Source organism: Flavobacterium sp., from assembly GCF_028689845.1.
GTDB lineage: Bacteria > Bacteroidota > Bacteroidia > Flavobacteriales > Flavobacteriaceae > Flavobacterium.
The window spans coordinates 1-57,671 of sequence record NZ_JAQVCH010000008.1; the positions used below are offsets into that span (position 1 = coordinate 1).

Below are 57,671 nucleotides of genomic sequence, written 5' to 3' on the forward strand. Positions count from 1 at the left end.
TTAAAGCTACATTATACTCATAGTTTAACGCTGATGGAACTACTTCTGCACGAATGATGTTATTCATTTGTACTAATGTTGCCCCACATGAAGTTGACGCTAAAACCGTATTTGGAACTCCTGGTGTCACAATTGTACAAGGAGCACCATAAACTTCCATCCACTCTTGGTTTAATCGAAGAGCTACTTCTACTGAATAAGGCGTATCGTATTCTGCAAAATCAGTATAGGTTAATTGGAAAACATAGTTAGAACGATCTACAATACGAACCGCATTAGTCAGTAAATTCGTTACTCTAAATCGGTAACCTGTCACAGTAACTCCATTTGGAATTGATTGTGAAAAACGATCGCCACGAACCGTCTGATTCAATGAGCTTAAAGAGGAATCACAATTTTCTGCACGTAAACGTGAAGTAATTACAGAACATCCATCCGTTGTACTTCCATCACAATTTTGATCAATACCATCATAACAAATCTCGATTGCTCCTGGATTGATAGCTGGATTGTTATCATCACAATCACCATTTAATATCACCCCAGTTGGAGCAAATACAGAAGAGCCATAACCATCTCCATCCGCATCTATATAAGTTACTAAATTATCATTTGAGTCTGTATTATTTGTAACGCCTCCACAAGCAACAAAAATTAAAGAACCAAAACCGTCTGAGTCCAAATCTTCATATAGCAACAAATTATCATCACAATCTGTGTTATTTGTAACATAGCCAACTGGCAATCCGGTACAATTAGAAACAGTGTTAGCGGCATCTCCAAAACCATCTCCATCCAAATCTGCATAATAGGTTATGGCATTTAAAAGTGAAATGGTATCGCCATTTGCACTTCCTGCTTCATTTGTTACCGTTACTAAGCCCGAAACTCCCTGAGGAACCGTAACGACCAATTGTGTATTGCTTTGAGAATCTATACTTACTAACGTTCCTCCTACAGTTACACTCGTAACATGAATTAGATTATTTCCTGTAATCGTAACTTGACCAGAAGCGTTGTCGCAAATTGCTGTTGGGGCAGTATTTGCAACTGTGGGAGGAATCATAGTAACAGTGCCAAAAAAAGTGAAATTGTTAATGCCAAATTCGTCTAAAAAGATACCCGAATTATATCCATATAGCCTAAAGGTTATAGCGGACTGTACATTCTGATAGGTTCCACTTGATAAATCTATCGAACGATTATGAGCACTTGTATTTGTAGAAGTATAATTTGATCCTATAGCGGTTACATAGTTTGACAAACTAGATCTAAAAGAAAAATCCTCAGGAGCAAGGAAACCCCTCCGCTGTCCTTGATAATCAAAACTTTCAAAGTTTAATTGATATCCAACCGCTGGAGAAACAGAAAACTCGAAATAATCAGACGAATCTAAAGAGCCGCTAGTTGTCCATCCAGTTGCACTATAGGCACCATTTTCTGTGCTAATTGTCAACCCACTCCCTATTCCTATTCCAGTAGCAGTTGCATTTGCATCTACCGCTTGATTCGTTGTATAAGGATTAGCCGTGTTATTATTAGTAGTAATATCATTAGAAAAAATAACACTTGGAACCGTATAATTGACTGTCACATCGTCAATGGCTAAACCATGATCACTACCACTATGATTAACATCAAGCCATCTTAACATCAGATAATCACCATTAACTAAAGAAAGACCGCTAATAGAAACATTAGTTGCAGCAACACGGTTTGCAGGGCTGTTACCATTTAATGCGATATCGTCAGAACCTGAAGATATCGGCCCATTTAAATTTAACCCTGATACCGAACTCCAACCAGAACTCGTATTAGGTTGTAAATCAGTAATGACACTAGAACTTGTTTTGTAAGAAAAAGCCAGACCTTGGGTAACATCTCCTGCTTTTCGCCATTGTTCTAACGTATAACTAATCGTAATGTTCGTAATTGTAACTCCTGAAGTATTTCTCAACAACAACCCAACGGCAATATCATCTGTAGATCCGCTGTTCACTTGCCCTAAAGCACGATCAACTGTAGTCCCAAAACTATAAAAACCACCTGAATTGCTTGAGCCCGATCCAGCAGCATACTTGTTAGGATTTACATTACCGTCTTCTCGTTGGATATACCAAGAAGAAATAGTACTGTTATTGGTAAAATTATTGGAGCTTCCTGATGAAGAAAGCGTATTAAAATCCTGAGAATAAGCCCCAGTTGCCGTAATAGTCACTTGTGCGTAAGAAGCAAAATGAACAAAGAAGAGTAAGACTGTCATGAACAGCCCTAAAAAGCGTAATTGTTTAGTTTCCATATATAAAAGTATTTAATTGTATACATACTTTGGAAACGCTCTATGTTTAAGGATTAAACTATGGTATTATAAAAATTTTAGAGAAACAAACGTAAATCAATTAAATGTAATTTTGTTAAAAAATCGACCATTGACCGTTTTAAACGTCAAATGACTTTAATTTAGTAATTTAACGTTGCTATTTGTTTTTTATCGATTATTTAGTTAAACCATTGTATTGTTTTAAGTTTTTTATATTATTATAAGCAATTTAACCAACTGCCTTCTACTTTTACCTGTTGCACTTATTACTTGAACATGCAAATTAATAATTTTACAAAAATCTTCTATTTTAATTTTTCTTTCTCTTAACACTCCTTTATCACTAGTTCGTTGAGGAGATTTGTAACTTTGTAACAATATATTTAAAAAACCATTATGACAAACTTTGAATTATATAATCCAACCAATTATATTTTTGGGAAAGGACAAATTGCAAAATTAAAAGAATTAATTCCATCAAACAGTAAAATTTTATTGGCTTATGGTGGCGGAAGTATTTTTAAAAACGGAATTCATGAACAGGTTGAATCTGCATTAGTAGATTTTGAGGTGGTTGCGTTTGGCGGCATTGAACCTAACCCAAGGTTTGAGACTTTGATGAAAGCAGTTGAACTCATTCGTGAACAAAATATCAACTTTATTCTTGCCGTTGGTGGCGGAAGTGTGATTGATGGTGTTAAGTTTATTTCTGGAGCGGTAAAATATGAAGGTGATGCCATTGATATCTTGAAAAAGAAAGTGCTTTTTAAAGATACTTCGAAAACTATTCCATTTGGAACGGTACTGACTTTACCGGCCACAGGCAGCGAAATGAATTCGGGTGCGGTGGTGACCATTGGAGCAACACAAGAAAAATTAACTTTGGGAGGAAGTGCGTTATTTCCAAAATTTTCAATTTGCGACCCAATTGTGGTAGCCTCGTTGCCAAAAAGACAACTAGAAAATGGCGTTGTAGATGCTTTCACCCATGTGATGGAACAATACCTCACTTATCCGCATGATGCTTTGTTACAAGACCGTTTTGCCGAAAGTATTTTACAAACTTTAATCGAAATCGGGCCAGCAGTTGTTCAAAACCCGTCCGATTATAAATTGGCCTCTAATCTTATGTGGTGTGCCACCATGGCTTTAAACGGATTAATTCAAAAAGGCGTGCCGAGTGATTGGGCAACGCACATGATTGGCCATGAATTAACGGCCTTATATGAAATTGATCATGCTCGAACTTTAGCTATCATTGGTCCGAATTTATATCGCGTCATGTTTGATACCAAAAAAGAAAAACTAGCCCAATATGGCGAACGCGTTTGGAATGTAACTGGAACTTCGGTTGAAGAAAAAGCAAACCAAGCACTTGAAAAAACAGTTGATTTTTTAGTAAAAATGGGAATGCCAACGACACTTTCAAGTCAAACAAAAGAATATGCAAAAACAGCCGATGTGATTGTAAATCGCTTTGAAGAAAGAGGTTGGAAAGCGATGGGCGAAAAGCAAAATATTACATTAGAAAAAGTGAGAGAAATTGTGGAGATGAGTTACTGAGTAGCTGAGTAGCTGAGTAGGGAAAAGTAAAAAAAATAATTCTCAAAAAAATATTGAATCTCCCTAAAATTTGAGAATTCACTAAAAATTCAAAAGGCGTTCCAGAACTAAATTCAGGAATGCCTTTCTCAAAACACCAAAACAAAATTTAACTAACTCTAACTCTCTTTAAACAATGATTGTCAAAGCATAACGAGTAAAAATTATTTTTATTGTTTTGATTATCAATTTTTTAAATAATTTACCAAATTTTAACTCTTTTATCTTCTGGTAGATACATTCCGTCTCCCGGCTGAATGTCGAAGGCTTTATAAAAAGCATCTACATTTTGTAACGGCACATAAGCACGGTATTGACCTGGTGAATGCGGGTCTGTTTTTACTAAGTTTTTAATTGCCTCATCACGGGCTTTGGTTCTCCAAATAGTTGCCCATGAAATAAAGAAACGTTGCTCTGGCGTAAAACCATCTATTAATCCTGGATTTTCACTTTCTTTTAAGTGTATTTGAAGTCCGTCAAAAGCAGCATTCACACCTCCTAAATCGCCAATATTTTCACCTAGTGTAAATTTTCCATCCACAAAAATACCAGGCAAAGGCTCCAACTGACTGTATTGGTCTGCTAAAGCTCCTCCTAAATCGGTAAATAATTTTAAATCTTCATCACTCCACCAATTTACTAAATTTCCGTCGGCATTGTATCGTGAACCACTATCATCAAAACCATGAGAGATTTCATGACCGATTACGGCTCCAATTCCACCATAATTAACAGCTTCGTCTGCTTTATAATCATAAAATGGGGGTTGTAAAATGGCCGCTGGGAAAACTATTTCATTAAACGAAGGGTTAAAATATGCATTCACGGTTTGCGGTGACATTCCCCATTCGGTTTTATCTACTGGTTTATCCAATTTTGCATAATTTTCTGCTGTTCGCCATTGGCTGATTCGCTTGGAATTATCAAAATAAGTTCCGTTTTCTTTTGGACCAAGAATCGTTACTTTAGAATAGTCTTTCCATTTATCAGGATAACCAATTTTAACATTGAATTTTTTCAACTTTGCCAAGGCATTTGCTTTTGTTGAAGTTGCCATCCAAGGCAAATTATTAATCCGATTTTCATACGCTAAAAACAAATTATCAATCATTTTTTTAGCTTTCACTTTCGCTTCTGGCGGAAACATTTTTTCTACATAAATTTTACCTAAAGCTTCACCAAATGTGCCATTCACACTCTGTAAGGCTCTTTCATCAAACGGACGTTGTTTAATTGCTCCTGTTAATGTTTTTCCATAAAACTCCCAGTTAGCATTTCCAATATCGGTTGATAATGCACCGGCCGATTGGTTTAATAAAGTCCAACGCATATAAGCTTTCCAATCTTCTATTTTGTTTGCTTTAAAAATTGTTTCTAGAGCAGTCATATAACGCGGTTGCGATACGATTATCGAATCGACAACTGGCAATCCAATTCCCTCTAAATAACTCGTCCAATTCACCGTTGGTGTCAAGGTTTGTAATTCGGCTAGAGTCATTGGATTATATGTTTTTCTTCTATCTCTACGTTCAACACGGTCTAATCTTGGCGTTGCCATTTCAATTTCTAGAGCTAGTATTTTTTCTGCATCTGCTTTTGCTTTTGCAGGTTTTTCGCCTAATAAAGTAAGCATTCGAGCCACGTGAATCACATATTTTTCTCTCTTTTCTTTACTATCATTATCGTTTGAAACATAATAATCACGGTCGGGCAAACCAAGACTTCCTAAACCAACACTTACTACATTGCGATTGCTATTTTTTGAATCGGTTCCCACATAAACACCAAAAAAGCCAAGTCCGCCTTTGTTGTCCATCTCAATCAATAATTTATTTAAATCGGCCGTGTTTTTAACGGCATTGATTTTATCTAAATACGGTTTAAGTGGTTTAATTCCTTGTTTATTGCGAGTAATCGTATCCATAATAGAACGATATAAATTCAAGGCTTTTCCTTGGTCGGTTTCACTAGTATAAGCGGGATTACTCAACGCTTCTTTTAGAATGGCCATCATGTCTTTGTCGGTGTTTTCACGAAGCTCGTCAAAACTTCCCCAACGGGTTCTATCGGCAGGAATTTCGGTTTTATCTAACCATGTTCCGTTTACAAATCGGAAAAAGTTATCTTTTGGTTTTACCGAAGTATCCATATATTCTAAATTAATTCCATGTGAATTTTCTTGGGCATTTCCACTCAGACTGAACGCTGAAAATAAAAGTCCGATAAAAAATTTATTCTTATAATTCATTGTTGAAAAAATTTATTTTTTAATGATTCTTTTTACGATTTGATTGCTATCACTAGTAATTTTGACAAAATAAATACCAGTAGCTGCTTTTTCTAAATTAATTTGTGTGGCAGAATCTGATAAGGCATTGGCTTCAATCGTTAAAATATTTTTCCCGGTCACATCAAACACTTCTACTTTTTGTGGATTTAAACTACCATATGCAATTGTAAAAATACCATTTGTTGGATTGGGATAAATGGAAACGGCTTCCATGCTAAATGATTCGGAAGACAACGTTCCATCGACAATAAAATCATCAATAATAACACCTTCTTTAGCAACGGCTTCATCAGAATGAAAAACAAATCTAAAAATAACATTACTTTGGTTAACCAATTGCGTTAAAGGATATTGATATTGTATGACGGAAGTATTTGTTCCCGTCCATTGAGCTCCAGGGCAATTATAGCAATTACTTGCATTTTGAGAAGTTTGACTACTATTATACCAATTCGGGTCGTTTGCAGTGCCTAAAACAGTCCATGTTTGACCAATATCAGTGGTGTATTCTACATAAAGAATATCCCAGTTTTCTTCTAAATCAAACGCCATTTTAAAACGTAAAACAGGATTGGAAATTTGGTTTAAATTATAACATTGCGAATATAAATATGCTTTCGTGGCATCGGTATAATTACCCGATAAATTTGTGCCATAAACGCGTGTTCCAGAACCAGTAGTGTTTAACAACGTGCCAGTTGGAATTCCTCTTTGCCACAAGCTTCCATCTCCATCTTGTGCCGTAACTAAATTTGAAAAAGGAGTTTCAAAAGTATTCAACGCACCTACCGTTCCATTATCATTATTTAAAACGGTTGCTGTAATGCTATTATTATTTGGAAAAGCATCGCCTGCTAAAACGACAGTTCCGACAATTATTGATTTTCCTCGAATTAAATTCAAGTTATTAATTTGAACAGAAGTAGTTGTTAGCGATTCGAGGTTGCCGTTCCAATTATAACTAAAAGGTGTCCCATTTATAGTGTAATTTAGAGTAAAGGTAGTTACGGTTGAAACACCTGTGTTCTTTACTAGAAAAGAAATCGTATTGACATTACAATTAATATTATCCGTTTCTGGATCTTCTAAACTAACTAACGTAAGGTCGTTTTGAGCTAATTGTGAAGGTATCGGCGATTGCCAAATTCCTCTTCCATAAGTTGCAGCAATGATTTTCTCGTCAATTAAATGAATTTCTAAATCCGTCACATCAACATTAGGTAAATTAATATCAAACGGAATCCAGGAGTCCATTGTATCATCACGATAATAAACCCCTAAACTAGTTCCCACATACAACGGATTATCTACATGGTTTCCTTGGTGTTTGATTACGTTTTTACCAATATTTGGAAGTCCTTGTCCGATAGATACAAAACCTAATCCTCCATTATTTGATTGAAAAGCACTCCCTGCATTTCCAGCCGTAGTTACATAAACAATCTCATTATTTAACGAATTGACTTCGATTCCGGTTATACCACTTGTAAATGTAAAAGCAGTAAAGAAAGTGATGCCTGCATCGGTGCTTTTATATAAAACACTACCATCCCCTACATATATTATATTGTCATTGGTTGGATCAATTGTAATTCTTTCGAGATTTCCTCCAGAAAAAGAAGAAGTAGAAATTAACGTCCAAGTATTGTTGACTAATTTATATAAGCCATTAAAACCTGAATATAATTCTCCTGCAGAATTAATTACCAACGGAGTAACCCAATTTCCGGTTTGACCACTCGGTGCGTTAATGCTTCCTGCTAAATTTGCTCCTGAATTGTTAGAGAAATACAATCCGCTTCCGTTTTGAATAAATCCGTAAACTTTATTACTATTATTTGGGTCGATTGCAGTTTCCATTCCATCGGCACCATAAAAATTTTGCCATACGTTTCCGTTTAAGGCATATCCTCCGTTATCTTGAAGCCCACCAGCAATTTTAGTTGCGGTTTGTTTGGAAACTGCAACCTTATAAAATTGTCCAATTTGAGCAGTAGCCGTTAAATCTGTAAAATTAGTTCCTCCATTAGAAGAAACATATACGCCACCATCGCTACCACAATATAATAAACCATCATAAAATCGTAAAAAATGAATATCTGCATGCGTATAACTAGCCTGAAAAGGTTGATTCCAACTGTTTACTTTGGTAAATGAATTTCCTCCAGTTGTAGATTTCCAAATATTTAAAACGCCGGTATAAACTTCCTCTGCATTGGTGTCTGAAACAGCCAAAGCCATATCGTACCAGGCTTGATCGGCTTCAAATATATCAACACTACTAAACGTTTTGGCAAAAGTTTGTCCGGAATCTGTCGATTTATAAAGTCCTTGAAAACTCGAGTTTGTTCTCGCACTTAAAACATACACATACTCTGCATTGGCTGGCGTTACATCAATTAGTAAACGTCCTGAATTTGCAGGCATTCCAGTACTTATTTGCGAAAAATTTTCTCCTCCATTTGTAGACCGATAAAATCGATTTTGGGTTACTGCATAAATATAGTTAGGATCTCCTGGTTTTAATTTGATGTCTTTCACGTTTCCAGTCAATTTTTTAACCCAAGTTGTTCCTGCGTTTATTGTTTTATAAAGTCCGTCACTTGTTGCGACCCATAAAATTTGCGGGTCAGCAGGGTGCATAAAAATTTCACTCGCCAAAGTCGACGTGTTATTAAATGTAAGCCCTGTCGTATTCCAAGTTAATCCTCCATCAATAGATTTTAAAACTCCAACAGAGTAAGAATCACTTGCATCTTTATCACCAGTAGCAATATAAATAATATCTGGATTAGTATGGTCTACAGCAATTCCTGAAACACCAATTTGTGGAAGATAATCCGATAAAGGAACCCAATTGACTCCCGCATCTATCGATTTCCAAATTCCGCCAGCTGGGGCACCGATATAAAGAGTGTTGGCGTTAGACGGATCAACCACCACTACATTCACACGTCCTTGTCCAGAAGACCACGAACCGGTATTGGTATGACTATATGGGCCTAAAGGCTCCCAATTGCTAACCGCATTTTGAATTGAATTTCGAGACACATGATTGTTCTTTTTCTCCCATTCTTTCCACATTTGTTGTGGCGTAATTAAATAACCCGTTGAGTCAACTTTGTTTCTCCAGTGGTTTTCCCATCGCATAAAAGGCTTATACCCACTGCCTCTTTTTTTATGATCTCTATTTTCCCAATAGGTTTCAAAGGCATTTTTAATTTCGTCAATTGTTGCATCGTCATTCTGTTTCTTTTCTACCGCATCCATCCAAGGTGCCGTTTCATTAAACTGAGCAAATGAAATTGAACAGTTTACCACAAAAATAATTAGTAGAATTTTTCTCATTTTCTTAAAATTTTATCAAAAATATAAAAATCAAATGAATACTAAACTATTAATTAACACTTGTAGAGCTAGATAATCGGGTTTTAACTTTTTATCTTTGCAAAAAAAAATGTTATTATTTTTAAAACGATATAAATATTACCTAGTTGGAGTGGTTGTTTTTTCTGCCATTTTTCTCTCTATTTCATTTCGTTTGTTGACTCCAAAGAAAACCTTGCCTATTTTTAATCCTTCCGATGTAAATCCAGAATTGGTTGACAGTACCGTTCAACATATTAGTAAATACCATACGATAGCTGATTTTTCTTTCACTAATCAAAATGGCAAAACAATTACCCAGAAAGACTATGAAGGTAAAATTTATGTTGCCGATTTTTTCTTCACTACTTGCCCGACCATTTGCCCAATAATGCAAGACAATATGGTCGATATTCAAAATGAATTTATAAACAACCCGCAAGTGATGTTGCTTTCCCATACCGTGATGCCACATATTGACAGCGTTCCGGTTTTGAAAAACTATGCAATAGAAAAAGGAGTTGTTGATTCTAAATGGAATCTCGTAACGGGAGACAAAAAAGACATTTTTTATATTGCTCGAAAATCCTATCTTGCCGTAAAAACAGAAACAGCTGGTGAATTATACGACATGGTACATACTGAAAACTTTATTTTAGTGGATGAACAAAAACGTGTACGAGGTTTTTATGATGGCACTAAAAAAGAAGAAGTGGCTCGTTTAATTGAAGACATTCATTTTTTATTAGGCAAAGAAAAATAATTTTTTAACTGATTTTTATCATTTTTGTTTGTCTAAAAAACTGTACTTTTGTATTTATATTTATTCTAAATAAAAATTGCAAAAAACAATAGATCAACTCAAAAAAGGCGAAAAAGGCGTAATTCTAAGCTTTGATATCGATAAAATTCCATTAAAATTAATTGAAATGGGATGTATGGAAGGTCATTTGGTGGAATTAATCCAGGTTGCACCCTTTGGCGACCCTATTTATTTAGATATGAATGGCACTCATTTGGCAATTAGAAAAGAAATGGCTCGTGAAATTATTGTTGAAATTTTTTAATTTATTTTCATGAAGCACCCTTTTTTAAAAGTCGCCTTAATAGGAAATCCCAATACAGGAAAAACTTCTTTGTTCAATCAATTAACCGGGCTCAATCAACAAGTTGGAAATTACCCCGGCATTACCGTTGAACGAAAAGTAGGCGTTTGCTCACTTGGTGAAAATCAAAAAGCAACAATTCTCGATTTACCTGGCACTTATAGTTTGAATGCCAATTCAATTGATGAGAACCTTGTCATCGAATTGTTATTAAACAAAAACGATATTGATTATCCAGACGTGGTGGTCGTAGTTACCGATGTAGAAAATTTAAAACGAAATTTACTTCTTTTTACCCAAATTAAAGACCTTGAAATTCCAGCTATCTTAGTAATAAACATGGCTGATCAAATGAAAATCAAAGGAATTTCGTTGGATATTCAAGCCTTAGAAACGGCGTTAAAAACAAAGATTGCTTTAATCAGTTCTCGAAAAGCCACGGGAATAACTGAATTAAAAAAATTAATAGTAGAATATCAAAACCTTTCTACAGAACCCTGTTTAAAGAGTTCAGAAATTGACACACCTTATTTTGAAGAATTACGACGCATTTATCCGAATGAATCGTTATATAAATTATGGCTTGTTATTTGTCAAAATGTCAATTTTGGTTCGGTTTCAAAAGCCGTTGTCATTGATAATTCATTCGCAAAGTCAGAAAGCGATTTAAAGCGTTTGCAACATAAAGAAACGGTTAAACGGTATCAATTTATAAATAACTTACTTAAAGAAACCAAAAAAATTGATGTTTCAAAAGCCTCTGGAATCCAAGCTACATTAGATAAATTACTGACACATAAAATTTGGGGTTATGTTATTTTCTTTGGTATTTTATTTTTAATTTTTCAATCGGTTTTTGCTTGGTCAAGTATTCCAATGGATTTTATTGATGAACTGTTTGCTTCCATGAGCACTTGGGCTTCTGAACATCTCCCTGCAGGAAAACTAACCGACTTAATAGCCCAAGGAATCATTCCGGGCATTGGCGGAGTAGTAATTTTTATCCCGCAAATTGCCTTTTTATTTCTGTTTATTTCTTTATTAGAAGAAAGTGGCTATATGAGTCGCGTGGTGTTTTTAATGGATAAAGGAATGCGGCGTTATGGTTTAAGCGGTAAGAGTGTGGTGCCTTTAATTTCTGGAACTGCTTGTGCCATTCCAGCTATCATGGCCACTCGAAATATTGAAAATTGGAAAGAACGACTCATCACGATTTTAGTAACGCCATTTACAACATGCTCGGCAAGAATTCCGGTGTATACCATTTTGATTTCATTGGTTATTCCAAACAAACGCTTTTTAGGCTTTTTTAACCTACAAGGGTTAACCCTTATGATTCTTTATGCTCTTGGGTTTTTGATGGCAATTGTTTCTGCTATCATTCTAAACCATTTTTTAAAGCTCAAATCAAAGAACTTTTTTGTGGTCGAAATGCCAAAATACAAGTTTCCTTATTATAAAAATGTAGGTTTAAATGTGATTGAAAAAACGAAAGCCTTTGTTTTTGGTGCCGGAAAAATTATTGTATCGCTTTCTATCGTTTTATGGTTTTTAGCGTCTTATGGACCCACAGATAATTTTTCTAATGCCGAGAAAATAGTTCGAACAAACCCTAAGAACAGTTCGCTTTCTACAGATGAACTTGAGGACAAAGTTGCTTCTTTCCAGTTAGAAAATTCATATATCGGAATTATCGGAAAAGCTATTGAGCCCGCTATTGCTCCTTTAGGATATGATTGGAAAATTGGCATCGGAATTGTTGCCTCTTTTGCCGCTAGAGAAGTATTTGTAGGAACCATGGCCACGATTTATAGTGTTGGCAGTCACGGAGATGAAGAAAACACCATTAAACAACGGATGCGTTCAGAAGTTCATCCTGAAACTGGCGAACCAATATATACGTTTGCTTCTGGTATTTCCTTATTGCTTTTTTATGCTTTTGCGATGCAATGCATGAGTACGCTTGCCATTGTTAAAAAAGAAACAAATTCATGGAAATGGCCAATGATTCAACTTTTTGTGATGAGCGGATTTGCTTATGTTGTTGCCTTACTCTCCTTTCAATTATTAAAATAAATCTAGTATGGCCTTATTTCAAGAAATAGTAGCATTTATTGTTTTAGGGATTGCCCTCTTTTATCTCTATAAAAAATTCTTTTGGAAAAAGAAAAATAAAAAAAGTTGTGGCGAAGATGATTGTGGCTGTCATTAACCCAAAGCCACGTCTAAAACCATCATCACAATAAAACCACCAATAAAGCCTAAGGTTGCAATATCTGTATTATTAGCTTGTTGCGTTTCTGGAATAACTTCTTCCACAACCACATAAATCATCGCACCCGCAGCAAAAGCAAGAGCATAAGGTAAAATTGGTGTAAAAAATATTACTGCTGCAGCACCTAAAACACCAAAAATGGGTTCAACAATAGCGGAAGCTTGTCCGTACATAAAGCTTTTTCTTCTACTCATTCCCATTCTTCGCAAAGGCATCGAAACGGCAATTCCTTCAGGAAAGTTTTGAATTCCAATTCCAATTGCTAAGGTCACAGCACCAGCAATTGACGCTTCTGGAATTCCTGCAGCCACACCTCCAAATAATACCCCAACCGCTAATCCTTCTGGAATATTGTGCAAGGTTATGGCTAATGTTAGTAAAGTGGTTCTTTGCCAAGGTGATTTTATACCTTCTGTTTCCTTAAAATTAATATGTAAATGTGGTAATGTTTTGTCTAGTGTAAAAATAAAAAGTGCTCCCAAAGCAAAACCAATTGCGGCTGGAATTACCTTTATAAATCCTTCACCATCACTCATTTCAATAGAAGGTGCTAATAAACTCCAAAAACTCGCAGCAACCATAACACCACCAGTAAAACCGAGCATTCCGTCAAAAAAAGTTCGATTCATATTTTTAAAAAAGAACACAAATGATGCTCCTAAAGCGGTTACAAGCCACGTGAAGAGTGTCGCATAAAAAGCAGCTAAAATTGGATCAATACTTTCTAAATAGGTTAATAAATCTTGAAACATAATTATTTAACGTATAAGTTAGAAGCTATTTTATTGGAAATCGTTAACTTTTTATTGTTAATTTCAATATGAAGTATATCATCAAAAGCGTCTTTTTCAATAATTTTAAATATCGACCCTAAAGCGATTTTTTGTTTGTCTAAATATTGTAAAAATTCAGGTGAAGAATCCTTTACGCCCACACAGGTATAAGAAACATTACTATTTGCATCGGATAACAACTGTTTTTGGAGTTTTTTAATTTCTCCATCTTTATTGGGTATAGGGTCTCCATGTGGATCAAATTCAGGATAATTTAAAAAAGAATCTAATTTATTAATTAATTTCTCCGATTTGATGTGTTCCAATTCTTCAGCAATTTCATGCACCTCATCCCACGTAAAATTTAATTTTTCTACCAAAAAAACTTCCCACAAACGATGTTTTCTAACAATCATTTTTGCGTTTATTGTTCCTTTTTCAGTCAATAAAGCACCTTGGTATTTTTTATAAATGACTAATTCTTTATCTGCTAATTTCTTCAACATATCGGTTACCGAAGAGGCTTTAGTTTCTAGCATTCCAGCAATAGCATTGGTATTAACTCCTTTTGGAGAGACCATGGATAAATGATAAATTACCTTTAAATAATTCTCTTCTGAAGTAGTCATTGACTAATATTTTTACAAATATATTAAAAATATTTTGTGATTATAAATATAATTTTTAGGTTTGTCTAAATATTTATTTATTGTTATGAAAAAAATTATAGTGTTACTTTTAATTTCTTGTTACGTAAATGGACAAACCAACCTGAAAGGCAAGGTAAGTTCTGAAGACGAGCCAATTCCGTTTGTGAATGTATATATATTATCTCTCGGTATTGGTACCACAACCGACGAAAACGGAATGTATTTATTGGTTGTGCAAAAACCAGGCGATTATACCGTACGATTTTCAAGTATTGGTTATAAAAATCAGTCTAAAAAAGTTACAATAATTGGAAAATACCAACTCCCAGTTCAAGAAAACATGTTTGCCTCTTTTTCTTATACGAATCACAATCAAAACTCGGCTTATGGCGACCTATTGTTTTTAGCGAAACAAGAAATTGCTTTTGGCCAACTCTTGTGGGATAAAAAGTTTGAAAATCACGATGTTTTGATGGGAACAGCTTTTCGATACCAATATTACAACGACAATACCGTAGCAACAGCCATCGCTGAACGAAGCAAAATCAGCAGTTTATTTATACAAGATGAGCTTACTTTAACTGAAAAGCAAAGTGCGTTATTAGGCCTAAGATATGATTATAATTCAAGTCATGGAAGTATTTTAACACCGCGAATCGCCTACAAGTTTAAACCTACTAAAAACGATATATTCCGAATTAATGCTGGAACAGGTTTTAGAATTGTTAATTTATTTACCGAAGAACATGCTGCACTAACAGGAGCCAGAGAGGTGATTATAACAGAAGACCTTGATCCAGAAAAGTCCTATAATATCAATGTCAATTATTTAAAAAAGTTTGAAATAGGCGAAGGCACACATGCAATTATAGAGTTTTCAAGTTGGTTTACTCATTTTAAAAATCAAATTATTCCAGATTATGATACCAATCCGAATCAAATTATTTACAGCAATTTAAATGGCTATGCAAACACTTATGGAATCACTGGAAATGCAGAATTTATTTTTCCTTTTGGACTAAAGTCGAATTTAGGTTTTACGGCTTTAGAAGCAAAAAACAAAAGAGATGGATTAATCACCTCTCCTATTTTAACTGAAAAATTTAGTGCTATTTGGGGTGTTTCCTATGAATTAATGAATGGCTATTTAACGTTTGATTATACCGGAAATCTTTACGGCCCAATGCGATTGCCTTTGTTAAGCGATTTAGATCCACGTCCTGAATATTCTCCATTTTGGAGCATCCAAAACATTCAAGTTACGTTTAAAAAAATACAGAATTTTGAATTTTATGGCGGAATTAAGAATCTCTTGAATTGGACTCCTAGCAAAAACAATCCCAACTTAATTGCAAGAGCGAACGATCCTTTTGACAAAGAAGTCACTTTTGACGCGGATGGAAATGCTGTGGCCACCCCAAATAACCCGTATGCTTTGACCTTTGACCCAAGTTATGTCTACGCACCAAATCAAGGAATTAGAGGTTTCTTTGGTATACGTTATAGTGTTTTTTAGCAAGACAATTTAGATTGAACACTTAATCAAAATTTATAGTTTCTTTAAAATATTTCACGAAAATTCATAGTATCTTTGCTAATGAACTACTGCTTAATAGTATTCATTTATATAAATATCCTTTAAAATAAAAATTATGTATCCACAAGAAATGATCAAACCGATGATAGCCGAACTTTCAGAAGTTGGTTTTCAAGAACTACATACTGCAGAAGCTGTTGAAAATGTTTTAAAACAAGAAGGAACTACTTTAGTTGTTGTAAATTCTGTTTGTGGTTGTGCTGCTAGAAATGCTAGACCAGGAGCAAAAATGAGTTTAGATGGAGCAAAAAAGCCAACAAATTTAGTAACTGTTTTTGCAGGCGTAGACAAAGAGGCTGTTGAAACAGCGAGACAACACATGTTTCCTTTTCCTCCTTCTTCACCAAGTATTGCTTTGTTTAAAGATGGTGAATTAGTTCACATGTTAGAGCGTCATCACATTGAAGGTCGTCCAGCAGAAATGATTGCAGACAACTTAAAAGATGCTTACGCAGAGTTTTGTTAACCAAACTATTTTATACAAAAACACCTCTAATTTATTAAAAATTAGAGGTGTTTTTTATATAACTTTTCTTTTACTGCCATCCGCCACCTAAGGCTTTATATAATCGCATTACGGCAGAAAGCTTTTCTTGTGACAAGTCGGATAAATTAATTTCTGAATCAAATAAAGAACGCTCAGCATCCAACACTTCTAGATAAGAAACATAGCCATTATCATAACGGGCTTGAGATAATTTTAAATAAATCCTAGCGGCCTCTGTTTGTCGACTTGAAGCATTCCATTCTTCATTATAGGTATCCAGAGCAACTAAAGCATTTTCTACCTCAGCCACAGCATTTATAACTATTTTTTCAAAATTTAATTTTGATTCTTCTGCCAGTTGTCTATTTAAAGTAACGCGTTGCTTGTTCTTTCCAAAATTAAAAAGAGGACCAAACAAGCCTCCTCCTACATTTTGAATATAAGAACCACTGTCGAATAAATTTGAAATTTCAGGACTAGCAAACCCAGCAAAAGCAGCAATATTAAAGGAAGGGAAACGCATCGCTTGTGCCACACCAATTCGTTCTACAGCCGCTTTGTATTGAAGTTCGGAGCCTTTGACGTCTGGACGGTTTTCCAATAAGGCAGAAGGTAATTCTACTGGAATTTGGGTTGAAACGGTTTGTTCATGGTTCCACTTTCCACGTGCAACCGGTCCTGGCACTTGACCCGTTAATACATTTAATGCGTTTTCTAAAGCAACAATTGTTCTCTTAATTTGTTGTAAAGCTTGTTCAGCAATGGCGACTTGTTGTTCCACTTGAACTTTATCAAGCTGGGAAACATAGCCTTTTTCAAATCGTTGATTAATAATTTCATCCGAACGCTTTCTGGATTCAATTGTTTTTTCTGTAAAAATCAAACGATTATCATAATCTCTTAATTGAAAATAAGTTGAAGCAATTTCGGATACTAAATTAGACACCACAACTTTTCTGGCTTCGTCCGAGGCTAATAACTCGTTTCTTAAAGCACCCGTTTCATGTCTAACTTTTCCCCAAAAGTCCAATTCCCATGACATAGTCGCGGTTAAGTTTGTGTTTTGCAAAAGTGATTGTTGACTATTTACTTGACCGCTATAGCCGATGTTAGGATATAAGTCGGCTTTCGTGATTCCGAGAACAGCTTTTGATTGTTCAATTCGAGCTAACGCAATTCTTAAATCATAATTATTGTCGAGTCCTTTTTGAATTAAGTCTTTTAAAACAGCATCTTCAAAAATATCAAACCATTTTACGTTGGCAATGGAGTCATTCACCTTTGCTTCTGCTTGTTTATTTAGATATTCTTTAGGACTGTTCTTTATTTCGGGTCGTTCATATTTAGGTCCAACTTTACAGCTTACAGCGAGTAAAGCTACTAGAAATAACGTGGCAACGAAGTTATATTTTTTACTCATGATTCGTTGGTTTTTCATCTGCTTTTGTTTCTACTAAAGGTTGTGTTTCTTGCTTTTTACCCATTCTTTCAATCATAATATACAAGCCTGGCACCACTAATACGCCTAAGAAAGTAGCAATGACCATTCCGCTAAAAACGACCATCCCCATAACAATTCGGGCTTGTGAACCAGCTCCAGTTGCTGTTAATAAAGGTACAACGCCTAATATAAAAGCAAATGCGGTCATTAAAATGGGTCTGAATCGTAATTTAGCAGCATAAATCGCTGATTCATATAGAGGCTTACCTTTGTCATATTCTTCTTTAGCAAATTCAACTATTAAAATGGCATTTTTAGCGACTAGTCCAATTAAAAGAACCAGTCCAATTTGTGCGAATACGTTATTTACATAAGCATCGCTTCCCAAACCAGCTAAAAATAATCCTAAAAAGGCTCCAAAAACCGCAAAAGGTGCTCCTAATAAAACACTAAAGGGTAATTTCCAACTTTCATATTGAGCGGCAAGAATTAAAAACACAAAAACTAACGCCATGATAAAAACAGAAGCTCCACCTGGTGAGTTTTTTTCTTGGTATGTAAGGTTGATATAATCTAAACTCATGTCTGCTGGTAATGTTTCTGAAGCCACTTCTTCTAATGCAGTTAAGGCTTGTTCGCTACTAAAACCATTGTTGGGCGAGCCTCCAATTTCTGCAGCTCTAAATAAGTTCAAGCGGTTTGTAAAGTCAGGCCCTGTAACTTTTGACGCAGTAACCAATGTGGAAATCGGTAACATTTCGCCCTTACTATTTTTCACATAAATTGAGCTTAGATTTTCAGGCGTTAATCTATCGGTAGCTTCTCCTTGTACAAAAACTTTATATTGTCTTCCAAATCGATTGAAATCATTTACGTAATTTCCTCCTAAAAAAGCACCAAGCGTTTCTGTAATTGAAGAAACTGGGATGCCTAATTTCATGGCTTTATCATTATCAATATCTAATTTAATTTGAGGACTTCCCGCATTAAAAGTGGTATAGATTGATTTAATTTCAGGTCGTTTTTTAGCTTCAGCAATAAATGCTTGTGTTTGTTGAGCTAAATATTGTGGTGTATTTCCACCTCTATCCTGAAGCATCAAACTAAATCCAGCAGAAGCTCCTAAGCCTTGAATAGCGGGCGGGCCAAATGCAAAAGCGGTAGCATTACTAATTTCAGTTGACAACCTAAAATTGATTCGGTCAATCACTTGTTTGGCAGTTTCCGCTCGTTCCTCCCAAGGTTTTAAGGAAACAAACACAAACGCATTGCTTGATTGATAGGAACCCGTTAACATGCTAAATCCATTAATCGTTGTATAGGATAAAACCGATTCCTCTTCGCTTAGAAATTGATCTACTTTTCTTGAAATTTCATCCGTTCTTTGCAACGAAGAAGCAGGTGGCAGTTGAATGTTTACTAAAGCATAGCCTTGGTCTTCTTCGGGTATAAATCCGGTTGGAATTTTAATTCCCAACAATGCTACAATTCCCAAAACGACAACTAAAAGAATAACAATTCGGAATGCTTTTTTAGCAAAATAATTTACACCATTTATGTATCTTCCTGTAACTTTTTCAAAAAACCGATTAAATCCAGTAAAGAATCTTGGCAGTAATCCCTTTTGTTCACTCATTGGTTTGGTGGGTTTTAGCAACATAGCACAGAGGGCGGGACTCAAAGTCAAAGCACTAAAGGCCGAAAAGGCTACAGAAACGGCAATGGTAATAGCAAACTGTTGATAAAAACGCCCTGTAATTCCTGGTGTCATCGCCACAGGTACAAAAACAGCAATTAAAATTAAGGCAATTGCAATTACGGGACCCGTTACTTCTTTCATCGCTTGAACAGTCGCCTCTCGAGGTGATTTACCTTTTTCAATATGGTGAATAACCGCTTCTACCACAACGATAGCATCGTCAACCACAATCCCAATTGCTAAAACTAAACCTAAGAGCGACAAGGTGTTTATAGAAAAGCCCAATAATGGAAAAACGGCTAATGTTCCAATAAGTGAAACCGGTACTGTAATTAGCGGAATTAAAGTTGCTCGCCAATTTTGTAGAAAAATAAACACCACTAAAATCACTAAAAATATCGCTTCAAAAAGTGTATGAATAATATCTTCAACACCAGCAGTAATTGCCAAAGTAGTATCTAAAGAAACTTGATATTCTAAATCGGTTGGAAATTTTTTAGCCATTTCCTCCATTGCTTTTTTTGCTGCTTCTGCTACTTCCAAAGCATTACTCCCAGGCATTTGATATACTCCAATTCCGGCACTTGGCGAACCATTTCTTCTTGAACTTGAACTATAATTTTCTGTGCCTAATTCAATTCGAGCGATATCGCTTAGTACTACTTGTGAACCATCTTCTTTACTTCGAACAACAATTTTTCCGAATTCAGCCTCATTCACTAATCGTTCTTGAAGCGTAACACTATACGTAAACTCCGTTCCTGTTGGGGCTGGCTCTGCACCAAATTTTCCACCAGGACTAATCATATTTTGATTGTTCACTGCGTTTTTAACATCAGAAACTGTAATTCCCAATTTGCTCATCACATCCGCTTTAAGCCAAATACGCATGGAGTAATCGCTTCCACCAAACAAGGATACTTCGCCGACGCCTTTTATACGAGAAAGCTGATCGACAATATTGATGTTGGCATAATTATTTAAAAACTTCGCATCATAATTGGGGTTTTTTGATGTCACTGTAAATAACATCAAGGGAAACGAGAGTGATTTTTTTACCACAACGCCTTGTTGTTTCACACTTGATGGCATGAACGGCAACGATTGAGCCTGACGATTTTGTGTAAGCATGTTGGCATTATCTAAATCAGTCCCAACATCAAATGTGACTTCTATAACTAAAGTCCCGTCTGAAGTATTGGTTGATTTCATATACAACATGTTCTCCACCCCATTCACTTTTTGTTCAATTGGTGTGGCGACAGCTTGCTCTACATTTAATGCATTTGCTCCTGTGAAACTAGTAATGATTTTTACAACTGGCGGATTGATATCGGGATATTGTGAGATAGGTGTTTTTTGCAGGGCTAATAATCCTAACAACACAATAATGATACTAATGACTATTGCCACAATCGGCCTACGAACAAAAAAATCTCCCATGATAACAGTTTTGTATTACTTCAATTATTGGTTAGCGGTTACTTCTTGTCCTGGTTCCCATTTTATAATTTTTGGCGTAATTAAACTACCATTTTTCATTGAAGAATTTCCTCCAAATGCAATTCGATATCCATTTTTCAAACCTTCTTCTATGACATATCCATTTTTATAAGAGGCACTAGGTTTAATAATTTGCATTTGAACTGTATTGTTTTTATCAACAACATAAACTTGAAAAATACCTTGCATTTCTATCACTGCTCGTTGTGGAATAATTATAGCGTTTTTACGAATATCGGTTACCAATCCAACTTTCACAAACTGTCCTGGTCTAAGTAATTTATCGGGGTTTGGAAAAGCAGTTTCAAAGGTCATTGCCCCTGTAGAAGGATCAATTTGTCTGTCTGAAAAACTCATTTTTCCCTTTTGTGGATACATAGATCCGTCCGACAGTTTCAACGACACTTCTTGACCAGCCGATTTTAAATCGGAATTATCTTTACTATATTCTCGATAAAGCCGCAGAAACTCTTGTTCGCTTAAAGTGAATCGAACACGAACGTCGCCTAAGTCTGAAATCGTATTTAAAATAGTCATTCCTCCTGGCTTGATATAATCACCTACTCGAACATTAGAAATTCCAATTAAGCCAGAAATGGGAGCCAAAATCCGACAATAACCCAATTCAATACGAGCATTTTCAAGTACTGCATTGGATGCATTCATTCGGGCAATAGAAGCATTATAGGTTTCTTTTGCTGCAATAAGTTCACGTTGACTCAAGGCATTCATTTTGGCCAAAGGCTCAATCATATCAAAGTCTGATTTTGCTTTTGCTAATCGGGCTTGAGCCTCTGCTACATTTCCTGCTGCTTGATTTACCTTATTACTATAAGGAAGAGCGTCGATTGTGTAAAGTAAATCTCCTTTTTGGACATAGCCACCTTCCTTAAAATTCACGCTTTCAATTACGCCATCGACTCGAGGATTAATTTGAATATCCGATTGTCCAAAAGTTTGTCCGCTGAATTCCGACTCTAATCGTACATCTTGCTGAACTATATCTAAAACAAGAACCTCAAGCGGGTTCATTTCTGGTACTGCTTCTTTTTTACATGAACTTAAAATTGCCAGAAAAAATAAATTAGCAAGCAATATTTTAGGAATATACGACATTTTCATTTTGAATTTTTTTCGGTCGTAAATATATTGATTTGTTAAGAATTTCCCAAAACTAACGTATTGTTTCTGATATACTTTTTATAAATTTTATTCTATTTTTCGTTGGGTTTAATTAAATATTTTGGTTTTTAATATTAATAAATTGGTTTGTCAACTATAAATTTTTTGATAAATTAAACTAAAGTTAGGTATTGTATTTACGAAAAATGTATAAAACTCTAAAACAATTTCAACCTTCATTAGTTGTTTAATGTATTCAATGTTTTTTGAATTTCAGCACTTCAATCAACCTATATTACTTTGTGTACGGTTGGCTTTGTGCTATTTCTCCGATAATTTATGCCTCCCAATCGACCAGTATACTTGAAGCGATTATTGGCGTTTTATTTCCAACTGTTTTATTGGGTTATTTAATTGCAGATGCGACTTCAAGAAAAGAGTAAGCAAAGTCAGCTTACCTAAATTACTCCTTTTTTTATATCTTTGCACCGAATTCTTCCATTTAGAACTCAACGATATATTTACTCACTCAAAATGTTTATAGCATGCAACTGTACAACACAATGCGAGCAGAGGAAAGAGCCGAGCTTATTGACCAAGCTGGCAAACAACGATTGACGTTGTCTTTTTATGCCTACGCCAAAATTGAAGACCCAAAAAAATTTAGAGACGATTTATTCTTAGCCTGGAATCCATTGGATGTCTTAGGCAGAATTTATGTTGCTCACGAAGGAATTAACGCTCAACTTTCGCTTCCGGCAGATTCGTTCTATGATTTTAAAGAAACACTTGAAATCTACCCTTTCATGCAAGGAATCCGACTCAATATTGCACGCGAGCAAGACGATCATTCCTTCTTAAAATTAACCATAAAAGTTAGACATAAAATTGTTGCAGACGGATTAGACGATTCCTCTTTTGATGTAACAAACAAAGGAATTCATCTAAGAGCAAGGGAATTTAACACGCTTTTAGACGATCCAAATACGATTGTTGTTGACTTTAGAAATCACTACGAAAGCGAAATCGGTCATTTCAAAGGAGCCATTACGCCCGACGTGGACACTTTTAGAGAGTCACTTCCACTGATTGAAGAACAATTAAAAAACTTTAAGGAAGATAAAAACTTGTTGATGTATTGTACGGGCGGAATTCGATGCGAAAAAGCCAGTGCATTTTTTAAACACAAAGGGTTTAAAAACGTCTATCAACTAGAAGGCGGAATCATCGAATATGCCAAGCAAATTGAACAAGAAGGTTTAGAAAGTAAATTCATCGGGAAAAACTTTGTGTTCGACCACCGTTTAGGCGAACGTATCACTCAAGATATCGTTTCTCAATGCCATCAATGCGGAAAACCTTGTGATAATCATACAAATTGTGTGAACGATGGTTGTCATTTGTTGTTTATTCAATGTGACGAATGCCAAGAAAAAATGGAGAATTGCTGCTCATCAGCATGTCAGGAAATAACACATTTGCCTTTAGCAGAACAAGTTAAATTACGTCAAGGCATCCAAAAAGGAAATATGATTTTCAAAAAAGGGAAATCTGCTGCTTTAAAATATAAACATTCTGGCGAATTAAGCGATTTATCGTTGGCTATTGCAGAAAAACCAAAGCCCATTCGCGAACGTATCAAACAGAAAAAAGTATTGGTTGGAAAAGCCCAACATTATTACACTAAAGCTCAAGTGGGATTGTTCTTAATAGAAAACCAACAAGTAACTATTGGGGATAAAATTCTTATTTCTGGTCCAACAACAGGAAACCAAGAACTTATTTTAGATAAAATAGTGGTGAATGGAACGGAAAATACCGTGGCTAAACCGGGTGATAAATTGACTTTCTCTGTTCCTTTTCGGATAAGGTTATCAGATAAATTATTTAAAATACTTTCGTAGTTATGACCAGATCCGGAAAAATAGAGCTCATGGCTCCTGCAGGAAATTTTGAATCATTACAAGCTGCTTTAGACAATGGTGCCGATTCAATCTACTTTGGCGTGGAACAACTCAATATGCGGGCTCGAGCCACCATTAATTTTACAATGGATGATTTAACTGAAATTGCCAAACGTTGTAGTGCCAAAAATGTTCGAACCTATCTTACCTTAAATACCATTATTTACGATCACGATATTTCAGTGGTAAAAACTCTTTTAAACAAAGCCAAAGAAGCCGGAATTACTGCGGTTATTGCTTCAGACCAAGCCGTAATTGCATCAGCAAGAGCAATTGGTGTGGAAGTTCATATATCAACACAATTGAATGTGACAAATGTAGAAACCGTAAAATTTTACAGCCTATTTGCAGATACGATTGTTTTATCTCGCGAATTAAGTTTGAGACAAGTCAAAAAAATAACGGAGCAAATTGAAAAAGAACAAATTAAAGGACCGAGTGGCAATTTAATTGAAATCGAAATTTTTGGCCACGGAGCCTTGTGCATGGCCGTTTCTGGAAAATGTTATTTGAGTTTGCATTCACACAATTCTTCTGCAAATCGTGGAGCATGTAAGCAAAACTGTCGGAAAAAGTATACCGTTATTGACCAAGAATCTGGTTTTGAAATCGAAATTGATAACGAATACATGATGTCGCCCAAAGATTTATGTACACTAGATTTTTTAGACCAAGTGATCGATTCAGGAATTAAAGTATTGAAATTAGAAGGTCGTGGCCGTGCTCCTGAATATGTTGCAATGGTCACTAAAACCTATCGTGAGGCAATCGATGCCTACTATGAAGGCACTTTTACACCCGAAAAAATTACGGGTTGGATGGAAGATTTAAGTACGGTTTATAACCGCGGATTTTGGTCTGGTTATTATTTAGGTCAAAAATTAGGCGAATGGAGTGCCAATCCAGGCTCAAATGCAACACAGAAAAAAGTATATGTGGGCAAAGGCGTTCATTTTTTTCCAAAAGCTAGTATTGCCGAATTTAAGATTGAAGCTTACGACATAAAACTGGGAGACAAAATCATGATTACGGGTCCGAGTACAGGTGTTCAAGAGTTGGTTATTGAAGAAATGATGGTAAATGATTTAAAATTAGAAAAAGCGTCAAAAGGAGATAGTTGCACGTTAAAACTTCCGTTTAGAGTTAGAAATTCTGATAAATTATATAAAATTGTAGAGCAATAATGGTTATCATCACTTTGCAAAGAGACAAATGTATAGGTTGTAATTATTGTGTGGAAATGGCTCCAGCACAATTTCAAATGTCTAAAAAAGATGGCAAATCCGTTTTGTTGAAATCGGTAAACACGAAGGGATTTTATACTTTAAAATCGCCAAATCATACGCTTGTAGAATCGTGTGAAGCGGCTCAAAAAGCTTGTCCAGTGCATATTATTTCGGTAAAAGAGACTTAAAAACTGCTAATCAACTGAAAAAAACTCGGGATGAATTTTATACTATTAAGCAAAATTAATCAAACATTACCCACCGTTTCAGGCGTTAATAATAATTAAACTTACTCAAATTTCAACAAGCTATTCGTATCATTCTCCTTCTCTATTAAAAAATAAAGAAAAAAAGGAATACACAATATAAAATAAGAAATATCTGCTCTGCTTTTAAAAAAAGTTTCCACAAAACCATGTAGTGACATTTGATAGAAAAAATGCAATATAATTGTAAAAAAAAGTATCATACCACTAAAAAAATATACATCTTCTTTTACTTTACAAAACCAAAAAGTCCCAAATGAAAGTAGAATACAGAACAAACTAAATTCAGTAGGCATCAAATAACCAGATTGAATAATAAACGGATTCATTAGCATAAAATCTGATAAATGATTCCAAATAAATGGCAGAAATGTTAATGCAAAAACAATTATGGCCACAATTCCAATATAAATCGTTTCCAAAAATTTAACCCTAATATCTTTCAGAGCAAAGAGGAATGCTATAATATAAGGAATAACAAAAACATTTCGAGTAGAAAGAAGCAAGCCGATTATTATTCCATTAAAAAACAGCTTCTTAGAGTGTTTCTTTTTAAATGATTCAAATAAATAAACAAGTGAAAATAAAACCAAACTACCGTTAAGAAAAATATTACTTCGCGTCATAACTTCCCAAAGATAAAATGGAGAAATCAAAATTAACAGTAAAAAAATAAATCGGATATGAAATGTTTTTTCTGAATAAATCAAGATAGTATAGAATACAAAAACTCCAAGTACAGAATACCATCCTAACTCACCTATACAATAAAATGGAAAGGCTAATATATAATAAAAAGGCATTGGTCCTGGATGATTGCCCATAGTCGATTTAGCAAAATATACATATTCCCCTTTAAAAAAATTATCCCAAAATGAAGTAATAACACTCCAACGATCAACATTCAAACTTTCAACAGGGATTTTATAAAAAACAAAACCGCTTCCAATAACAAATAAAAAGAGCATCAAATTAATAAACCTTTTTTGAGATGCTACAGGGATGCTAATTTTCTTTCTAAATTTTAGAAAAACGTAAAATAAAGTAATGAGACAAGCGGAAATAAGAAGATAATTAGAAGTAACTCTACTTAGATATTTGACAAAAAAAATAAAATTTATAAATAAAAAGAAGCAAACACTCAATTTAACTTTTATTTTTTGGCTAACGTTTTCCATCAGTTAAATAATGAAGATTTTAGTAAGTTATTTTTATCCAAAAAATATTGAATTGAAGTTTTCATTACACCAATTCCATATTTTAAACTTCTTTTAAAATTAATCGAAGAGGCTTCTTCAAAATATTTTGTTGGACAAGTAATTTCTGCAATTTCAAATCCTTTGTGAAAAATCTGAGCAATAAATTGATTATCAAAAATAAAATCATCCGAATTGGATTGATAATTGATTTGCTCTAAAACTTCTCGATTAAACGCTCGGTAACCCGTGTGATATTCTGATAATTTTTGATTCATCAATACATTTTGAAAAAGTGTTAAAAACCGGTTGGCAATATATTTGTACATTGGCATTCCGCCTTTTAAAGCTCCTTTGCCTAAAATTCTTGACCCAATTACAACAGGATAAACTTCATTTGCGATTAAATAACTCATTGAATGGATTAATTTTGGAGTATATTGGTAATCAGGATGCAACATAATTACGATATCGCCTCCCAATGCTAAAGCTTTGTTATAACAAGATTTTTGATTGCCTCCGTAACCCAAATTTTTATCATGTTTTATGATGTGCTTTATCCCTAATCCTTTTGCGACATCTATAGTATTATCAGAACTATTGTCGTCTACTAAAACAATTTCATCTACAATATCCATAGGAATTTCATCAAAAGTTTTAACTAATGTTCTTGCAGCATTATAGGCAGGTAAGACAACTATTATTTTTTTATTTGATAGCATTAAAAAAAATTAAGGTACTAAATCGCAATTGTTCTTGAATAGTTTTACTTCATTATGAATTTTAGCTTAAAAATGACTTTTCGAATTTCTGTCAAAAAATACTATCTTTACAAACTTAACGTTTAATGTCAGTAGTCCCAATCAAAAGGGGTGACCAATATATATATAAAATATGGCTTGTACAAACTGTTCTACAGGTAGCTCCGATGGTGGAGCTCCCAAAGGATGTCAAAATAAAGGGAGTTGCGGCACCGATAGCTGCAATAAATTAACGATTTTTGATTGGTTAGGAAACATGAGTTTGCCTAACGGACAAGAACCTTTCGATTGTTTAGAAAGTCGTTTTAAAAACGGCCGAAAAGAGTTTTTTAGAAATACCGAAAAACTAACCTTAAGCATTGGCGATGTGGTGGCAACTGAAGCTTCACCAGGTCATGACATTGGAATTGTGACACTTACGGGTGAGCTTGTAAAAGTTCAGATGAAGAAAAAAGGGGTCAATCACAAAAGTCCTGATATTACAAAAGTATATCGAAAAGCCTCTCAAAAAGATATTGATATCTGGAAAGATATGCAAGCTAAAGAAGAGCCCATGAAAGTGAAAGCTCGTGAAATCGCCATTCATCTAAAACTTGAAATGAAAATTTCAGATATTGAATACCAAGGCGATGGCTCTAAAGTTACGTTCTATTATACAGCAAATGACCGTGTGGATTTCCGTCAATTAATTAAGGAATATGCACAGACTTTCAAAACTAGAATTGAAATGAAACAAGTAGGTTTTCGTCAAGAAGCAGCTCGTTTGGGCGGAATTGGTTCTTGCGGAAGAGAATTGTGTTGTTCCACTTGGTTAACCGATTTTAGAAGCGTTAATACGTCAGCAGCAAGATACCAACAACTGTCGCTAAATCCCCAAAAACTAGCTGGCCAGTGCGGAAAATTGAAGTGTTGCTTGAATTATGAGCTAGACACCTATATGGATGCGTTAAAAGATTTTCCTGATTTCGACACAAAAATTGAAACTGAAAGAGGCGTCGCTTACTGTCAAAAACAAGACATTTTTAAAGGATTAATGTGGTATGCTTATGCCGATAATATTGCGAATTGGCATGTACTTCACGTCAATCAAATTAAAGAAATTGTAGCCGAAAACAAACAGAAAAGAAGAATTTCTGCTTTAGAAGATTTTGCTTTAGAAATTGTTCAAGAGCCTAAACAAGATTTCAATAACGCAATGGGCCAAGAAAGTTTAACGCGTTTTGATCAACCCAAGAAAAAGAAAAACAACCAAAATAAAAAAAGAAAACCTAATAATATCATTAGAAGTGATGCTAAAAAATAGTTTTTTTCTGGTTATACTGTTGATTGTTTTTACTTCTTGTGACAAGAATCGTGTATTTGATGAATACCAAGCTGTGGGCCAAAGTTGGCACAAAGACAGCCTTGTTTCTTTTGTCTTTAATCAAAAAGATACGTTGTCAAAACACAACCTTTTTATCACTTTACGGAACAATAAAAATTACCCTTTCAATAATTTATTTTTGATTGTGGAAATAGAAGAACCATCTAAAAACAGTTTGGTCGATACGTTAGAATACCAAATGGCAACTCCAGAAGGAGTTCTTTTAGGCGAAGGAATGACCGATACCAAAGAAAATAAATTGTATTATAAAGAAAACTTTGTGTTTAAAAAACCTGGTGAATACCGAATTAATATTCTTCAAGCCGTTAGAAAAACCGGAAAAATTGAAGGAATTGAAAAATTAGAAGGCGTAACCGATGTTGGATTTAGAATTGAAAAAGCAGAATAAACACTATGGCTCAAAAAAAGAAAATGTCAGCAAAAGATAATAGTTCTTACCAAAAGAAATTCTGGAAAGTTTTTTTCTTGGGATTAGGTGGTGTGTTTTTGTTTTTCATGTGTGCTAATTTCGGATTATTTGGTGCAATGCCTAGTTTTGATGAATTAGAAAATCCAGATTCCAATTTAGCTACCGAAATTATTGCTTCTGACGGAGTAACATTGGGTAAATTTTACCGCGAAAACCGTTCTCCAGTAAAATTTGAAGATTTGCCACAGCATTTAGTTGACGCCTTAATTTCTACCGAAGACGAACGTTTTTATGAACATTCTGGTATCGATGCTCGCGGTACGTTAAGAGCGGCAGTTAGCCTTGGTGCAGATGGTGGAGCCAGTACGTTATCGCAACAACTCGCTAAACTTTTATTTCATGGCGAAGGTTCTCGCTTTATACTTTTTAGATTAGTGCAAAAAGTTAAAGAGTGGATTATTGCTACTAAATTAGAACGTCAATATACCAAAAACGAAATCATTGCTTTGTACCTCAACAGAGCCGATTTTGTAAATACTGCGGTCGGAATTCGGTCTGCAGCCAACGTTTATTTTGGCAAAGAACCCAAAGACCTAGCCATTGAAGAAGGAGCCGTTTTAGTTGGCATGCTTAAAAATCCTTCACTATACAATCCTGTTCGAGAAAAAAGAAAACAATTGGTTTTAGACCGTCGAAATACAGTGCTTTCTCAAATGGTTCGAAATAATTTTTTAGAACCCGCAGCAAAAGATTTGTTAGAAAAAAAACCCATTAAATTAGATTTCAATCCAGAAAGTCATACGGATGGTATTGCAACCTATTTCCGAGAATACTTGCGTGATTATATGAAAAAATGGTGTAAAGAAAACAAAAAACCAGACGGAACAGAATATAACATTTACCAAGACGGGCTAAAAATCTATACCACGATTGATTCGCGTATGCAAAAACATGCAGAAGAGGCTGTGGATGAACATTTAAAAGGCTTACAAGCAGAATTCTTTAAAGCTCAAAAATCAAATAAAAATGCACCTTTTTTTAAGTTAACTACGGACGAAACAGACAAGTTGATGATGCGTGCAATGAAAAATTCGGAACGCTGGCGTTTGATGAAAAATCAAGATAAAAGTGAAGAGGAAATCATCAAATCGTTTAGTGAAAAAACCGATATGCGTATTTTTACTTGGAAAGGTGATCGCGATACCATTATGTCTCCCATCGATTCTATTCGCTATTACAAACATTTTTTACAAACCGGAATGATTTCTATGGAGCCACAAACGGGACATGTAAAAGTTTGGGTGGGTGGAATTAATTATAAGCATTTTCAATATGATCATGCCGGACAAGGTGCAAGACAAGTGGGTTCTACCTTTAAACCATTTGTATATGCCACGGCCATTGAACAACTCAACATGTCGCCTTGTGATTCAATTGTCGATTCTCCTTTTACGATTCCGCGAGGTCGTCACAATGTTTCTGAAAGTTGGACACCACGAAATTCTGATGGAAAATACCGCGGAATGATTAATTTAAAAAAGGCATTAGCAAATTCAATTAATACGGTTTCTGCCAAATTAATTGACCGAACAGGCCCAAAAGCAGTGATTGATTTAACACAAAAATTAGGCGTGACAGCTGATATTCCTGAACAAGTATCCATTTGTTTAGGAGCGGTTGAAATTACGGTAGAAGATATGGTTGCTGCCTTTAGCACTTTTGCCAATAAAGGAATTTATATCAAACCGCAATTAATTACCCGAATTGAAGATAAAAACGGAAATAGTATTTTCGAAACTATTCCAGAAACACACGATGTGCTTAATCAAGACATTGCTTATGCAGTAATTAAGCTTATGGAAGGAGTAACCGAAGAAGGAACTGGAACTCGTTTACGTTGGGGCGGAGCAGGATTTACCAAATATAAATATCAATTTACAAATCCAATTGCAGGTAAAACAGGAACAACACAAAACAATTCAGATGGATGGTTTATGGGAATTGTGCCTAATTTATGTACCGGTGTTTGGGTAGGATGTGAAGACCGTTCCGCCCGATTTAGAAGTACCGCAATGGGACAAGGTGCTACGATGGCTCTGCCTATTTGGGGATTGTATATGGACAAGTGTTATAAAGATGACAAACTCAATGTTTCCAAAGAACCATTTGAACGGCCTGAAAATATTTCAATCAAAGTAGATTGTTGGAAAGCAGTGAAAGATACGTTAGACTTTGATCAAGATGTAGATGAGTTTAATTTTTAAAATGATTTAAACACAAATAAATAAAAAGGACTTTGTATAAAGCTCCTTTTTTTTATACCTTTAAAATTCGAAATAAATTCAATTATGATTACAAGAAAAGTAAATTCGGTAGAAGAAGCAGTAGCTGGAATTTCCAATAATATGACCATTATGCTTGGCGGTTTTGGCCTTTGCGGAATTCCTGAAAATAGTATCGCCGAATTAGTAAAAATGGGCGTTTCTAATTTAACTTGTATTTCTAATAATGCCGGTGTGGACGATTTTGGATTAGGTCTTTTGCTACATAAGAAACAAATTAAAAAAATGATTTCTTCTTATGTGGGAGAAAATGCCGAATTTGAACGTCAAATGCTTTCTGGTGAATTGGATGTGGAATTAACTCCACAAGGAACGTTGGCCGAAAAATGCCGAGCTGCTCAACATGGAATTCCTGCTTTTTTTACACCCGCAGGTTATGGCACCGAAGTAGCTGAAGGCAAAGAAACGCGTGAATTTAATGGTAAAATGTATGTGATGGAAGAAGCCTATAAAGCTGATTTTGCCATCGTAAAAGCATGGAAAGGTGACGAAGCGGGAAATTTAATCTTTAAAGGAACTGCTCGAAATTTCAATGCGTGTATGGCTGGTGCGGCAAAAATTACGATTGCGGAAGTAGAAGAGTTAGTTCCAGCGGGAACATTAGATCCAAATCAAATTCATATTCCTGGAATTATGGTAAATCGTATTTTTCAAGGTAAGAAATTTGAAAAAAGAATTGAACAACGTACCGTTAGAAAAAAATAAATTTGAAAATGTGATAATTTGAAGAATTGAAAATGAAATTTTAAAACCCATTTTCAAATTTTCAAATTTCCAAATTAACTCAACAATCATGTTAACAAAAGAAGATATAGCAAAACGAATTGCAAAAGAAGTCAAAGATGGTTACTATGTAAACCTCGGAATTGGGATTCCTACCTTGGTGGCCAACTTTGTGCGAAACGATATTTCAGTTGAATTTCAATCTGAAAATGGCGTTTTAGGCATGGGACCTTTCCCTTTTGAAGGAGAAGAAGATGCCGACATTATCAATGCTGGAAAACAAACCATCACCACTTTACCAGGAGCAAGTTTCTTTGATTCTGCATTTAGCTTTGGTATGATTCGCAGTAAAAAAGTTGATTTAACCATTCTTGGTGCGATGGAAGTTTCAGAAAACGGCGATATTGCCAATTGGAAAATCCCAGGAAAAATGGTTAAAGGAATGGGTGGAGCAATGGATTTAGTGGCCTCTGCAGAAAATATAATTGTTGCCATGATGCATGTGAATAGAGCTGGAGAAAGTAAACTTTTGAAAAAATGCTCTTTACCATTAACAGGTGTTGGTTGTGTCAAAAAAATTGTAACCGAATTAGCTGTAATTGAAGTAACACCAAAAGGTTTCAAATTACTCGAACGAGCACCAGGCGTTTCAATTGAAGACATTCAAAAGGCAACGGAAGGCACATTGATTATAGAAGGGACTATACCTGAAATGATTTTAAATTAAAATAAAAAATGCTTTCTTTGGGAAGCATTTTTTATTTAATCGTTTTTCCACTACTCAAATACTCCAACAAAACTTCATTGGCATTTCCTCTATCTTACCCACAAACTAATTCAAATTAATCTCAAAAACAGTTTATTCAAGTATTCCGAAATTTATTGCACATCGCTATTTCTAACGTATGGGGTTAAGAAAAAATTAAACAAACATGTCTTGATGCAATGGCATTAAAGTTGTGTTTTTTGTTTTCTGAACCTCTTTCAAAAATAGAAAATTTAACTATATGTTACACATGAGCTGCTCGCACCCAATGTCATTAAGTGAAGAGGTATTCATCATGGTTCTGTCATTCCGACGAAGGAGGAATCTCACTAAGTTACTGCTTTTTGCTGGGATTCCTCCTTCGTCGGAATGACAACAAAATCCCTTAACTCACTGACATTGGGCTCGCACTAGCCGGGCATTTTTTTATTTAATCACTTTTCCACTACTCAAATACTCCAACAAAACTTCATTGGCATTTCCAAAAGTTGGATGTTGGTCAGAAACATTCACAACTCTTTTCTTATTCAATTTATAAGTTAAATCAAATTCAGTAGTAAATAAAATTACTGATAAAAATGGATTGTTTATAAATGGTAAAAGTCGATCAAATGCTTTTTCAATGGTATGAATCTCAAATAATTCTTCTTGTTGAAATCTGAATTTTAATTCCAATTTCAATTCATCTTCATCCATAATTGGACGAATGTAAATATTTTTCAATTCTGTATTTCCAATGGTTTTGGCAAAAGTTAATTTCGCAAAAGTGCCGTCAGAAAGACTGTTTTTAAATTGTTCGTAGAAATCGGTAAAAGTATCGGTAAACATAGTTGTTATTTTTTATCCTTTCGGAATCGCGTCAATTAATTTTTTGGTATACTCACTTTTCGGATTGGCATATACTTCATCGGCATCAGCCATTTCTTCAATTTTTCCTTTATTCATCACAATCACTTGGTCGCTCATGTATTTTACTACGGCCAAATCATGTGAAATAAAGATATAAGTAAATCCAAAATTTTCTTTTAATTCATTCAATAAATTCAATACTTGAGCCTGAACAGAAATATCTAAGGCCGAAACCGATTCGTCACAAACAATCAATTTAGGTTGCAAGGCAATGGTTCTCGCAATACCAATTCGTTGCCGTTGTCCTCCAGAAAACTCATGTGGATAACGGTTAAAAAAAGCTTCTCCCAATCCAACTCTATCCAAAATTTCAATAGCTTTTGCTTTTCGTTCTTTATCATTAGCAAATAACCCATGCACTTGCATCGGTTCCATAATTGCTTTTCCAATTGGGATTCTAGGGTTTAGGGAAGAATAGGGATCTTGAAAAATAATTTGAATTTCTTTTCTAAGTTTTCGAATTTCTGTCGTATCTAAATGGGTGATGTCTTTTCCTTTATACAAAATATGACCCGCGGTAGCTTTATCCAATTGCAAAATGGCATTTCCTAAAGTTGATTTTCCACAACCTGATTCGCCCACTAAACCAACTGTTTCCCCTTCATAAATTTTAAAACTGACATCATGAACCGCTTTAAAAGCAACTTTTTTTCCGAATAAACCCATTGTAGAATAATATTCCTTTTCTACGTTTCTGACTTCTAATAAGGGTGGCTGAGCATAGATTAGTGTTTGTGCTTCCTTTCGTTGTGCTTCTGTAACAATGTCATTTACAATTGTTTTTTCCAGAAAATCTTGAATCGTTGGCAATCTTTTTAAGCGAAAATCCAAAGAAGGACGAGAAGCAATTAAAGCTTGCGTATAAGTATGCTGTGGGTTTTCAAAGATTTCTTTGGCTAATCCTTGCTCGACAATTTCTCCTTTATACATTACTAAAACACGATTGGCAATTTCTGAAATCAAAGATAAATCATGCGAAATAAACAAGATACTCATCTTTGTTTCGGTTTGCAATTCCTTTAACAACTGAATAATTTCTTTTTGAACCGTGACATCTAATGCGGTTGTGGGTTCATCGGCAATTAAAATTTTAGGTTTACAAGCAATCGCCATCGCAATCATGACGCGTTGTTTTTGTCCACCCGAAATTTGATGTGGGTATTTTGAATAGAGTTCTTCAGGATTGGGTAATTTCACTTTTTCAAAAAGCGACAAAACCTCTTGTTTTACTTTTTTTGAATCTAATCCTGTGTGTTGATGTAAAATTTCTGCTACTTGAGAGCCACATTTCATCGACGGATTGAGTGAACTCATCGGTTCTTGAAAAATCATGGCAATTTCGTTTCCTCTAATTTGCTGAAACTTTTTTTCTGAAATAGTCGTCAATTCATTTCCTTCTAAAACAATCGAACCTTTAGATATTTGAGAAATTACTTTTGGTAATAATCCCATAATGGCAAGGGAAGAAACTGATTTTCCTGAACCTGATTCGCCCACAATTCCCAAAATTTCATTTTCAAATAAATCGTATGATAAATGATGAACCACAGGAACAAATTCTTTTTCTCTTTTAAAAGAAATCGTCAGGTTCTTAACAGAAAGTAAGGCTTGCTTATTCATGACCTAAAATTACTCGATTTTTTTAAATTTCATCTGAAAATTCGTGTTTTTAATATGTTATTTAATTCGATGAACGATAATTTCTCTCTTAAAAACAATCATTATTTCCTATCTTTGAGTGATTTAAAAAAAAATTGATGAAAAAAAATGTTGTTTATATAAAAATCATCCTTCTTGCGGTGTTTTTTTCTGTGTTGCCATTTGCTTCTTTTGCACAAACAGAATCACAAAAAAAAGAAATTTTGGCACAATATGACTTGGCTAAAATAAAAGCCCTTCAACAAGAATTTACTCAAAAAGCAAAAGCGGAAAAGGAAAAAACCTTGGCTGCTGCACGAGCAAATCAATGGGAAATTTATAAATTTAATCCCGATGGAACGTTTGATGAATTAATGGGATTATTTCCTGACGGAAGTCCGAAATACCTTGCCTTAGACAATGTAAATGCCGCTAAATCTACACGGGCAAACCATTTAAATTCTGGAGGAAGTCTCGGATTAAATTTGAATGGACAAAATATGGTAGGTGGTGTTTGGGATGGTGGTCCTGTTCGAACTTCACATCAAGAATTTGGCGGACGTGTTGTCATTGGTGATGGAGCTACTATTTTAAATTCCAATAGTTTTCATGGAACGCATGTTACAGGAACCGTTACAGCTACTGGTGTACAGGCCGATGCAAAAGGAATGGCAAATCTAGCAACCGTTAAAACCTTTGATTGGAATTTTGATGAAATTGAAGTATTAGCCGAAATTCAAAACGGATTGCTCTTGTCAAATCATTCGTATGGAGTTCCAATTGCTAATGTATCAAGTCCTTGGTATATGGGAGCTTATTCTGAAGATGCTAGAGCTTGGGACGAAATTCATTATGTTTCACCTTATTATTTAATGATTGTTTCTGCAGGAAATGATGGCGGAAACACCAATCCAAGTCCGACTACAGTAGGTTTTGACAAATTAAACGGGAATAAAAACGGGAAAAACAACCTAGTGATTGCCAATGCATTAGATGCATTAGTGGATGCTGCGGGGAATCTTCAGTTAGTGAATATCAATAACGGTAGTAGTCAAGGGCCAACAGACGATTTTAGAATTAAACCAGATATCGCCGGAAATGGAACTGGTCTTTATTCTACTACAAGTACTGGAGATACAAATTATACTACTTTGTCGGGTACTTCCATGGCGAGTCCGAATGTGATGGGAACACTATTGCTTGTTCAGCAACATTTTAATAATGTGAATCAAAAATTTATGCGTTCTTCCACCTTAAAAGCATTGGCTTGTCACACCGCCGATGATGCAGGAAATGCTGGCCCAGATGCAAAATTTGGTTGGGGATTGCTCAATGCCAAAGCAGCTGCCAATGCCATTACGAATAACGGTTTAAATACTTGGATTTCAGAAGAAAGTTTAAATAACAATCAAAGTTTTACAATGACTGTCAAATCAACTGCTGGGGCACCATTAGTCGCCACTATTTGTTGGACAGACGTTCCGGGACTAGCAAATTCAGGCATTTTAAACAATGTAACGCCGGCTTTGGTCAATGATTTAGACATCCGAATTACACAAGGTGGAGAAACTTATTATCCATGGCGATTGCTTCCAAACGCCACTTCATTAGCGGTTAGAAATGGCGATAATTTTGTGGATACGGTAGAAACAATTAAAATTGACAATGCAAACGGTGGAGATTATACCATAACTATAACTCATAAAGGAACTTTAGTTGACAATGAACAAGCTTTTGGATTAGTAATTTCAGGTATTAATTCTACTTTTGGAATGATTCCTCTTGGCTATAATCAAGTAAAATGTTCCAATGAGGAAGCTACTTTTCCTTTTAATTTAACGGGTAATGCTAACGCAAATGTTACGTTGTCTGTCGTAAACGCTCCAGCTGGGGCAACTATCAATTTTAGTACCAATCCGTTAAGTTCAAACGGTCAATTCACGATGACCGTTTCTAATTTATCCAATGTGATTCCTGGTAATTATGCTATTGGGGTTGTGGGAACAAATGGAACAGAAACTGAAACACGTTATGTAAACCTGCGAATTTTGAGTAATGAGTTTGGCCCAATTACCGCTATTTATCCAAGCAATGGACAAAAAACATTACCTGCAACTTTTAATTTAACTTGGCAAGCCGACCCAAATTCAGAAAATTACATGGTAGAAGTGGCTACCGATTTTGACTTTAATTCAATCATTATCTCCGAAACCACGCAAAACACGAGCCTTTCGATTTCGAATTTAATGAGTAAAACCGTTTATTATTGGCGAGTTAAACCAAGTAACCAATGTGGGTTTGCAACTAATTTTGCTGTTGCAAGCTTTCAAACTGGGATTTTAAATTGTCAAAATCAATTTATAGGAACCGATCTTTCTGATGCAACGATTGGAAATGTAGCCAATTCTTTAGCTTCAATTCCGGTTACCGTTTCTGGTGGATTTGTAATTGGCGATGTAAATGTTTCCCTTGCCATTACGCACACATGGGTTCAAGATATGACAATTTATTTGGATGGTCCAGCAGCAATTGGAAGCCCTAGAATTATCTTGTTTCAAGAAGCTTGTGCTGGCGAAGACGATATTGACGCAGTTGTAGACGATGCCGGAGGCGAAGTACAATGTACGGTAAACCCAACTCCCGCTATCGTAGGGACCGTTAAACCCGTTCAGTTTTTAAGCTCATTAAACGGCTTGAATGCGGATGGGATTTGGAAATTACAAGTTATAGATAATCATAATGGAGATGGTGGAGCCATTACTGAATTTTCTTTGGATTTTTGTAGTGTAAATCCAGTTGCGAATTTAATGACGCTTACAAATACAGGTATAATAACCACGGTTTCTACTGATAAAATTATTTTTAACACCGAATTAAATGCAAATACGCCATTTCAAACCGCAGCAACTCAAAAATACACGTTAGTTACTTTACCAGAACTTGGAATGATCAAAAAAGACGGAATTCCATTAACTTTAGGGAATTCTTTCACGCAAAGTGAAATCAATTTAGGAAAAATAAGCTATGAAAATAGTCAAATTTCTGCTGGAATAGATTCTTTTAAAGTAGATGTTTTGAATAATACTTCAGGCTGGTATCCTAATACAACCGTAAACATTATTATAGAAGAAAACTTAAGTGTTTCCGAAAACACATTGAATTTAGTAAAGATTTATCCTAATCCAACAAAAGGTTTCGTTTCTATTCAATTGCCTTCAGTAGTAAGTGGAGAAAGTAAAATTAGCTTGATTGACATACAAGGAAGAACAATCTTTTCTAAAGAAAACAATCAACAAACTACTCAAATTGATTTAAGTCATTTAACAGATGGCATCTATTTTATTTCTTTAACCTACCAAAATCAAAAAGTAGTTAAAAAAATAATTCTTAAAAAATAGAATTATAATAAAAAGAGGAAATCATTCCGTTAAACATGAATGATTTCCTCTTCTATTAATAAATCCTCTCTTCTTAACCGCAAGAAAACTTGTGCCACGGCAATGACGTCTTTTTCACAATACGTAATTATTCTATCAAGATCTTTGTCTACATAATAAACATAGGCCACTTCGCTACCATCAATATCATCTTTAGGAGATGGAATCTGAAGTACTTTGGTGAGCAATCGCATCGAAGTATAATGCTTATAATCACCAAATTTCCATAGTTCCATCGTATCTAAATGCGGAACTTCCCAAGGTTTTTTGCCAAATAAATTCAATTTTGCAGGAATTTCAATTTGATTAATAATCATTCGCCTGGCGATAAATGGAAAATCAAATTCTTTGGCATTGTGACCACATAAAACATGCTGTGGTTGATTAAAATGATTGTTCAATAAATTACTAAAATCTTTTAAAATCTTTTTTTCATCCCCAAAAAAAGTAGTTACGCGAAAGGAACGCACATCTGCTTTAGTAATAAAATAACCAACCGAAATACAAATAATTTTACCAAACTCAGCCCAAATACCCGCTCGGTCATAAAATTCTTCGGGTGAAAATTCTTCTTTGCGTTGGTATTGCGTTTTGGATTCAAAAAGATATTGCTTTTCTTCATCAAGCAATTTGAAATTTTCTACTTCGGGAACGGTTTCTATATCCAGAAATAAAATGTTGTCGAGTTTAATTTTTTCTATCATGGCCAACTAGTTTACTTTTATAAAAGTAAAAAAAAGAAGCATAGAAAATTCAATCCGTATATAAAAAATAGGTGAATACCGAAAATAAAAAAACACCTTAACGAGAAGGTGTTTTTTAACTACTTTTATCAATTGGTGGATGGAGAGTGTTATTTTGGAATAAAAGGTAGGAAAAATGGTTTTATTAACCAAATTGGCATTGGATTGGAGAAAAAAGATAGTGCTTTGGGCATAAATAAAACACTACAATCACAAAGGATGGTAATTTTTATGGAAGGATTTCTTTTAATTGTTCAAATTGTCTTGGAGCAACAACTATAAATGAAAGTACAGGTAGAACTACTTTTAAGAAATTTACAATGAACAAATCTAAAGGCTGGTGCGAGCACAATATCATTAAATTATGAATCTTTACGATTTAGAAAATAAAAAATGGTTCTCGCGGAGACGCAGAGCCGCAAATTTTAAAATATTTTTTTGGCGACTTTGCGAAAAAAAATAAGCTCAACTTAATGACATTAGGTGCGAGCGAGACGCTTGCACCCACGCTATCCTTAGTGTTCTGAATTAGCACTGAGCTCTGTGTATTCTATGACATTCGCAGAGCATCGTGCAAACGAGAGGACTCCCTGGAGCTGTGATAAAAAAGTTTTCTTAATTTAACACCACTTTTTTAATAATCTCCCTATTCTCTGATACTATTTTAAACACATAAACTCCTCGACTCCATTGAGCCACAGGAATAGCTAGTTGACCACTAAAACCAATGGTTTTAGTTTGATACATCAATCTGCCGTTAAGGTCAAACACCTCAAATTTAGCATTAGGTAGTTCATTATAAGTAAATTGAACTACATCTTGAGCAGGATTAGGAAAAAAAGAAACACTCCCTTTTTCATCATCAAAATCAGCAACACCCAACGTGCACAACGCGTTGTTTTGTAACGGCACATTACTGCCTTGATTGAGTGTGCCATTGCCAAACTGACCAAAATCATTACTACCCCATACCCATACTGTACCATCGGTTTTTACACCTACGGTAGTGGTAGCACCTTGTGCATATATCCTATCCCAATTATTATCAGTCCCTATTTGGGTAGGTACATTTCGATTTTCAAAAGTGCCATCACCGAGTTGACCTTCTTCATTTCTACCCCAAGCCCATAACGTACCATCGGTTTTGATGCCGTATGATCTTAAGGAACCTACTGCAAAATCTTTCCAAGTATCGGTTGTAATTTGATAAGGGGTTAAACTACCGTTAAATTGACCATTACCTACTTGACCATAGCTACCACTACCCCATGCCCATAAAGTGCCATCCGTTTTTTGAGCTAAAATAAAAAACACTCCTGCCTTTATTTTGCTCCAATTATCCGAAGGCCCTTGTGAAAGACTATATACAAAATTCCCTAAAAAGCCTAATATGACATTACTATTGTACCCACAACCCCAAAATGTACCATCATTTTTTAGTACAAATGTACCGGAATCTGTAACTGCAACATCTACCCAATGGTTATCAGTCCCAATTTGAATAGGGGTGAGTTGGCTTAAATTATTATTACCTTGTCCTTGCCCTAGCTCATAATCGTTGTTTTGACCCCAACCCCAGAGCGTGCCGTCTTCTTTTAAACCAACCGTGTGGGTAGGTGAACCCACTATTTTCATCCAATTAGTGGCTGAGCCTATTTGGGTGATTACATTGGTGGAACTAGTTGAATTAATACCAAGACTACCAAAACTATTACTGCCTGTAGCCCAAAGGGTACCATTTTGTTTTATAAAAAAACTTCTTAAATAACCCCCAAATACTTCTTTCCAAACTTGAAGATTACTTACACTAGATGGGGTAAGTGTATAATTGCCCGATTGATTAGCCAACTCTCCGGTTTGATTGCTGCCAAACCCCCAAATACTATTATCAGATTTTAAAAGTAGTACATGAGCATCGCCTGTTGAAATTTTTTGATAACATTGGGCATTAATTAAACAATTGAATAAAATAATAAGGTAGGATAACTTTTTCATAGTACTAAGTGGTATAAAAAACATGGCCTAAGGATATTAGGTCATGTTTTGGATAACTAATTAATTTTTAATCACTTTAAAATAAGTAATATATTCTTTGTTTGACCATAACTTTAGCAAATAAATGCCTTGTGGTAAATGTTCCATAGTTATAGTGGTTTCGGAAATTTTTGGAGGTAACTTTTTTTCAATAAGTAGTTGCCCTCTCAGGTCAAACAACTGGTAATTATCGATAGGATACTAGACAAGTTGGTGAAATTTATATTTTGCGGAAGGCATGATGACAAACTGTTTATATCAAGTGACAGGTCATTGTTAATAGTAAAGTCTGCCTTTGGTTTAGCTGCTTTTTCTATACAAAGTGTGTTTGAATAAAACACATTATTCACAGTATATTCAACAGTAAGACTTCCACTATTTCCATCATCCCATAAAATTTTGATCTCACTATTATTTTGGCTTAAAATTATTCCACCAGCAATTATCCATAATATACTTACATTTAATGGTGCATTAATAAGTTCAAAATTTGAAATGCTTGACTGACATACTAAAAGGCATTGCGAATTTTCGAAATCTTCCAAAAATAAACCATCTCTCTCAGATTCTTCCCAAATTTGACAAGCATTACTGTTATCCCAACTTAGATAAATCCCGGTGTTTTGATTTTGTGACCAAGCACTAATCGCAATTAAAAAAGTTGCTATAGTGCAACTACATGTGATGATTTTAGATAGCTGATTTCTCATAACGTGACTAATTTATTGCAATCAAAAAAATTAATAAACTTTGCTAAAATTATGAAAAAAAAACTAAACAACTTTTTTAATTATTTAATCACGAATAAGTTAAAAATAAGTTTCGCACTTGATTAGTTTTGTTTAAAATTTAAAAGTTTAATTAAAACTCCAATGTTTATAATCCTCATTTTTTTCTAAAAGGTTTTCAAGTTCATCGGGTAAATTGGGATAAATACCTGTTCCCAAAAGTCTTCCTCTGAAAAGCTCCTCAAATGTCTGACTGAGAAACTGCTGAATTTTATATACAAAAAAACCACCTTAAGGAGAAGGTGGTTTTTAACGAATTATAATTTAGTAGATAGTATTATTGTTTTACCGTTTCCTCAGTTAAAACTTTTCCTTTAATTGTAAGTACTTTTGGCACTTCATTTTCATTTAAAGAAACAGTTACTGTTTTAGAAAAAGCTCCTGGACTTGCAGCATTATAAGTTGCTGTAATTGTTCCTTTTTCTCCTGGTTTGATTGGCGTTTTAGTATAATTTGTTGCTGTACAACCACAAGATGCTTTTACATTAGTTACTAAAACGGTTTGTTTAGTAGTATTCACAAATGAAAAATCATGAGAAACAGGTTTTCCTTTTTCAAGATCACCGAAATCATGAACTTCTTCTTTCCATTTTACTGGAGTGGTTGGTTTTTGTGCAGCTGGTGTTGTTGTAATTGCTGGTGTAAGCTCAGCTTTCTTTTCTTGAGCATTTGTAGTTACTGAAAACAAAGCAGTTGCAGCAAATACAAATAAGGTTACTTTTAATGATTTCATAAATTTTATTTTTTAATTTTTGATTAATTCATTTGAACATAGCAAATATATTCAGAAGAAAGTAGATATTTGTTAAGCACATGCTAAGTTTTGTTAATGACATGTTAATCGCTTAAAAATCTACTAAACAATAACAGACTGTTAGTAGTTTTGTTAGGATTAAAACTTTTTATAATTTGAAATTTACTCGTTTAAATAGCATCATATTTGTTGGTCTCTTATCTATTGTAGGGGTTTTGATTATGCAATTGCTTATGCTTAATCGTGCTTATTCGTTAGAGAAAAAAGACATGGAAGACAAAATCCATTTTGCTTTACAAGATGTGGTTAAACGCATTTATCGAGATAACAAAACAGAGTTAACCATCACCAATCAAATAAAAAAAATTACAGACGATTATTATATCGTCAATATTGATGATGTTTTTGAGCATCAAGTCTTGGAATATTACTTAAAATCAGAATTTCAAAAAGTAAAATTAGGTTTAGATTATGAATATGCCATCTATAACTGTGGTACAGACGAAATGATTTATGGCAACTATGTTTCTGATGATGGTAAAAACCCTGAAAAATGTGAAAATTGCTTTCCAAAAAATGAAGCATTAATCTATTATTTTGGGATTCGTTTTCCGGATTTACAACAAAAATTCATTACTTCGTTAGGTCAATATTGGATTTATACGGGCATTTTATTCTTTGTTTTAATCATCTATGTTTATTCTGTTTTTCTTTTATTAAAACAAAAGAAATACACCGAATTACAAACTGATTTCATCAATAATATGACGCATGAATTTAAAACGCCGCTTTCTTCCATTTTGATAGCTTCGCAATATGCATCTTCTCAAGAAGAGATTATAAGCAATCCGAAGTTGGCCAAATACATGCAAATTATCATCAACCAGAGCCATAAACTCAATCATCATATTGAACGTATTTTAAATGTAGCCAAAGGCGATGCAAAATGGATTGAATTAGATATAAAAGAAATCAACCTTAAGGAAACACTCGAATTAGTCAAAGAAAATGCGTTGTTAAAATCAAGTAAGCAAAGTACAATCACTATCGAAATTCCAACAAATTGTATTGTTTTAGCAGATGAATTTCATTTTTATAACATTTTGATTAATATTGTAGATAATGCTATTAAGTACAGTGGCGATGCTCCTTTGATTCTGATAAAATCAAATTTAACTTCAAAAGGAGTTACGCTCTCCTTTTCTGACCAAGGAACAGGGATTGCTAACCAACATTTAGAGTATGTTTTTGATAAGTTTTATCGTGTACCGCGAGAAAACAAAAAAGATATTGAAGGATTTGGAATTGGTTTATTTTATGTAAAAAAAATTGTCGATTTACACCATTGGAAAATTAAAATTATAAATAACGAAGGACCAGGAATCACAGTTTCCATTTTAATTCCGAAAAAAGACATCGTATGACAAAAAAGAAAATATTGTATGTAGAAGATGATGAATCCTTAGGGTTTTTAACTGCTGATAGTTTAGAAAATCAATATGAGGTAAAACACTACACCAATGGAGAAACAGGTTTTAAGGCTTTTACAGAAGGAGAGTTTGATTTGTGCATTTTAGATGTCATGCTTCCGGATATGGACGGTTTTGAAATTGCAACGGAAATAAGGAAACGCAATCAAGAAATTCCGATTATTTTTCTTTCGGCAAAAACGATGAAAGAAGACCGAATTAAAGGCTTGAAATTAGGTGCAGATGACTATTTAGTGAAGCCGTATAGCATGGAGGAATTAACTTTAAAAATTGAAGTTTTTCTAAATCGAAGTCATAAAACAAACACTAAATCAATTGACACCTATCAAATTGGACCCTTTTCATTTGACCCATCTAATTATTGTGTTTCTAAAGATAAAGAAGTGACTAATCTAACTGAACGCGAAGCTGCTTTGCTTAAATTTTTCTTAGATAACAAAAACTCAGTGCTCAAACGCGAACGTATTTTACTGGAGCTTTGGGGAACCGATGATTATTTTGTAGGACGAAGTTTAGACGTATTTATTTCCCGTTTACGAAAAATATTCAAAGAAGAAACCAACATTCGGATTGAAAACATTCCGCGTGTTGGTTTCAAATTAGTGATAGAATAAATTAAAAACTGTGCATATAGGCTTCCAATGCTTTTAATTCTTCGTCGCTCATTGTTTTAGTAATGGCAAAATTAGCTTTCATCACTTCGTACTGTGTAGGGTCAACAATGGCCTCAGCTTCTTCTTTCAAGAAAGAAACGATACTTGCATTTTGTTCTTTATAAATCTTTGAAATCTCGGCGATACTTGGTCCAATTACCTTTTCATCAGGTTTATGGCAAGTATTGCAAGTACCTTTTCCTTCAAACAACGCCTTTCCTTCTTCCAATAAAGGATCAACAGCTGTTTCAGGTACCGCTTCTGTAACCGTCACCTCATCCGTAGAGGTTCCGAAATTTTCTTTTTCTTTTTTATCGCCACAACTCGCTATGATTAGGGCGATTGAAGCCAAAGCAAATGGTTTAAAAAATACTTTCATGGTAAATTTATTTAAAATTAATACAAAAATACAAATTAATAAAGATTTAGATGTGACAAATGTTACCTAAATCTTTTTACTAACTCACTTTTCTGCGGATTAATTTCCTCTAAAGATAAACAGCTAATTAAAGAAAAATAAGGATGAGATGAATTCAAAGTATCTGAAATTTTGATTCAACTTTTTTTTGTGATTGAATAGCTAAAAAAACAAGAATTCTTTGTTACCCAAAACATATCAACGTTAGCAAGAAGATAATCTAATACTTATTATTTAGCTGATAAAAATCTAATTAACTTACTCTTTTTGCAAAAATATAGCTGCTTCTTTTGCAAAATAAGTTGAAATCAAACTTGCACCAGCTCGTTTGATACACATTAATTGTTCCATCATAATTTTATCATGGTCGAGCCAACCTCGTTCAGCTGCTGCTTTAACCATGGCATATTCACCAGAAACATGAAAAACCGTGACTGGAACATGAACGGCATTTTTGACTTCACGAACAATATCTAAATAGGCAATTCCGGGTTTGACCATGACCATATCGGCTCCTTCTTCTACATCAGAAAGTGCTTCTCTAATCGCTTCTATACGGTTGGCATAATCCATTTGATAGGTTTTCTTGTCTTTTGGAACAACTACGTCTGCTTCTCTCGGTGCACTGTCTAACGCATCGCGAAACGGCCCATAAAAAGCTGAAGCATATTTGGCCGAATAACTCATGATTCCCACATTTTCGAAACCAGCGGCATCTAAACCTTGACGCAATCGCAAAACCCTACCGTCCATCATATCACTTGGAGCAACCATATCGGCACCTGCTTTGGCATGAGAAACGGCCATTTTTACTAAAGCATCGTTTGTCCTATCATTTGCCACATCGCCATTTTGGATGATTCCGTCATGACCATAAATTGAATACGGATCAAGAGCCACATCGGGCATAACAATCATTTCTGGACAAGCCGCTTTGATGGCACGAATGGCTTGTTGCATTAATCCGTTATCATTCCAAGCTTCTTTTCCAGTGTTGTCTTTTAGGGCTTCATCTACTTTTACATAAATATTGACGGCACGAATTCCGAGAGCGAATAATTCTTTCACTTCTTCCACAGTTAAATCAATGGAGCGACGGAAAATTCCCGGCATGGATGGAATGGCTACTTTATAATTTTTACCTTCTGCAATAAACATCGGAAACATAAAATCACTCGGACTCAAAGTCGTTTCTCGCACTAAACTTCTAATGGATTCGTTGATTCTTAATCTTCTACCTCTTTGTAATGGAAACATAGTAATTTATGATTTTTGATTAACAATTGTTGATTTAATTCTGATTACAAAATGCTGCAATCTAAAAATATTGTCTTCAATCTAGTTAATTGATTTTCTATATTTTTAAATTATTCTTTCTTTTTCAAATCCAAATCTTCAAAATCGAAGCTAAAATCGGTTATTTCAGAAATTGGTTTTAATTTGATTCCTTGTGCTTTGCCGTTTTCGTCGAATTGAAAATTCACAAAAATATCGGCATCATAACTGCGATCATCCCATTTTAAAAGCATCACATTAGAAGAATAGGGCAATAATTCTCCTTTTAATCTTGGAGAAGTTTTACATAAGATACGCAACGTTTTTCCTTCGTTTAAAATTTCTACATCGCCAAACCAATTATCAGTATAAGTCCCTAAAATTTGTTCGTTTTTAATTTGATTGTTTTTGTCTTTTTTAAAGGCTTCCGATTTTGCGAAAACTTCTAATTTTCCTTTTTCAAATTCTGCCTCTTTTTTGGCTGTTCTATCACCATACATTTTTAACCAATTTCTATCTTCAAACCCCAAATAAGAATCTTTAATCGTATTAGAAATTGCATTAAATGCGGCTCCACTCTGCTGATTGGTGAGCACTACGATTCCTAATTTCATATCGGGAATTAAGATGAATTGGGTCACGGTTCCGATTAAGCCACCCGTGTGATACACTTGTTTATGCCCTTTTACATCGGTTAAAAACCAACCTAAACCATAGCCGCTAAAATTAGACTCATACAGGTTTTTTAGAGCAACCGGCATGGCAATTTGAAGGTTCCATAATTGTTGAATTTGTTTATCTGTAACCAGTTTTTTTCCTTCCTTCGTTGTAAATCCATTCATTAAAAAAGCGGCCCAAGTGGTCATGTCTTTGATGTTGCTTATAATTCCGCCTGCGGCATTTCCTGTTTCATTCCAATCATGCGGAATAGCCACTACTTTTCCATTTACCGGAGCATGAGCATCTATAATATTAGAAACATTTGCTGCTTTTGCACGGTTATAACTTCCGAAACTAGCAGTCATCCCGACCGGTTTCATAATTCTTTGTTCAATAAATTCAGCCCAAGAAAGTCCGGAAACTCGATGAATAATTTCACCCGCAACGATGAACATAATGTTGTTGTAATCTAATTTGTTTCTAAAAGAATTCTCGGGTTTTAAATACCTAACATTATGAATAATTTCATTAATTGTAAGTGTTCCTCCTTCTGGAAAAAACATCAAATCTCCTTGTCCCAAACCTAAACCGGAACGATGGGTTAATAAATCTTTGATGGTTATTTCTTGCGAAACATACGGATCATACATTTGAAATTCTGGAATATATAGAGATACCTTATCGTCAAAATTTAACTTTCCTTCATCAGCCAAAATTGCTAGAGCGGTTGCTGTAAAACTTTTCGAATTAGAAGCAATACCAACTAGTGTTTCGTCTGTCATTTCTTGATTGGTAGTTAAAGAACGAACGCCAAATCCTTTAGAATAGATTATATTGCCGTCTTTAATAATTCCTACAGAAATACCTGGAACATCAAAGGTTTTTAACGTGTTTTGAACAAGTTCGTCGAGTTTTTTTTCTTCAATTTGAGAAAAGGCGAACCATGAAATAAATACTAATAGAAATGATAATTTTGCTTTCATGTTTAAACTGTTTTGATGTTTTTTAGATGATTCTGTTCTTAAGAAAGAACCCATTCTTTGGGATTTACCAATGTTTCAATTAATTTTTCTTCTTCGCTTCCTTTTTTTGGATGATGATCATAAACCCATTGTACTTGTGGAGGCAAACTCATGAGAATACTTTCAATTCTTCCGTTGGTTTTAAGTCCGAAAAGTGTTCCTTTATCATGAACTAAATTGAATTCTACATATCGACCACGACGAATTTCTTGCCATGTTTTTTGTGCATCCGTAAAAGGTAAATCCTTTCGTTTTTCAACAATGGGAAGATAAGCATCTAAAAAACTATTTCCAACTTCGGTTACAAAATTATACCAATCTTCCATATTCATGTCGTCATTTTCTTTGCAATAATCGAAGAACAAGCCGCCAATTCCACGAGCTTCATTTCGATGTGCATTCCAAAAATAGGCATCACATTGTTTTTTATATTTGGTATAAAACTCTGAATTATGTTTATCACAAGCTGTTTTACATGTTTGATGAAAATGAGTAGCATCTTCTTCAAACAAATAATAAGGCGTTAAATCTTGTCCGCCACCAAACCAACTGTTGATTACAATGCCGTTTTCATCATACATTTCAAAATAACGCCAATTGGCATGAACGGTTGGAACCATTGGGCTTTTAGGATGAATGACCAAACTTAAGCCACATGCAAAAAAATCAGCTTCACCAACATCGAATAGTTTTTGCATAGAATCTGGCAATTTTCCATGAACAGCAGAAATATTGACACCGCCTTTTTCAAAAACGTTACCATTTTCAATTACGCGAGTTCGTCCGCCACCGCCTTCTGGTCTGTCCCATAAATCTTGACGAAATTTGGCAACTCCATCAACATCTTCTATACCTTTGCAGATTTGGTCTTGTAAATTTTGTATGTATGCAAAAAATTTATCTTTCATGTTTTTTTCTCCTGCAAGGTTTCCAAAACCTTGTAGGTGTTTAAAATTGATATTTTATTTTATATCTGCAAGGTTCGAAAAAACCTTGTGGGTGTTTAAAATTGATATTTTATTTATACCTACAAGGTTCGAAAAAACCTTGTGGGTGTTTAGAATTTATATTTTATTTTACACCTGCAAGGTTCGAAAAAACCTTGCAGGAGATCTACTTAATATTTATACCTACAAGGTTTTGGAAACCTTGCAGGAGAACTACTTATTATTCAAATGTATATTTTTCACTTAAGAAATCATTCTTTTTGTGGTGACAAAAAACAAAGTTTTCTAAATCTCCAAATAATTTTATTACTTCATCTCTTTTTAGTTTTGTTGCTTTTATTGAGATTATACTTTGATAAGATGAGAATTTATATTCTTCAAAATTTAAATCTAAATGATGTTTTGGGTTTAAATGAACATATAAAATTAAATTTTTTAAATATGTTTCATCTTCTAATCTTATTCTTTTAAAATGTTTGTCAAAAATCTTTCATGTTTTTTTCTCCTGCAAGGTTTCTAAAACCTTGTAGGTGTTTAGAATTTATATTTTATTTTACACCTACAAGGTTCGAAAAAACCTTGTAGGAGATCTACTTAATATTTATACCTACAAGGTTTTGGAAACCTTGCAGGAGAACTACTTATTATTCAAATGTATATTTTTCACTTAAGAAATCATTCTTTTTGTGGTGACAAAAAACAAAGTTTTCTAAATCTCCAAATAATTTTATTACTTCATCTCTTTTTAGTTTTGTTGCTTTTATTGAGATTATACTTTGATAAGATGAGAATTTATATTCTTCAAAATTTAAATCTAAATGATGTTTTGGGTTTAAATGAACATATAAAATTAAATTTTTTAAATATGTTTCATCTTCTAATCTTATTCTTTTAAAATGTTTGTCAAAAAGACTGCTCGATCTATTTGTGTATTTATTAAAAGCTTTAGCATACGAATTAAAAAAATTTGAAAAATCTTGTATTACATTAATTTCATCTTCTATTTTTATTATAAAATGAAAATGATTATCCATCAAACAATATGCGAAAACAGATATGCTTTTTGATAAATACTTATGAAACTGTTTTAAAAAGAACAGTTTATTTTCTTCATTAGAAAAGATATTTTCTCCATTTATACCTTTATTATAAATGTGATAATAATTATCTTTTTCTAAAATTTCTAACTTCATTTTATGAATATATGTTAAATGATACTCCTGCAAGGTCTCCAAAACCTTGTAGGTGTTGTTTTACATAAACCCTTCAAATTATATACCTACAAGGTTCGAAAAACCTTGCAGGAAATCAGAGTTAACTATTGCCCGTACTCTTTCACTGCATCTACAAAAGCTTTAGCATGATCTACAGGAATGTTTGGTAAAATTCCGTGACCAAGATTTACGATATAATTATCTTTTCCGAATTCATCAATCATTTGATGTACCATTTTTTTGATAACAGGTATTGGTGACAATAATCGTGAAGGATCAAAATTCCCTTGTAAGGTTTTCTTTCCACCGGTTAAATAGCGGGCATTCTTCGCTGTAATTGTCCAATCAACTCCAATGGCTGAAGCTTTTGATTTGGCCATTTCATCTAAAGCAAACCAACATCCTTTTCCAAAGACAATAACCTTTGTTTTTGGAGCCAATGCCTCTACAATTTGATTCATATAAAACCATGAAAATTCTTGATAATCTACTGGTGATAACATTCCGCCCCACGAATCAAAAATTTGAACGGCATTGACACCGTGTTTTACTTTTTCTTTTAGGTATAAAATAGTGGTGTCGGTTATTTTTTGTAATAAATTATGAGCTGCAACTGGATTTGAAAAACAAAATCCTTTAGCTTTATCAAAGCTTTTAGAGCCTTTTCCTTCAACGGCATAACAAAAAATAGTCCAAGGAGAACCCGCAAAACCAATTAACGGAACTTCATTATTTAACTTTTCACGAGTCATGTCAATCGCATCCATCACATAACCTAAAGTGTCATTAATATCTGGAATAAACACGCGGTCTACATCCGCGGTCGTGCGAATAGGATTTGGTAAAAAAGGGCCAATATTATCTTGTAATTCAACTTCAATTCCCATTGCTTGTGGAATAACTAAAATATCGGAGAACAAAATTGCCGCATCTGGTTTTACAATTCTAATGGGTTGAACGGTAATTTCAGAAGCTAATTCTGGCGTTTTGCATCTTGTAAAAAAATCGTATTTTTCTTTGATAGCCATAAATTCAGGCAAATATCTTCCTGCTTGACGCATCATCCAAACTGGTGGACGTTCAACAATTTCATTGTTTAGGGCTCTTAAAAATAAATCGTTTTTAATCATTTTTCAAATTTCTAAGTAACTCAATTGAGTTTATTTATAATAATCTATTACTGCTTCTATTACACTTTCAACCGTGGGTTCAACGGCAATTTGTATGTTTGTTGTTTTATTAACTAATGGTTCTGCAGTGGTTGTTCCGATACAAAAACACATTTCGTTAACAAGGTTGTTGTTCTGCAAATAACTTTCGATGGCGGAAGGACTAAAAAATAAGATTCCGTTGGTCTGATGATTTCGTTTTTGCGGGCTTAATTTTGTATGATATACTTCTATTTCTTTGTAAATAATTTTACCTTTTTCAAAAGCTTCGGGAAGCGTATCTCTTCGTAAATTACCCGTAAAAAAGGTGAATGAAGTATTAGAAAAATGAAGTAGCAAATAAGCGGCTAATTCTTCGGCATACTCAAAATAACGAACAACTTCAAATCCATTTTGTTCTAATAATCGTTTTGTTTTTATGCCTACACAAAAGCATTTTTTTGATTTTAAAAAAGAAAATCGTTCATTTTGCACTACACTTTTTACTGCATTTTGACTTGTAAAAATCAGGAAGTCATTTACTGAATCTACGGTAAAAGGAAGCAATTGTATTTGGATAAAATCGACTTCTTCTAGTTTAAAACCTGCGTTCAACAACAACTGCTTTTGATTAGAGAGCAGTTTTCTAGTTGATAATATGCTAATTTTATTTTCCACGTTTATTCTTGACCGTCACAATAGAACGAAATGTTTTTATTATCTCCAAAAACCACTAAAATATCGTCTTCAAAAATCACTGTTTCTGGCGTAGGTAAACCAATCGTTTCTTTGACAATAGATTTTTTTCCTATTAAGTTTGTTTTTTCTTTTTTCCGAATAATCGTAATCACATTCAATTGATATTTATTGATTGCATTAAGTTCTTGGAGGGTTTTTCCGTGAAATTCGGGTTTTGAACGCACTTCAGAAATGGTATAATTATTATCTAACTGATAATTTTCTAAGGTAGTTTTAAAATTAATTTGCTTGGTCAATCGGTCGGCACTTTCTTGTTCCGGATGAATGATACTATAAATCCCCATAGCTTCTAAAACTGTATCGTGAATAGGCGATAATGCTCGAGAAATTATTTTTACATTCGATAATTTTTTAATAATGGCTGTTGTAATAATGGCTGCTCCTTCGTTTTCACCAATTCCAACCACCACTTTGTCGGCATCCTTTAACGGAAGTGATTCATAGGCCAATTCATTGGTAGAATCCATACAAACGGCGTGTGAAATTTTATCTTTAATCAAGTTGATTTTATCCATTTGTTTGTCCACTCCAATCACTTCATTACCAGTTTCGGTAAGGCTTAGTGCTAACGACATTCCAAAATTTCCAAGGCCAAAAATGATAATTTTCATTTGCTTAGCTATTAGTTAATTAAAATATTTTCTTTCGGATATTCATAAAATTGATGATTAATTTGACGAAGCAAGCCAATCATTAAATTGAGCATCCCAATTCTACCAATAAACATGGTGAGAATAATTACATACTTACTAGGCTCAGACATTGTAGACGTAAAATTTAAACTTAAGCCAACGGTACTATAAGCCGAGAAACATTCAAAAACAACGGTTAGTAAATCGGTGCCTTTTGGTTCTAAAATTAACAAGGCTAAGATAGCTAATCCAATAATGATTAAAGATATGCATAAAATAGCAAAGGCTCGAGCGGTAGATTCACTTGAAATTCTTCTTCCCATAATTTGGATTCTGCTTTTTCCTCTTGCAACGGAGTATACATTTAACATCGCCAAGGCAAAAGTACTCGTTTTAATACCACCTCCTGTAGAAGCTGGAGAGGCTCCAACCCACATTAAAAAAATAATAAACAACAAAGACGGAACGGTAAATTGAGAAAAATCAGTATGGTTAAACCCTGCAGTTCTTGGAGTGACCGCATTGAACGCCGTGGCAGTAAATTTACCGAAATAGGTGTCATGTAAATTTAGCGTGTTATTTGTTTCTGAAATCCATAAAAAAACAAATCCACCAATTAATAAAATTCCTGTCGTATAAATTACTATTTTAGAATTTAAGGTAATGATCCCTATTTGTTTATGTATTCTATTTCGATCAAAAAACTCTAAAACATAGGTTTTGATGTATTGATAAAAATTGAAAATTATATTATATCCTAAACCGCCAAAAACAATCAATAGAATAATTATCCACTGCATATAGTAATTAAACTGCATATAGCTTTCACTTAATCCATTTTCTATGGTGGAAAAACCTGCATTGCAAAAAGCAGATATAGAGTGAAAAACGGAAAAAAACAATTTATTATCTATTTCGGGCACATCAATAATAGACGAATATATAAATGCTGCACCTATTAATTCTAGGCTAATCGTAAAAACAACAACATTTAAAGCTGCTTTTAAAACATCTTTCATGGTGTCTTGTGCAATAAAATTACTCACATTTAAACCTTCTTTAAACGAAGAGCTTCCTCTAAAAAAGAAAGCAAAGAAAGAGGTAAAAGTTAAAATTCCTAAACCGCCAATTTGTATTAAGGAAATGATGATAGATTGACCAACAATAGTAAAATCAGTAGATGTATTTAACACTACCAAACCCGTTACACAAACAGCACTTGTTGCCGTAAAAAGAGCGTCTGTAAAAGTAATTCCATCAATAGTAGCACGTGGCAACATCAGTAAAAAAGAACCTATCAGGATGATGGCAAAAAAACTACCTACAAATACGATGGCAGGATTATAATACACTTCGTAGATATATCGTACCAAAATCATTAAACGAATAATAAAATAAAAAATTAAACCTACCTCTAGTATTGGTCTAATAATTTGTAAAACATCTAAATAATGTAAGTGTAATTTAGTGAGTGAAACCAGAATGGAGACAAAAATTAAAATCCCAATGATAAGCGAATTAACTAAAGCAACCTTTTTAATTTCTTTTTTTTTGGTATAATAATATTTAAAAATATTAAATACTAATAACGCAAAAGTAATGAAGACTAAGCCAATTAGTTTTGGAGCTTTATAGAGATGATTTACACTATAGCCAAAATCAAAAATGATGTAAGTCAATACAATTAAATCAAAAAACCGATAGATAATTTTAAGTATTGAATCTTTACGCATACTACAAATTGTGCTTTACTTTTCTAGAGAATTCTTAATGGTTTGCATTAAATCTGAGCCCCCATTATTTAAAATTTCTATTGCACAAAGTTCTCCAAAATTTTGATATAAATCGCTATTTATCTCTTTTTCTATCGAAAGCTTTTTTGTTCCATCTAACGAAAACAAAACACCTTTAAAGTGTATGGTGTTTTCCTGGTGATTTAGCGTAGCAAGTGCTCCAATGGGTGCCGAACAGCCTCCTTCTAAAACCTTTAAAAACTGTCTTTCAATATGCGTACAAATCGTTGCCTCTTGGTTATTTAACTGTGCTAAAGCTGCTCTTGAAAACGGGTCATTTTCCATCGCAACAACAACCATCGCTCCTTGAGCTGGAGCTGGAATCATCCAATCTAAATTGATAAATTGCTCGGGTTTTAAATTTATTCGTTCTAAACCGGCCGCAGCAAAAATGGCTCCGTTCCAAGAATTATCTTTTAATTTTTGCAATCGCGTATTCACATTTCCGCGTAAGTCAACTACTTGATGGTTGGAAAACCGATGTAACCATTGGGCTTTTCTTCTTAAACTTCCCGTAGCAATTGTTCCTATATTTTCCGCTTTCTCTGTAAAGGTTAAATCGCCTTTATGAACTAATATATCAAGTGTTGTCGCTCGTTCTAAAACCGCTGCTTGCACAATTCCTTTAGGTAAAGCGGTTGGAACATCTTTCATAGAATGAACAGCAATATCAACCTCGCCATTTAACATTGCAATGTCTAAGGTTTTAGTAAAAATTCCTGTAATTCCTAATTCGTATAAAGGTTTGTCTAAAATTAAATCACCTGTTGATTTTACCGCAATGATTTCTGTTTGATATCCTAAAGCGTGAAGTTTATTTTGAACCGTATGTGCTTGCCAAAGTGCTAATTCACTATCTCGGGTTCCGATTTTAATTATTTTACTCATTTTGAAACTGCTTCAATTTGAAAAACGCGTTCAATCCATTCGATACTCTCGTCAACGGTTGTGTTGTCGTCTTTTAAATGATTTGCAAAGTGCGTAGTGATTTTATGGATGAGTCGGTTACTGATAATTTCAGCTTGTTGCTCATCAAAATTGGTGATTTTTTTACGTTGAAAACTTAATTCATTATCTCTAATAACGTTGAGTTTTTCTTTTAAAGCATGAATTGTCGGTGCAAATTTTCGAGCTTTAATCCAAGAGGTGAATTCCAATTTGATTTCATCAATAATTGCTTCTGCAAAAGGAATTTGTTCTTTTCTTTTTTCTAACGTTACATCTGTTACTTGAGACAAGTAATCCATATGCACCAAGGTTACTCCTTCTAATTGTTTGACATTTTCATCTACATTTTTAGGAATAGATAAGTCTAAAATTAAAAGTGGTTTCTTAAGGTTTAATAAGGATTTATCTATTGTTGGATTTTGAGCACCCGTGGCAACTACAAGTACATCTGCCCGTTGAATTTCAACTTGTAAATCCATATAATCCTTAACGATTAAATTAAATTTACCTGCTATCTTTTCTGCTTTTGTTTTGGTACGGTTAATCAGCGTAATATTTTCGTTTTTGGTATGTTTCACAAGATTTTCACAGGTGTTTCTGCCGATTTTACCGGTGCCAAATAACAAAATGTTTTTGTTTGAGATATCAGAAACGGTGTTAAAAATATAATGAACCGCGGCAAAAGCAACCGAAGTGGCTCCGCTACATAATTCTGTTTCGTTTTTTACACGTTTGCTGGCTTGAATAACTGCATTAACTAATCGCTCTAAAAAAGAATTAACCAAATTGGCATTTTTGCTTTGCACAAAACCATTTCTAATTTGGCTGATAATTTCAAAATCACCTAAAATCTGACTGTCTAAACCTGTTCCTACACGAAACATAAAGTTAATGGCCTCATTGTTTTTATAAACATAGGCTACTTTTTGAAACTCTTCTATTGTTCCATTAGAATTATCACAAAGTAATTTGATTAGTTGAAATGGATGTTCTGCAAATCCATATATCTCTGTACGGTTACACGTTGAAATGAGAAACAAACTTTCTATACCTTCTTGTTTTGCTTGTTCTAAAACAGCTGTTTTGGCTTGCTCATCTAAACTAAATTTACCGCGAACCTCTGCATCTGCTTTCTTATAAC

At 34.2% G+C, this 57,671-nt stretch carries 47 protein-coding genes (1 of these 47 running past the window's edge); 19 read left to right on the forward strand and 28 right to left on the reverse strand.

Going from position 1 to position 57,671, the window contains the following annotated elements; translation table 11 throughout:
- The coding region (locus tag PHR76_RS04690; RefSeq protein ID WP_300059068.1) for a MopE-related protein at positions 1–2,299 on the reverse strand (2,299 nt) is incomplete at its 3' end.
- 417 nt (positions 2,300–2,716) lie between these two features.
- Between PHR76_RS04690 and PHR76_RS04695 the strand changes: the two genes are divergently transcribed.
- A complete protein-coding gene (locus PHR76_RS04695) occupies positions 2,717–3,883 on the forward strand; it encodes an iron-containing alcohol dehydrogenase (RefSeq protein ID WP_300059070.1) in 1,167 nt (388 codons plus the stop codon).
- A gap of 241 nt (positions 3,884–4,124) precedes the next feature.
- Here PHR76_RS04695 and PHR76_RS04700 read toward each other — a convergent pair whose 3' ends face one another.
- Positions 4,125–6,170, reverse strand: coding sequence for a M13 family metallopeptidase (locus tag PHR76_RS04700; RefSeq protein WP_300059072.1), 2,046 nt, complete (start codon positions 6,168–6,170; stop codon positions 4,125–4,127).
- A gap of 12 nt (positions 6,171–6,182) precedes the next feature.
- Positions 6,183–9,560 carry a T9SS type A sorting domain-containing protein gene (locus PHR76_RS04705; RefSeq protein WP_300059074.1) on the reverse strand — a complete coding sequence of 1,126 codons (3,378 nt, stop codon included), beginning with the start codon at positions 9,558–9,560 and terminating at the stop codon, positions 6,183–6,185.
- 109 nt (positions 9,561–9,669) lie between these two features.
- On the opposite strand from PHR76_RS04705, the gene PHR76_RS04710 reads away from it, so the two are divergent.
- The 4 genes from PHR76_RS04710 (at position 9,670) to PHR76_RS04725 (ending at position 12,896) form a co-directional block, all read left to right on the forward strand.
- Positions 9,670–10,341 (forward strand): SCO family protein, encoded by a 672-nt coding sequence (locus tag PHR76_RS04710; protein ID WP_300059075.1) that lies wholly within the window; start codon positions 9,670–9,672, stop codon positions 10,339–10,341.
- A 76-nt stretch (positions 10,342–10,417) separates the two neighbouring features.
- Positions 10,418–10,645, forward strand: coding sequence for a FeoA family protein (locus PHR76_RS04715; protein ID WP_300059077.1), 228 nt, complete (start codon positions 10,418–10,420; stop codon positions 10,643–10,645).
- Between the two features lie 9 nt (positions 10,646–10,654).
- A complete protein-coding gene (gene feoB, locus PHR76_RS04720) occupies positions 10,655–12,760 on the forward strand; it encodes a ferrous iron transport protein B (protein ID WP_300059079.1) in 2,106 nt (701 codons plus the stop codon).
- A gap of 7 nt (positions 12,761–12,767) precedes the next feature.
- Positions 12,768–12,896 (forward strand): FeoB-associated Cys-rich membrane protein, encoded by a 129-nt coding sequence (locus PHR76_RS04725; RefSeq protein WP_300059081.1) that lies wholly within the window; start codon positions 12,768–12,770, stop codon positions 12,894–12,896.
- On the opposite strand, the gene PHR76_RS04730 is transcribed toward PHR76_RS04725, so the two are convergent.
- Positions 12,893–13,711, reverse strand: a complete 819-nt coding sequence (locus PHR76_RS04730) for a ZIP family metal transporter (RefSeq protein ID WP_300059083.1) — start codon at positions 13,709–13,711, stop codon at positions 12,893–12,895. The two genes, PHR76_RS04725 and PHR76_RS04730, sit on opposite strands and share 4 nt — an antisense overlap.
- 2 nt (positions 13,712–13,713) lie before the next feature.
- Positions 13,714–14,361, reverse strand: coding sequence for a metal-dependent transcriptional regulator (locus tag PHR76_RS04735; RefSeq protein WP_300059085.1), 648 nt, complete (start codon positions 14,359–14,361; stop codon positions 13,714–13,716).
- 85 nt (positions 14,362–14,446) lie between these two features.
- Here PHR76_RS04735 and PHR76_RS04740 point away from each other — a divergent pair, with 85 nt between their 5' ends.
- Together PHR76_RS04740 and PHR76_RS04745 are read left to right on the forward strand one after the other, a co-directional pair.
- Positions 14,447–15,898 (forward strand): TonB-dependent receptor, encoded by a 1,452-nt coding sequence (locus PHR76_RS04740; RefSeq protein WP_300059087.1) that lies wholly within the window; start codon positions 14,447–14,449, stop codon positions 15,896–15,898.
- Positions 15,899–16,034: 136 nt separating this feature from the next.
- On the forward strand, positions 16,035–16,445 hold the full coding sequence (locus PHR76_RS04745) for a BrxA/BrxB family bacilliredoxin (protein WP_300059089.1): 411 nt from the start codon (positions 16,035–16,037) through the stop codon (positions 16,443–16,445).
- Positions 16,446–16,515: 70 nt separating this feature from the next.
- Here PHR76_RS04745 and PHR76_RS04750 read toward each other — a convergent pair whose 3' ends face one another.
- Genes PHR76_RS04750 through PHR76_RS04760 form a run of 3 tightly spaced genes read right to left on the reverse strand, consistent with a single transcriptional unit; the run spans position 16,516 to position 22,231 of the window.
- The gene (locus PHR76_RS04750) at positions 16,516–17,904 is read right to left on the reverse strand and encodes an efflux transporter outer membrane subunit (RefSeq protein WP_300059091.1); all 1,389 of its coding nucleotides are present in this window, start codon (positions 17,902–17,904) and stop codon (positions 16,516–16,518) included.
- The gene (locus PHR76_RS04755) at positions 17,879–21,049 is read right to left on the reverse strand and encodes a multidrug efflux RND transporter permease subunit (RefSeq protein ID WP_300059093.1); all 3,171 of its coding nucleotides are present in this window, start codon (positions 21,047–21,049) and stop codon (positions 17,879–17,881) included. The genes PHR76_RS04750 and PHR76_RS04755 overlap by 26 nt, the downstream gene beginning before the upstream one ends.
- Before the next feature lie 24 nt (positions 21,050–21,073).
- A complete protein-coding gene (locus PHR76_RS04760; RefSeq protein WP_300059095.1) occupies positions 21,074–22,231 on the reverse strand; it encodes an efflux RND transporter periplasmic adaptor subunit in 1,158 nt (385 codons plus the stop codon).
- A gap of 266 nt (positions 22,232–22,497) precedes the next feature.
- Here PHR76_RS04760 and PHR76_RS04765 point away from each other — a divergent pair, with 266 nt between their 5' ends.
- The 4 genes from PHR76_RS04765 (at position 22,498) to PHR76_RS04780 (ending at position 25,609) form a co-directional block, all read left to right on the forward strand.
- Entirely contained in the window at positions 22,498–22,674 is a 177-nt protein-coding gene (locus PHR76_RS04765; RefSeq protein WP_300059097.1) for a hypothetical protein, read from the forward strand.
- A gap of 102 nt (positions 22,675–22,776) precedes the next feature.
- The gene (locus tag PHR76_RS04770) at positions 22,777–24,135 is read left to right on the forward strand and encodes a rhodanese-related sulfurtransferase (protein ID WP_300059098.1); all 1,359 of its coding nucleotides are present in this window, start codon (positions 22,777–22,779) and stop codon (positions 24,133–24,135) included.
- 2 nt (positions 24,136–24,137) lie between these two features.
- Complete coding sequence (locus PHR76_RS04775) at positions 24,138–25,379, forward strand: peptidase U32 family protein (RefSeq protein WP_300059100.1); 1,242 nt, start codon at positions 24,138–24,140, stop codon at positions 25,377–25,379.
- Positions 25,379–25,609 (forward strand): ferredoxin, encoded by a 231-nt coding sequence (locus PHR76_RS04780; RefSeq protein WP_300059102.1) that lies wholly within the window; start codon positions 25,379–25,381, stop codon positions 25,607–25,609. Before PHR76_RS04775 ends, PHR76_RS04780 begins: the two co-directional genes overlap by 1 nt.
- 101 nt (positions 25,610–25,710) lie before the next feature.
- Here PHR76_RS04780 and PHR76_RS04785 read toward each other — a convergent pair whose 3' ends face one another.
- Together PHR76_RS04785 and PHR76_RS04790 are read right to left on the reverse strand one after the other, a co-directional pair.
- Complete coding sequence (locus PHR76_RS04785) at positions 25,711–26,655, reverse strand: hypothetical protein (RefSeq protein ID WP_300059104.1); 945 nt, start codon at positions 26,653–26,655, stop codon at positions 25,711–25,713.
- A gap of 209 nt (positions 26,656–26,864) precedes the next feature.
- The gene (locus PHR76_RS04790; protein WP_300059106.1) at positions 26,865–27,605 is read right to left on the reverse strand and encodes a glycosyltransferase family 2 protein; all 741 of its coding nucleotides are present in this window, start codon (positions 27,603–27,605) and stop codon (positions 26,865–26,867) included.
- A gap of 172 nt (positions 27,606–27,777) precedes the next feature.
- Here PHR76_RS04790 and ricT point away from each other — a divergent pair, with 172 nt between their 5' ends.
- The 5 genes from ricT (at position 27,778) to PHR76_RS04815 (ending at position 33,229) form a co-directional block, all read left to right on the forward strand.
- Positions 27,778–28,947 carry a regulatory iron-sulfur-containing complex subunit RicT gene (ricT, locus tag PHR76_RS04795; RefSeq protein ID WP_300059108.1) on the forward strand — a complete coding sequence of 390 codons (1,170 nt, stop codon included), beginning with the start codon at positions 27,778–27,780 and terminating at the stop codon, positions 28,945–28,947.
- Complete coding sequence (locus PHR76_RS04800) at positions 28,931–29,416, forward strand: gliding motility lipoprotein GldH (protein WP_300059110.1); 486 nt, start codon at positions 28,931–28,933, stop codon at positions 29,414–29,416. The genes ricT and PHR76_RS04800 overlap by 17 nt, the downstream gene beginning before the upstream one ends.
- A gap of 5 nt (positions 29,417–29,421) precedes the next feature.
- Positions 29,422–31,701 carry a transglycosylase domain-containing protein gene (locus PHR76_RS04805; RefSeq protein WP_300059112.1) on the forward strand — a complete coding sequence of 760 codons (2,280 nt, stop codon included), beginning with the start codon at positions 29,422–29,424 and terminating at the stop codon, positions 31,699–31,701.
- Between the two features lie 84 nt (positions 31,702–31,785).
- A complete protein-coding gene (locus PHR76_RS04810) occupies positions 31,786–32,484 on the forward strand; it encodes a CoA transferase subunit A (protein WP_300059114.1) in 699 nt (232 codons plus the stop codon).
- Positions 32,485–32,572: 88 nt separating this feature from the next.
- Positions 32,573–33,229, forward strand: coding sequence for a CoA transferase subunit B (locus PHR76_RS04815; protein ID WP_300059116.1), 657 nt, complete (start codon positions 32,573–32,575; stop codon positions 33,227–33,229).
- 465 nt (positions 33,230–33,694) lie between these two features.
- Here the strand turns inward: PHR76_RS04815 and PHR76_RS04820 are convergent, their stop codons facing one another.
- Both PHR76_RS04820 and PHR76_RS04825 read right to left on the reverse strand, forming a co-directional pair.
- The gene (locus tag PHR76_RS04820) at positions 33,695–34,096 is read right to left on the reverse strand and encodes a hypothetical protein (protein ID WP_300059118.1); all 402 of its coding nucleotides are present in this window, start codon (positions 34,094–34,096) and stop codon (positions 33,695–33,697) included.
- Positions 34,097–34,108: 12 nt separating this feature from the next.
- Positions 34,109–35,797 (reverse strand): ABC transporter ATP-binding protein, encoded by a 1,689-nt coding sequence (locus tag PHR76_RS04825; RefSeq protein ID WP_300059120.1) that lies wholly within the window; start codon positions 35,795–35,797, stop codon positions 34,109–34,111.
- A 137-nt stretch (positions 35,798–35,934) separates the two neighbouring features.
- Between PHR76_RS04825 and PHR76_RS04830 the strand changes: the two genes are divergently transcribed.
- Complete coding sequence (locus PHR76_RS04830; RefSeq protein WP_300059122.1) at positions 35,935–39,213, forward strand: S8 family serine peptidase; 3,279 nt, start codon at positions 35,935–35,937, stop codon at positions 39,211–39,213.
- A 29-nt stretch (positions 39,214–39,242) separates the two neighbouring features.
- Here the strand turns inward: PHR76_RS04830 and PHR76_RS04835 are convergent, their stop codons facing one another.
- The 5 genes from PHR76_RS04835 to PHR76_RS04850 form a co-directional block, all read right to left on the reverse strand.
- The gene (locus PHR76_RS04835) at positions 39,243–39,956 is read right to left on the reverse strand and encodes a 3'-5' exonuclease (RefSeq protein ID WP_300059124.1); all 714 of its coding nucleotides are present in this window, start codon (positions 39,954–39,956) and stop codon (positions 39,243–39,245) included.
- 654 nt (positions 39,957–40,610) lie between these two features.
- The gene (locus PHR76_RS04840) at positions 40,611–41,990 is read right to left on the reverse strand and encodes a T9SS type A sorting domain-containing protein (protein ID WP_300059126.1); all 1,380 of its coding nucleotides are present in this window, start codon (positions 41,988–41,990) and stop codon (positions 40,611–40,613) included.
- 60 nt (positions 41,991–42,050) lie between these two features.
- On the reverse strand, positions 42,051–42,209 hold the full coding sequence (locus PHR76_RS13130) for a T9SS type A sorting domain-containing protein (protein WP_366143569.1): 159 nt from the start codon (positions 42,207–42,209) through the stop codon (positions 42,051–42,053).
- Entirely contained in the window at positions 42,197–42,739 is a 543-nt protein-coding gene (locus PHR76_RS04845; RefSeq protein ID WP_300059128.1) for a hypothetical protein, read from the reverse strand. Before PHR76_RS04845 ends, PHR76_RS13130 begins: the two co-directional genes overlap by 13 nt.
- 355 nt (positions 42,740–43,094) lie before the next feature.
- Entirely contained in the window at positions 43,095–43,550 is a 456-nt protein-coding gene (locus PHR76_RS04850) for a DUF1573 domain-containing protein (protein ID WP_300059130.1), read from the reverse strand.
- A 176-nt stretch (positions 43,551–43,726) separates the two neighbouring features.
- On the opposite strand from PHR76_RS04850, the gene PHR76_RS04855 reads away from it, so the two are divergent.
- Both PHR76_RS04855 and PHR76_RS04860 read left to right on the forward strand, forming a co-directional pair.
- A complete protein-coding gene (locus PHR76_RS04855) occupies positions 43,727–44,995 on the forward strand; it encodes a HAMP domain-containing sensor histidine kinase (RefSeq protein ID WP_300059132.1) in 1,269 nt (422 codons plus the stop codon).
- A complete protein-coding gene (locus PHR76_RS04860; RefSeq protein WP_300059134.1) occupies positions 44,992–45,675 on the forward strand; it encodes a response regulator transcription factor in 684 nt (227 codons plus the stop codon). Before PHR76_RS04855 ends, PHR76_RS04860 begins: the two co-directional genes overlap by 4 nt.
- 1 nt (position 45,676) lies before the next feature.
- Here the strand turns inward: PHR76_RS04860 and PHR76_RS04865 are convergent, their stop codons facing one another.
- The 11 genes from PHR76_RS04865 to hemA form a co-directional block, all read right to left on the reverse strand.
- Positions 45,677–46,093, reverse strand: a complete 417-nt coding sequence (locus PHR76_RS04865) for a c-type cytochrome (RefSeq protein ID WP_300059136.1) — start codon at positions 46,091–46,093, stop codon at positions 45,677–45,679.
- A gap of 297 nt (positions 46,094–46,390) precedes the next feature.
- Positions 46,391–47,389, reverse strand: coding sequence for a porphobilinogen synthase (gene hemB, locus PHR76_RS04870; protein WP_300059138.1), 999 nt, complete (start codon positions 47,387–47,389; stop codon positions 46,391–46,393).
- Between the two features lie 110 nt (positions 47,390–47,499).
- Entirely contained in the window at positions 47,500–49,050 is a 1,551-nt protein-coding gene (locus PHR76_RS04875) for a serine hydrolase (protein ID WP_300059140.1), read from the reverse strand.
- 38 nt (positions 49,051–49,088) lie between these two features.
- Positions 49,089–49,997, reverse strand: a complete 909-nt coding sequence (hemF, locus tag PHR76_RS04880; protein ID WP_300059142.1) for an oxygen-dependent coproporphyrinogen oxidase — start codon at positions 49,995–49,997, stop codon at positions 49,089–49,091.
- 683 nt (positions 49,998–50,680) lie between these two features.
- Positions 50,681–51,229 carry a transposase gene (locus PHR76_RS04885; protein ID WP_300059144.1) on the reverse strand — a complete coding sequence of 183 codons (549 nt, stop codon included), beginning with the start codon at positions 51,227–51,229 and terminating at the stop codon, positions 50,681–50,683.
- 125 nt (positions 51,230–51,354) lie between these two features.
- A complete protein-coding gene (gene hemE / locus PHR76_RS04890) occupies positions 51,355–52,380 on the reverse strand; it encodes a uroporphyrinogen decarboxylase (protein ID WP_300059146.1) in 1,026 nt (341 codons plus the stop codon).
- 30 nt (positions 52,381–52,410) lie between these two features.
- Complete coding sequence (locus tag PHR76_RS04895; protein WP_300059148.1) at positions 52,411–53,076, reverse strand: uroporphyrinogen-III synthase; 666 nt, start codon at positions 53,074–53,076, stop codon at positions 52,411–52,413.
- A 2-nt stretch (positions 53,077–53,078) separates the two neighbouring features.
- Positions 53,079–53,768: a TrkA family potassium uptake protein gene (locus PHR76_RS04900; RefSeq protein ID WP_300059150.1), complete on the reverse strand. Its 690-nt coding sequence runs from the start codon at positions 53,766–53,768 to the stop codon at positions 53,079–53,081.
- A gap of 11 nt (positions 53,769–53,779) precedes the next feature.
- Positions 53,780–55,522 (reverse strand): potassium transporter TrkG, encoded by a 1,743-nt coding sequence (locus tag PHR76_RS04905; RefSeq protein WP_300059152.1) that lies wholly within the window; start codon positions 55,520–55,522, stop codon positions 53,780–53,782.
- A 15-nt stretch (positions 55,523–55,537) separates the two neighbouring features.
- Entirely contained in the window at positions 55,538–56,470 is a 933-nt protein-coding gene (gene hemC, locus PHR76_RS04910) for a hydroxymethylbilane synthase (RefSeq protein WP_300059154.1), read from the reverse strand.
- On the reverse strand, positions 56,467–57,671 hold the 3' portion of the coding sequence (hemA, locus tag PHR76_RS04915; protein WP_300059156.1) for a glutamyl-tRNA reductase. 52 nt of this gene lie beyond the right edge of the window; 1,205 of the gene's 1,257 nt are visible here — the last part of the coding sequence; the start codon falls outside the window, past its right edge — the gene reads right to left on this strand; its stop codon occupies positions 56,467–56,469. The genes hemC and hemA overlap by 4 nt, the downstream gene beginning before the upstream one ends.

What these genes read in the sequence shown, in the direction of transcription:
- PHR76_RS04845 (WP_300059128.1), bottom strand. Translation starts at nt 42,739, where the DNA reads ATGAGAAATCAGCTATCTAAAATCATCACATGTAGTTGCACTATAGCA.
- PHR76_RS04815 (WP_300059116.1), top strand. Translation starts at nt 32,573, where the DNA reads ATGTTAACAAAAGAAGATATAGCAAAACGAATTGCAAAAGAAGTCAAA.
- PHR76_RS04805 (WP_300059112.1), top strand. Translation starts at nt 29,422, where the DNA reads ATGGCTCAAAAAAAGAAAATGTCAGCAAAAGATAATAGTTCTTACCAA.
- PHR76_RS04830 (WP_300059122.1), top strand. Translation starts at nt 35,935, where the DNA reads ATGAAAAAAAATGTTGTTTATATAAAAATCATCCTTCTTGCGGTGTTT.
- PHR76_RS04695 (WP_300059070.1), top strand. Translation starts at nt 2,717, where the DNA reads ATGACAAACTTTGAATTATATAATCCAACCAATTATATTTTTGGGAAA.
- PHR76_RS04810 (WP_300059114.1), top strand. Translation starts at nt 31,786, where the DNA reads ATGATTACAAGAAAAGTAAATTCGGTAGAAGAAGCAGTAGCTGGAATT.
- PHR76_RS04705 (WP_300059074.1), bottom strand. Translation starts at nt 9,560, where the DNA reads ATGAGAAAAATTCTACTAATTATTTTTGTGGTAAACTGTTCAATTTCA.
- PHR76_RS04850 (WP_300059130.1), bottom strand. Translation starts at nt 43,550, where the DNA reads ATGAAATCATTAAAAGTAACCTTATTTGTATTTGCTGCAACTGCTTTG.
- PHR76_RS04710 (WP_300059075.1), top strand. Translation starts at nt 9,670, where the DNA reads ATGTTATTATTTTTAAAACGATATAAATATTACCTAGTTGGAGTGGTT.
- hemB (WP_300059138.1), bottom strand. Translation starts at nt 47,389, where the DNA reads ATGTTTCCATTACAAAGAGGTAGAAGATTAAGAATCAACGAATCCATT.
- PHR76_RS04860 (WP_300059134.1), top strand. Translation starts at nt 44,992, where the DNA reads ATGACAAAAAAGAAAATATTGTATGTAGAAGATGATGAATCCTTAGGG.
- PHR76_RS04840 (WP_300059126.1), bottom strand. Translation starts at nt 41,990, where the DNA reads ATGAAAAAGTTATCCTACCTTATTATTTTATTCAATTGTTTAATTAAT.
- PHR76_RS04885 (WP_300059144.1), bottom strand. Translation starts at nt 51,229, where the DNA reads ATGAAGTTAGAAATTTTAGAAAAAGATAATTATTATCACATTTATAAT.
- PHR76_RS04730 (WP_300059083.1), bottom strand. Translation starts at nt 13,711, where the DNA reads ATGTTTCAAGATTTATTAACCTATTTAGAAAGTATTGATCCAATTTTA.
- ricT (WP_300059108.1), top strand. Translation starts at nt 27,778, where the DNA reads ATGGCTTGTACAAACTGTTCTACAGGTAGCTCCGATGGTGGAGCTCCC.
- PHR76_RS04780 (WP_300059102.1), top strand. Translation starts at nt 25,379, where the DNA reads ATGGTTATCATCACTTTGCAAAGAGACAAATGTATAGGTTGTAATTAT.
- PHR76_RS04905 (WP_300059152.1), bottom strand. Translation starts at nt 55,522, where the DNA reads ATGCGTAAAGATTCAATACTTAAAATTATCTATCGGTTTTTTGATTTA.
- PHR76_RS04775 (WP_300059100.1), top strand. Translation starts at nt 24,138, where the DNA reads ATGACCAGATCCGGAAAAATAGAGCTCATGGCTCCTGCAGGAAATTTT.
- PHR76_RS04750 (WP_300059091.1), bottom strand. Translation starts at nt 17,904, where the DNA reads ATGAAAAACCAACGAATCATGAGTAAAAAATATAACTTCGTTGCCACG.
- PHR76_RS04740 (WP_300059087.1), top strand. Translation starts at nt 14,447, where the DNA reads ATGAAAAAAATTATAGTGTTACTTTTAATTTCTTGTTACGTAAATGGA.
- PHR76_RS04770 (WP_300059098.1), top strand. Translation starts at nt 22,777, where the DNA reads ATGCAACTGTACAACACAATGCGAGCAGAGGAAAGAGCCGAGCTTATT.
- PHR76_RS04820 (WP_300059118.1), bottom strand. Translation starts at nt 34,096, where the DNA reads ATGTTTACCGATACTTTTACCGATTTCTACGAACAATTTAAAAACAGT.
- PHR76_RS04700 (WP_300059072.1), bottom strand. Translation starts at nt 6,170, where the DNA reads ATGAATTATAAGAATAAATTTTTTATCGGACTTTTATTTTCAGCGTTC.
- PHR76_RS04745 (WP_300059089.1), top strand. Translation starts at nt 16,035, where the DNA reads ATGTATCCACAAGAAATGATCAAACCGATGATAGCCGAACTTTCAGAA.
- PHR76_RS04865 (WP_300059136.1), bottom strand. Translation starts at nt 46,093, where the DNA reads ATGAAAGTATTTTTTAAACCATTTGCTTTGGCTTCAATCGCCCTAATC.
- PHR76_RS04825 (WP_300059120.1), bottom strand. Translation starts at nt 35,797, where the DNA reads ATGAATAAGCAAGCCTTACTTTCTGTTAAGAACCTGACGATTTCTTTT.
- PHR76_RS04835 (WP_300059124.1), bottom strand. Translation starts at nt 39,956, where the DNA reads ATGATAGAAAAAATTAAACTCGACAACATTTTATTTCTGGATATAGAA.
- PHR76_RS04900 (WP_300059150.1), bottom strand. Translation starts at nt 53,768, where the DNA reads ATGAAAATTATCATTTTTGGCCTTGGAAATTTTGGAATGTCGTTAGCA.
- PHR76_RS04755 (WP_300059093.1), bottom strand. Translation starts at nt 21,049, where the DNA reads ATGGGAGATTTTTTTGTTCGTAGGCCGATTGTGGCAATAGTCATTAGT.
- PHR76_RS04785 (WP_300059104.1), bottom strand. Translation starts at nt 26,655, where the DNA reads ATGCTCTTTTTATTTGTTATTGGAAGCGGTTTTGTTTTTTATAAAATC.
- hemF (WP_300059142.1), bottom strand. Translation starts at nt 49,997, where the DNA reads ATGAAAGATAAATTTTTTGCATACATACAAAATTTACAAGACCAAATC.
- hemC (WP_300059154.1), bottom strand. Translation starts at nt 56,470, where the DNA reads ATGAGTAAAATAATTAAAATCGGAACCCGAGATAGTGAATTAGCACTT.
- PHR76_RS04760 (WP_300059095.1), bottom strand. Translation starts at nt 22,231, where the DNA reads ATGAAAATGTCGTATATTCCTAAAATATTGCTTGCTAATTTATTTTTT.
- PHR76_RS04725 (WP_300059081.1), top strand. Translation starts at nt 12,768, where the DNA reads ATGGCCTTATTTCAAGAAATAGTAGCATTTATTGTTTTAGGGATTGCC.
- hemE (WP_300059146.1), bottom strand. Translation starts at nt 52,380, where the DNA reads ATGATTAAAAACGATTTATTTTTAAGAGCCCTAAACAATGAAATTGTT.
- PHR76_RS04875 (WP_300059140.1), bottom strand. Translation starts at nt 49,050, where the DNA reads ATGAAAGCAAAATTATCATTTCTATTAGTATTTATTTCATGGTTCGCC.
- feoB (WP_300059079.1), top strand. Translation starts at nt 10,655, where the DNA reads ATGAAGCACCCTTTTTTAAAAGTCGCCTTAATAGGAAATCCCAATACA.
- PHR76_RS04790 (WP_300059106.1), bottom strand. Translation starts at nt 27,605, where the DNA reads ATGCTATCAAATAAAAAAATAATAGTTGTCTTACCTGCCTATAATGCT.
- PHR76_RS04735 (WP_300059085.1), bottom strand. Translation starts at nt 14,361, where the DNA reads ATGACTACTTCAGAAGAGAATTATTTAAAGGTAATTTATCATTTATCC.